This is a genomic window from Staphylococcus sp. MB377, assembly GCF_001922505.1.
GTDB classification, from domain to species: domain Bacteria; phylum Bacillota; class Bacilli; order Staphylococcales; family Staphylococcaceae; genus Staphylococcus; species Staphylococcus haemolyticus.
This window is the reverse complement of record NZ_MAON01000033.1, coordinates 1-57,671: the sequence shown is the minus strand read 5'-3', so window position 1 is coordinate 57,671 and position 57,671 is coordinate 1. Positions and strand designations below refer to the sequence as shown.

At 31.7% G+C, this 57,671-nt stretch carries 52 protein-coding genes, 1 other RNA gene and 1 riboswitch (1 of these 54 running past the window's edge); of the genes, 47 read left to right on the top strand and 6 right to left on the bottom strand.

All coding sequences use genetic code 11. The features are described 5' to 3' along the window. A protein-coding gene (locus BB045_RS07385) for an aldo/keto reductase (protein WP_033079847.1) crosses the window boundary here: on the bottom strand, positions 1-633 show its 5' portion. It extends 276 nt beyond the left edge of the window; the window shows 633 of its 909 coding nt (coding positions 1-633); the start codon lies at positions 631-633; its stop codon lies beyond the left edge, outside the window. Between the two features lie 81 nt (positions 634-714). Here BB045_RS07385 and BB045_RS07380 point away from each other — a divergent pair, with 81 nt between their 5' ends. The 3 genes from BB045_RS07380 (at position 715) to xerD (ending at position 2,796) form a co-directional block, all read left to right on the top strand. Further along, positions 715-1,257, top strand: coding sequence for an NUDIX hydrolase (locus BB045_RS07380; RefSeq protein ID WP_037537035.1), 543 nt, complete (start codon positions 715-717; stop codon positions 1,255-1,257). Positions 1,258-1,361: 104 nt separating this feature from the next. Further along, positions 1,362-1,808, top strand: coding sequence for a ferric iron uptake transcriptional regulator (fur, locus tag BB045_RS07375; protein WP_011275714.1), 447 nt, complete (start codon positions 1,362-1,364; stop codon positions 1,806-1,808). Positions 1,809-1,908: 100 nt separating this feature from the next. Further along, the gene (xerD, locus tag BB045_RS07370) at positions 1,909-2,796 is read left to right on the top strand and encodes a site-specific tyrosine recombinase XerD (protein ID WP_070442911.1); all 888 of its coding nucleotides are present in this window, start codon (positions 1,909-1,911) and stop codon (positions 2,794-2,796) included. A gap of 103 nt (positions 2,797-2,899) precedes the next feature. Here xerD and BB045_RS07365 read toward each other — a convergent pair whose 3' ends face one another. Then, the gene (locus tag BB045_RS07365) at positions 2,900-3,421 is read right to left on the bottom strand and encodes a DUF309 domain-containing protein (protein WP_070581641.1); all 522 of its coding nucleotides are present in this window, start codon (positions 3,419-3,421) and stop codon (positions 2,900-2,902) included. Between the two features lie 93 nt (positions 3,422-3,514). Between BB045_RS07365 and BB045_RS07360 the strand changes: the two genes are divergently transcribed. From BB045_RS07360 to BB045_RS07335, 6 genes are all read left to right on the top strand, one after another. Then, positions 3,515-4,246, top strand: a complete 732-nt coding sequence (locus tag BB045_RS07360; protein WP_070442916.1) for a segregation and condensation protein A — start codon at positions 3,515-3,517, stop codon at positions 4,244-4,246. Continuing rightward, positions 4,239-4,778 carry an SMC-Scp complex subunit ScpB gene (gene scpB / locus BB045_RS07355; protein ID WP_070442919.1) on the top strand — a complete coding sequence of 180 codons (540 nt, stop codon included), beginning with the start codon at positions 4,239-4,241 and terminating at the stop codon, positions 4,776-4,778. Before BB045_RS07360 ends, scpB begins: the two co-directional genes overlap by 8 nt. Then, complete coding sequence (locus BB045_RS07350) at positions 4,775-5,512, top strand: pseudouridine synthase (RefSeq protein ID WP_011275719.1); 738 nt, start codon at positions 4,775-4,777, stop codon at positions 5,510-5,512. The genes scpB and BB045_RS07350 overlap by 4 nt, the downstream gene beginning before the upstream one ends. Positions 5,513-5,663: 151 nt before the next feature. Continuing rightward, positions 5,664-6,389 carry a response regulator gene (locus BB045_RS07345; protein WP_037550503.1) on the top strand — a complete coding sequence of 242 codons (726 nt, stop codon included), beginning with the start codon at positions 5,664-5,666 and terminating at the stop codon, positions 6,387-6,389. Continuing rightward, positions 6,370-8,139 carry an ATP-binding protein gene (locus BB045_RS07340; RefSeq protein ID WP_070581645.1) on the top strand — a complete coding sequence of 590 codons (1,770 nt, stop codon included), beginning with the start codon at positions 6,370-6,372 and terminating at the stop codon, positions 8,137-8,139. The genes BB045_RS07345 and BB045_RS07340 overlap by 20 nt, the downstream gene beginning before the upstream one ends. 136 nt (positions 8,140-8,275) lie before the next feature. Next, positions 8,276-8,402, top strand: a riboswitch (FMN riboswitch). 64 nt (positions 8,403-8,466) lie between these two features. Further along, the gene (locus BB045_RS07335; protein WP_075140631.1) at positions 8,467-9,018 is read left to right on the top strand and encodes an ECF transporter S component; all 552 of its coding nucleotides are present in this window, start codon (positions 8,467-8,469) and stop codon (positions 9,016-9,018) included. 71 nt (positions 9,019-9,089) lie between these two features. On the opposite strand, the gene BB045_RS07330 is transcribed toward BB045_RS07335, so the two are convergent. After that, a complete protein-coding gene (locus tag BB045_RS07330; protein ID WP_002449743.1) occupies positions 9,090-9,338 on the bottom strand; it encodes a ferredoxin in 249 nt (82 codons plus the stop codon). A gap of 109 nt (positions 9,339-9,447) precedes the next feature. On the opposite strand from BB045_RS07330, the gene BB045_RS07325 reads away from it, so the two are divergent. From BB045_RS07325 to ypdA, 4 genes are all read left to right on the top strand, one after another. After that, complete coding sequence (locus tag BB045_RS07325) at positions 9,448-10,401, top strand: YpbB family protein (RefSeq protein WP_070581648.1); 954 nt, start codon at positions 9,448-9,450, stop codon at positions 10,399-10,401. Next, positions 10,394-11,773 carry a RecQ family ATP-dependent DNA helicase gene (locus BB045_RS07320; RefSeq protein ID WP_070581650.1) on the top strand — a complete coding sequence of 460 codons (1,380 nt, stop codon included), beginning with the start codon at positions 10,394-10,396 and terminating at the stop codon, positions 11,771-11,773. Before BB045_RS07325 ends, BB045_RS07320 begins: the two co-directional genes overlap by 8 nt. A gap of 143 nt (positions 11,774-11,916) precedes the next feature. Next, positions 11,917-13,566 carry an elastin-binding protein EbpS gene (gene ebpS, locus BB045_RS07315; RefSeq protein WP_256722974.1) on the top strand — a complete coding sequence of 550 codons (1,650 nt, stop codon included), beginning with the start codon at positions 11,917-11,919 and terminating at the stop codon, positions 13,564-13,566. Positions 13,567-13,728: 162 nt separating this feature from the next. Further along, positions 13,729-14,715: a bacillithiol disulfide reductase YpdA gene (ypdA, locus tag BB045_RS07310; protein ID WP_037537045.1), complete on the top strand. Its 987-nt coding sequence runs from the start codon at positions 13,729-13,731 to the stop codon at positions 14,713-14,715. 177 nt (positions 14,716-14,892) lie between these two features. Here ypdA and BB045_RS07305 read toward each other — a convergent pair whose 3' ends face one another. Continuing rightward, positions 14,893-15,867 (bottom strand): asparaginase, encoded by a 975-nt coding sequence (locus BB045_RS07305; protein WP_070581653.1) that lies wholly within the window; start codon positions 15,865-15,867, stop codon positions 14,893-14,895. Positions 15,868-15,942: 75 nt separating this feature from the next. Between BB045_RS07305 and cmk the strand changes: the two genes are divergently transcribed. The 25 genes from cmk (at position 15,943) to BB045_RS07180 (ending at position 41,023) form a co-directional block, all read left to right on the top strand. After that, entirely contained in the window at positions 15,943-16,599 is a 657-nt protein-coding gene (cmk, locus tag BB045_RS07300; protein WP_011275729.1) for a (d)CMP kinase, read from the top strand. Between the two features lie 311 nt (positions 16,600-16,910). Continuing rightward, positions 16,911-18,089, top strand: coding sequence for a 30S ribosomal protein S1 (gene rpsA / locus BB045_RS07295; protein WP_070442944.1), 1,179 nt, complete (start codon positions 16,911-16,913; stop codon positions 18,087-18,089). Positions 18,090-18,313: 224 nt separating this feature from the next. After that, positions 18,314-19,624: a ribosome biogenesis GTPase Der gene (gene der / locus BB045_RS07290; RefSeq protein ID WP_070581655.1), complete on the top strand. Its 1,311-nt coding sequence runs from the start codon at positions 18,314-18,316 to the stop codon at positions 19,622-19,624. Between the two features lie 15 nt (positions 19,625-19,639). Then, positions 19,640-20,638 (top strand): NAD(P)H-dependent glycerol-3-phosphate dehydrogenase, encoded by a 999-nt coding sequence (locus BB045_RS07285; protein ID WP_059747522.1) that lies wholly within the window; start codon positions 19,640-19,642, stop codon positions 20,636-20,638. A gap of 168 nt (positions 20,639-20,806) precedes the next feature. Beyond that, positions 20,807-21,079 carry an HU family DNA-binding protein gene (locus BB045_RS07280; RefSeq protein WP_011275733.1) on the top strand — a complete coding sequence of 91 codons (273 nt, stop codon included), beginning with the start codon at positions 20,807-20,809 and terminating at the stop codon, positions 21,077-21,079. Positions 21,080-21,289: 210 nt separating this feature from the next. Beyond that, a complete protein-coding gene (locus tag BB045_RS07275) occupies positions 21,290-21,877 on the top strand; it encodes a heptaprenyl pyrophosphate synthase subunit A (RefSeq protein WP_070581657.1) in 588 nt (195 codons plus the stop codon). Further along, positions 21,870-22,589, top strand: a complete 720-nt coding sequence (locus BB045_RS07270) for a demethylmenaquinone methyltransferase (RefSeq protein ID WP_070442953.1) — start codon at positions 21,870-21,872, stop codon at positions 22,587-22,589. Before BB045_RS07275 ends, BB045_RS07270 begins: the two co-directional genes overlap by 8 nt. Positions 22,590-22,601: 12 nt before the next feature. Next, positions 22,602-23,558: a polyprenyl synthetase family protein gene (locus BB045_RS07265; RefSeq protein ID WP_011275739.1), complete on the top strand. Its 957-nt coding sequence runs from the start codon at positions 22,602-22,604 to the stop codon at positions 23,556-23,558. Positions 23,559-23,705: 147 nt separating this feature from the next. Further along, positions 23,706-24,155, top strand: a complete 450-nt coding sequence (ndk, locus tag BB045_RS07260; RefSeq protein ID WP_037537054.1) for a nucleoside-diphosphate kinase — start codon at positions 23,706-23,708, stop codon at positions 24,153-24,155. Positions 24,156-24,457: 302 nt separating this feature from the next. Beyond that, complete coding sequence (aroC, locus tag BB045_RS07255) at positions 24,458-25,624, top strand: chorismate synthase (protein WP_070485458.1); 1,167 nt, start codon at positions 24,458-24,460, stop codon at positions 25,622-25,624. Between the two features lie 32 nt (positions 25,625-25,656). After that, positions 25,657-26,721 carry a 3-dehydroquinate synthase gene (aroB, locus tag BB045_RS07250; protein ID WP_070581661.1) on the top strand — a complete coding sequence of 355 codons (1,065 nt, stop codon included), beginning with the start codon at positions 25,657-25,659 and terminating at the stop codon, positions 26,719-26,721. 12 nt (positions 26,722-26,733) lie between these two features. Further along, positions 26,734-28,032, top strand: a complete 1,299-nt coding sequence (gene aroA, locus BB045_RS07245; RefSeq protein WP_070581662.1) for a 3-phosphoshikimate 1-carboxyvinyltransferase — start codon at positions 26,734-26,736, stop codon at positions 28,030-28,032. A gap of 6 nt (positions 28,033-28,038) precedes the next feature. Then, entirely contained in the window at positions 28,039-29,283 is a 1,245-nt protein-coding gene (locus BB045_RS07240; protein WP_075140629.1) for a tetratricopeptide repeat protein, read from the top strand. Positions 29,284-29,297: 14 nt separating this feature from the next. Continuing rightward, positions 29,298-29,834, top strand: coding sequence for a YpiB family protein (locus BB045_RS07235; RefSeq protein ID WP_075140628.1), 537 nt, complete (start codon positions 29,298-29,300; stop codon positions 29,832-29,834). 22 nt (positions 29,835-29,856) lie between these two features. Then, positions 29,857-30,456 (top strand): DUF1405 domain-containing protein, encoded by a 600-nt coding sequence (locus tag BB045_RS07230; RefSeq protein WP_070581667.1) that lies wholly within the window; start codon positions 29,857-29,859, stop codon positions 30,454-30,456. Positions 30,457-30,500: 44 nt separating this feature from the next. Beyond that, positions 30,501-31,199: a zinc metallopeptidase gene (locus BB045_RS07225; protein ID WP_037550453.1), complete on the top strand. Its 699-nt coding sequence runs from the start codon at positions 30,501-30,503 to the stop codon at positions 31,197-31,199. Between the two features lie 290 nt (positions 31,200-31,489). Then, positions 31,490-31,807: a nucleotide pyrophosphohydrolase gene (locus BB045_RS07220; protein WP_011275748.1), complete on the top strand. Its 318-nt coding sequence runs from the start codon at positions 31,490-31,492 to the stop codon at positions 31,805-31,807. A gap of 27 nt (positions 31,808-31,834) precedes the next feature. Then, positions 31,835-32,965: an N-acetyl-alpha-D-glucosaminyl L-malate synthase BshA gene (gene bshA, locus BB045_RS07215; RefSeq protein ID WP_070861152.1), complete on the top strand. Its 1,131-nt coding sequence runs from the start codon at positions 31,835-31,837 to the stop codon at positions 32,963-32,965. Position 32,966: 1 nt separating this feature from the next. Next, on the top strand, positions 32,967-34,169 hold the full coding sequence (locus tag BB045_RS07210) for a CCA tRNA nucleotidyltransferase (RefSeq protein ID WP_075140627.1): 1,203 nt from the start codon (positions 32,967-32,969) through the stop codon (positions 34,167-34,169). Further along, positions 34,156-35,127, top strand: a complete 972-nt coding sequence (locus BB045_RS07205; protein ID WP_075140626.1) for a biotin--[acetyl-CoA-carboxylase] ligase — start codon at positions 34,156-34,158, stop codon at positions 35,125-35,127. Before BB045_RS07210 ends, BB045_RS07205 begins: the two co-directional genes overlap by 14 nt. 31 nt (positions 35,128-35,158) lie before the next feature. After that, a complete protein-coding gene (locus BB045_RS07200) occupies positions 35,159-37,861 on the top strand; it encodes a helicase C-terminal domain-containing protein (RefSeq protein WP_070861154.1) in 2,703 nt (900 codons plus the stop codon). 110 nt (positions 37,862-37,971) lie between these two features. Next, positions 37,972-39,264 (top strand): asparagine--tRNA ligase, encoded by a 1,293-nt coding sequence (gene asnS / locus BB045_RS07195; RefSeq protein WP_070442981.1) that lies wholly within the window; start codon positions 37,972-37,974, stop codon positions 39,262-39,264. 89 nt (positions 39,265-39,353) lie between these two features. Continuing rightward, entirely contained in the window at positions 39,354-40,040 is a 687-nt protein-coding gene (locus BB045_RS07190) for a DnaD domain-containing protein (protein WP_070442984.1), read from the top strand. Next, positions 40,030-40,689, top strand: a complete 660-nt coding sequence (gene nth, locus BB045_RS07185) for an endonuclease III (RefSeq protein WP_037550432.1) — start codon at positions 40,030-40,032, stop codon at positions 40,687-40,689. Before BB045_RS07190 ends, nth begins: the two co-directional genes overlap by 11 nt. 4 nt (positions 40,690-40,693) lie before the next feature. Beyond that, positions 40,694-41,023 (top strand): YpoC family protein, encoded by a 330-nt coding sequence (locus BB045_RS07180; RefSeq protein WP_075140625.1) that lies wholly within the window; start codon positions 40,694-40,696, stop codon positions 41,021-41,023. 162 nt (positions 41,024-41,185) lie between these two features. Here the strand turns inward: BB045_RS07180 and BB045_RS07175 are convergent, their stop codons facing one another. Beyond that, on the bottom strand, positions 41,186-43,465 hold the full coding sequence (locus BB045_RS07175) for a transglycosylase domain-containing protein (RefSeq protein WP_070581678.1): 2,280 nt from the start codon (positions 43,463-43,465) through the stop codon (positions 41,186-41,188). After that, positions 43,462-44,088, bottom strand: coding sequence for a Holliday junction resolvase RecU (recU, locus tag BB045_RS07170; RefSeq protein ID WP_070581680.1), 627 nt, complete (start codon positions 44,086-44,088; stop codon positions 43,462-43,464). The genes BB045_RS07175 and recU overlap by 4 nt, the downstream gene beginning before the upstream one ends. A 304-nt stretch (positions 44,089-44,392) precedes the next feature. Here recU and BB045_RS07165 point away from each other — a divergent pair, with 304 nt between their 5' ends. The 9 genes from BB045_RS07165 to BB045_RS07125 all read left to right on the top strand — a co-directional run. Beyond that, entirely contained in the window at positions 44,393-44,731 is a 339-nt protein-coding gene (locus BB045_RS07165) for a DUF1798 family protein (RefSeq protein ID WP_070581681.1), read from the top strand. Positions 44,732-44,741: 10 nt separating this feature from the next. Further along, positions 44,742-45,305, top strand: coding sequence for an SLOG family protein (locus BB045_RS07160; RefSeq protein ID WP_070581683.1), 564 nt, complete (start codon positions 44,742-44,744; stop codon positions 45,303-45,305). 10 nt (positions 45,306-45,315) lie between these two features. Beyond that, on the top strand, positions 45,316-45,654 hold the full coding sequence (gpsB, locus tag BB045_RS07155; RefSeq protein ID WP_037550412.1) for a cell division regulator GpsB: 339 nt from the start codon (positions 45,316-45,318) through the stop codon (positions 45,652-45,654). Positions 45,655-45,787: 133 nt separating this feature from the next. Continuing rightward, positions 45,788-46,171, top strand: an RNA gene (gene rnpB / locus BB045_RS07150) — RNase P RNA component class B. Between the two features lie 113 nt (positions 46,172-46,284). Beyond that, positions 46,285-47,418 (top strand): THUMP domain-containing class I SAM-dependent RNA methyltransferase, encoded by a 1,134-nt coding sequence (locus BB045_RS07145; RefSeq protein WP_070839651.1) that lies wholly within the window; start codon positions 46,285-46,287, stop codon positions 47,416-47,418. A 165-nt stretch (positions 47,419-47,583) separates the two neighbouring features. Further along, positions 47,584-48,222, top strand: a complete 639-nt coding sequence (locus BB045_RS07140) for an SDR family oxidoreductase (protein ID WP_037537074.1) — start codon at positions 47,584-47,586, stop codon at positions 48,220-48,222. A 232-nt stretch (positions 48,223-48,454) separates the two neighbouring features. Then, positions 48,455-51,898 (top strand): dynamin family protein, encoded by a 3,444-nt coding sequence (locus BB045_RS07135; RefSeq protein WP_070581691.1) that lies wholly within the window; start codon positions 48,455-48,457, stop codon positions 51,896-51,898. Positions 51,899-51,914: 16 nt separating this feature from the next. Then, positions 51,915-52,793 (top strand): 5'-3' exonuclease, encoded by an 879-nt coding sequence (locus BB045_RS07130; protein ID WP_070581693.1) that lies wholly within the window; start codon positions 51,915-51,917, stop codon positions 52,791-52,793. 386 nt (positions 52,794-53,179) lie between these two features. Continuing rightward, positions 53,180-57,671: YSIRK-type signal peptide-containing protein (locus BB045_RS07125; protein WP_075140624.1), on the top strand; the 4,492-nt coding region annotated here is incomplete at its 3' end.

Sequence of the window (57,671 nt, the reverse complement as noted above, 5' to 3'; positions counted from 1 at the left end):
AGCATCAATACTATTGGAAGTTAACAACCCTTTAAATACAGGTCCGCGTGCTAACACTTTAACGCCTTTCGCATGGATGTCACTCAATAATTGTTCTGGACGATTATCAATTAAATTAAATTGCGACATAATTGTCTCGATTTCACTATGTTTTAAATAATAATCAATAACATTTGGGCGTATTGAAGAAATACCATATGCCTTAATGATACCTTCTTGCTTTAATTCATTAAATGCACTAATTGTTTCATCCAATGGATCATCTATTGTACCACCATGCAATTGATATAAATCTATATGATCTAGTCCTAATCGTTTTAATGATCCCTTTACACTTTCTTTAATATATTTCTTAGAAGGGTCCCATGTTGTACCTCCATCTTCAGTAGGGCGATTTCCAACTTTTGTTCCAATTACAATATCATCACGATTTTGATATTTTTTTAAAGCTTTGCCCACAATTTTTTCATTAGTCCCTCTATCATAAATATCAGCAGTATCAAAATAAGTGATACCACTTTCGATCGCTTTTTCAATGATAGGTTCAGCATTAGCATACTCTGTACCTAAACTCATACAACCTAACCCTAATTCTGAAATTTCGATGCCACTTTTTAAAATATTCTTTTGCATGTCCAATCTCCTTCCGATAAACTTTAGGTAACGCATTCATCTTACCAATTTATATAATGAATTGAAAGGGACGTGAATTTAATGGAATTTAATGAAAAGACGTTTGATAGAACAGTAATTTATAATGGCAAAATTATAGATTTAGAAATTCATGATGTGGAGTTGCCTGATGGCAATACATCTAGAAGGGAATTAGTCTACCATAACGGTGCAGTGGCAGTCTGTGCAATAACGCCTAATGACGAAGTATTACTTGTTAAGCAATTTCGTAAACCAGTTGAAAAAGCTTTGTTAGAAATACCGGCTGGAAAATTAGAACAAGATGAAGTTCGTGAAGAGGCTGCCAAACGAGAATTAGAAGAAGAAACAGGTTATGTGGCAAATAATTTAGAATTTATAACAGACATGTATGGTTGTCCTGGATTCACAAATGAAAAACTCACTATATACTTCAGCAATAATCTAAGCGAAGGGCAACTTAACCTAGATGAAGATGAGTTTGTTGAATTGCATAAAGTACCGATTTCAGATATAAAAGCATTGCTTGATAATCATGAAATAGAAGATGCTAAAACCATAATTGGTTTACAATATATATTATTAAATTATAATCATTCTAATTAAGTGCTGTAAAGCTCTTGCATTTAATTGAAAATATTGGTAATTTAGTAATTGAAATATTTTCAATTTAAAATGATTATAATTATTGATAGAGGAGTGTCGCTCCCATGGAAGAACGATTAAATCGAGTTAAACAACAATTACAACAATCTTCATATAAATTAACACCACAAAGAGAAGCCACAGTACGAGTTCTAATTGAAAATGAAAAGGATCACCTAAGCGCGGAAGATGTTTATTTAAAAGTGAAAGACAAAGCACCTGAAATTGGACTAGCAACTGTTTATAGAACATTAGAACTTTTAGCTGAAATAAAAGTAGTTGACAAAATTAATTTTGGTGATGGTGTTGCACGCTTTGATTTAAGAAAAGAGGGCGCTAAACACTTCCATCACCATTTAGTGTGTATGGAATGTGGTAAAGTTGATGAAATTCATGAAGACTTATTACCTCAAGTTGAAGAAAGAGTAGAAACAGAATATAACTTTAAAATTCTTGATCACAGATTAACTTTTCACGGCGTTTGCGCTGAATGCCAAGCTAAAGGAAAATAGATTAACTTATAGACTAGGACAATTTTAAATCATTGTCTTAGTCTTTCTTAATACTATTACATAAAAATGATTTTGAGTTTATTCAAATAGAGGTGTTGTCATGGAAACAATTATCGAGGAATATTTAAAATTTATACAAATTGAAAAAGGTTTAAGTGAAAATACGATTGGCGCTTATCGCAGAGATTTGAAAAAATATCAATTATATATGCAAGAACAAAAAATTGCTCATATTGATTTTATAGATAGACAAACAATACAAGAATGCCTTGGTTCTCTAATAGATCAAGGCGCGTCCGCAAAATCTATTGCAAGATTTATTTCAACAATACGTAGTTTTCATCAATTTGCTTTACGCGAAAAATATGCTGCTAAAGATCCCACCGTTTTAATTGAAACGCCTAAGTACGAAAAAAAACTTCCAGATGTTTTAGATGTTGAAGAAGTAATTCAGTTACTAGAAACACCGGATTTAACTAAAAATAATGGGTATCGCGATCGTACAATTTTAGAATTATTATACGCAACAGGCATGCGTGTTACTGAATTAATACAAATTGAGATAGACGATGTCAACTTAATTATGGGATTTGTTAAAGTTTTCGGTAAAGGGAACAAAGAGAGAATCATTCCTTTAGGTGACACTGTCATTGAATATTTAGATACTTATATCAATACTGTTAGACCTCAATTACTTAAAAAAACGGTAACGAATGTACTGTTTTTGAACTTGCATGGTCGACCTTTGACACGTCAAGGTATATGGAAGCTAATTAAACAATATGGTTTAAGAGCGAATATTACTAAAACTTTGACCCCACACACATTAAGACACTCGTTTGCTACTCATTTATTAGAAAATGGCGCAGATTTACGAGCAGTTCAAGAGATGTTAGGTCATTCTGATATTTCTACTACTCAGTTATATACACATGTTTCTAAAACTCAAATCAGACAGATGTATAACCAATTTCATCCGAGAGCCTAGACCACAAATAAATACTCTTAAATTGGGAGTGGATTAAGAGTACTTTCATAAAAGTTTCCAAAAAGATATTTTATAATTAATGTAAGTCGAGCTACACTAAATTTTATTTTAAATCTTTTCCACTCCTAATATTTTGTTTTTCAATCATCGCTTGATGTCTTGCACTGATTACATCACTTCTATCTCGTTTTTTATGATGATTAACTATATATTCATCTTGAGTTAAAAGTGTTGTAAATTTGTAATCTGGATAAGTATTAATAATCTGTTTTTCAAAAATATTATTTATCGGTATGTATACAGGTTTAAAAGATTTTGAATCTTCAATGGATTTAATTTGACTTAAAATTAATGTTTTATAATCTTGCTCATTAAGTTGCAACAACGTTTTATCATTTGCTTTTTCAAAAGTGCTCAATGACTTTTTCAAAGTTACAAGTGCACCTTTTGTATTACCTCTTCTATAATGGTACATAGCAGTTGAAAATAAAATTAAACTCACTATGCCATCCTTTTTAGAAAAATTTATATTTGATTTCCATGCTTCTTCCAAAATATCATGACATAAGAAATAATGTTGGTGTTTGTGAAAATAATAATAAAAATCGATTAAGGCTTTGTCCAATCCATCTCATCCTTAATTTAATGTTTGTATTATTCATGCTATAATATTTTAGGAAATTATGCACGATAGAGATTCAATATGAGGACGATTAATATGTATGAAGTAAAATTAGATGCCTTTAATGGCCCATTAGATTTGCTACTCCACTTAATTCAAAAATATGAAATTGATATTTATGATATACCAATGAAATCATTAACAGAGCAATATATGCAATACGTCCACGCTATGAAGCAACTAGAAATTAATGTAGCTAGTGAATATTTAGTTATGGCTTCAGAGCTATTAATGATAAAAAGTAAATTATTACTCCCTCAACATGATGTAGACGATAACCTTGAAGAAGATCCTCGTGAAGATTTGGTAGGGCGATTAATTGAATATCAAAATTATAAAGAATACACACAATTGTTAACTGAGAAAAAAGAAGAGCGAGAGCACTATTTTACTAAACACCCAACTGACCTATCCCATCTTGAGAAAAACGTAACATGGGATGAAAGCCAAACCTTAGATTTAACAGATTTAATTGTTGCTTATCAACGCGTTAAAAGCAGATTAGCTCTTAATAAACCTAAGACAGTTGAAATAATTAAAGAAAGTTTCACTATTCAACAAGCTACTGAAAAGGTAACTACACAATTAAAGCATCATACATCTTTTAATTTCTTCAGTTTATTTACTTTTAGCGAGCCAATAGAACAGGTGGTTACTCACTTTTTAGCTATATTGGAGATGTCTAAATCAGGAGTAATTAACATAGAACAAGTTAGAAATTTTGATGATATACGTATCATTAGAGGAGTGAATTTTAATATTGGATAAACACGGAATCATAGAAGCATTACTATACACAGCTGGGGATGAAGGGCTTGACGAAAAGCAATTATTAGAAATTCTCGATATTAATCAAGCTAAATTATCTGAATTAATTTCATCATACACCTCTAGTGGTTTAATAATTCAAAAATTTGGTTCAACATATATTTTAACTTCAAAAAAAGAAGCTTCACCTTATATCGAACAATTAATTGAACAAAAATCTAATATGAAATTATCTCAAGCTGCAATGGAAACATTATCAATTATTGCGTATAATCAGCCATTGAGTCGTAGTGACATAGAATTAATTAGAGGAATTAATTCTGATGGTGCAGTTAGAACATTAATTGCACGTGGATTAATTGAAGCTAAAGATGTAGAAAATTCTCGTAGTCATGCTTTACAAACAACGGATTTGTTTTTAAATGTATTTGGAATAGAAAAAATGGAAGATTTACCAACAACTGAAGAAGATGAAGAAGAAATGGAAGATTTCTTTAGTAATTTAGTAAATCAAAAAGGAGATACAAAATGAGTAAAGAATTAGAAAGGCTTCAAAAACGAATTGCTAATAGTGGATACACTTCACGAAGAAAAGCTGAAACTTTAATTACCGAAGGCAAAGTTAAAGTTAACGGGCAAACCGTAACTGAATTAGGTACTAAAGTAAAAAGTTCTGATACAGTTGAGGTTGAAGGAATTAAAATTGAACAAGAAGACAAAATGTATATTTTGTTCTATAAACCAACTCAAGTTATAACAAGTGTGTCTGACGATAGAGGACGAACTGTGGTTACTGACTACTTTAAAGATTTAGAGACAAGAATTTATCCTGTTGGTAGATTAGATTATGATACATCAGGATTATTGTTACTTACTAATGATGGCGAATTTACAAACTTAATGACTCATCCAAGATATCATATTCAAAAAAAATATGTGGCTAAATTAAAAGGTTACCTCATGAGAGAAGAAGTTAAAGCTTTAGAAAATGGAATTGAACTTGAAGATGGTTTTACCCAACCAGCTCAAGTCAAAGTAAAAAAGCAAGATAAAGATAAAAATATTACACTTGTAGAAATCACTATTAGTGAAGGACGAAATCGACAAGTTCGTCGTATGTTCGAGCATTTTGGACATCAAGTTGATAAATTAACAAGAATTGAGTTCGGCAATTTGAACCTTAAAGGATTAAATGCAGGTGAGGGCAGAGTACTGACACCTCATGAAGTTAAAGTATTAAGACATATGGCAGAAAACGGAAAATAAATGAAGTATATTTTACAATAGCAAGAGAAATTAAATGATATTAATTTCTCTTGCTATTTTTTTCACAAAGTTAACTTTAAAGTAAAGCTTTCAATCATGCTGTATGCTATAATAATGAGTGAATTGAGCATGTGTAGGAGGTATAAACAAAATGACAAATGAAATATTAATTGTAGACGATGAGGATAGAATCAGAAGATTATTGAAACTATACCTAGAGAGAGAATCGTTTACGATTCATGAAGCAAGTAATGGCAAAGAAGCTTATAATCTTGCTATAGAAAATGACTATGCGTGCATACTTTTAGACTTGATGTTACCAGAAATGGAAGGTATTGAAGTAGCATCTAAGTTACGTGAACATAAAGACACACCTATTATTATGCTTACAGCTAAAGGCGAAGAAACAAATAGGGTAGAAGGATTTGAGTCTGGCGCAGATGATTATATCGTCAAACCATTCTCACCAAGAGAGGTTGTTTTAAGAGTAAAAGCATTATTACGTAGAACGCAATCTTCTAAACCTGAACAAAGTGAACCTCATGCAAGAGATGTTATTGAATTTAATCATTTAATTATTGATAATGATGCACATCGTGTATTAGCAGATAACCAACAAGTTAATTTAACTCCAAAAGAGTACGAATTACTTATTTATTTAGCTAAGACACCTAATAAAGTGTTTGATCGTGAACAACTTTTAAAAGAAGTATGGCATTATGAATTTTATGGTGATTTAAGAACAGTAGACACTCATGTTAAACGCCTGCGTGAGAAACTTAATCGTGTATCAGAAGATGCTGCACATATGATTCAAACTGTTTGGGGTGTTGGTTACAAATTCGAGGTAAAGTCTAATGACGAATCGACTAAATAGTGTGGTAATAAAACTGTGGTTAACTATACTTTTCATAGTAACGACAGTTTTAATTTTATTAAGTGCGGCATTAATTACTTTTATACAATACTACTACACACAACAAACTGAAAATGCTATAAGAGAAGATGCGTCTAGAATCAGCCACTTAGTTGAACAAGCTGATAATAAAACTTTAGCCATAGAACACAGCCAACAATTAATAGATGGATCAGGTGGCGTTATTATAATGGCTAATAAGTCTTCAAGTTTTAAAAGTTCAAATAGCAATACTAAAGACAAAATGCTTGAAGAGATACACAAGAATTCGCAATTCCAACGCGTCTTCTCTCAAGGAAAGTCTACCACTCAAAATATAACAATAAGTAATAACGGTAATTCCCATTCCTATATTTTGTTAGGCTATCCTATGAAAGCACAAGAAAATGCAAATTCAAAATATAGTGCAGTATTCATTTATCAAGATTTAAAGTCTATTGAAGATACTAATAATGCAATTACCATTATCATTTTAATCACCGCCATTATATTTATCGCTATTTCAACAATATTTGCATTCTTTTTGTCAAATAGAATTACTAAACCTTTACGACATCTTAGAACTCAAGCTATTAATATTTCTAAAGGTGATTATTCAAAACAGACAAGTGTTTCAACTAAAGATGAGATAGGCGAATTATCACATACGTTTAATAATATGAGTTCTGAAATACAAGAGAATATAGAGGCACTTTCAACTCAAAAAAATATAAGAGATAGTTTGATTAATTCTATGATTGAAGGTGTATTGGGTTTAAATGATAAGAGGGAAGTTATTCTTTCAAATAAAATGGCTGACTATATTATTAAATCAATAGACAAAACTGTATATAAAGAAATTGAAAAGCAAATTGAAACTACATTTGTTTCAAAAGACACCGAATTCCAAGAATATGAGATTAACAATAAATATTACGTCATAATCATGAGTTATGTAGAGAGAATTCAACAAGATGGCCGTAGTGGAATTGTAGTCATTATAAGAGATATGACTAATGAACATAATTTAGATCAGATGAAGAAAGATTTCATTGCCAATGTTTCACATGAATTACGTACACCTATTTCGTTATTACAAGGTTACACTGAATCAATTGTAGATGGTATTGTAACCGAACCAGAAGAAATTCGAGATTCTTTATCAATTGTATTAGATGAAACGAAACGTTTAAATCGATTAGTAAATGAATTATTAAATGTGGCTCGCATGGATGCAGAGGGTTTAACTGTTAATAAAGAAAAACAACCCATTAAACCTATACTATCTAAAATGCAAATGAAATATAAACAACAGGCTGATGATTTAGAATTAAATATGTCATTAGAACCAAACATCGGTGATGAATTATGGGAATACGATGCCGATCGCATAGACCAAGTTCTAACAAATTTAATTGACAATGCCACACGTTATACTCAACCAGGTGATTCAATATCAATTACAACAACTACGGATGATTCCTATCAAACGTTGTACATTAAAGATACTGGTAGCGGCATATCTCCAGAGCATATTGAACTCGTATTCGACAGATTTTATAAAGTAGAGGCTTCAAGAACTAGAGGTAAACAGGGAACTGGTTTAGGACTATTTATCTGTAAAATGATAATCGAAGAACATGGTGGTACTATTAAAGTTGAAAGTGAAGTAAACAAAGGTACAACATTCATAATTAAGTTACCAAAGCCTAAAAATAAATATACCTATTAATATATTTATTTTATCTAAGAGCAAACACCTTGTACTTAAGAATGGTGTATTGCTCTTTTTTAAATAAGTCTAAGCACCATTATTGCGCAATGCTTTCACATAAGGTAATATAAAAATTAAATTAATCAATTATATAATTCATCTTCGGGGTAGGGTGCAATTCCCAACCGGCAGTAAATTAAGCCTGCGACCCGCTTCTTTGAAGTGGCTGATTCAGTGGAAATCTGAAGCCGACAGTATAGTCTGGATGGGAGAAGATGGAGGTTTTTTTGTTGTGCAAAATTATCTCCTATTCTATGTAAGATGAATGGAAGGAGAAAATTAAATATGCAACAAAACAAACGTCTTATCACTATTAGCATGTTAAGTGCCATAGCGTTTATTTTAACATTCATTAAATTTCCGCTACCTTTTTTACCACCATACTTAACATTAGACTTTAGTGATGTTCCAACTTTATTAGCAACATTTCTTTTAGGTCCCATTGCTGGTATTTTAGTAGCACTTATCAAAAATATACTTAATTTTTTATTCAATATGGGAGATCCTGTTGGTCCAGTTGCCAATTTTTTAGCAGGTGTTAGTTTCCTGTTATCCGCTTATTATGTAACTAAGCGTCAAGGCCTTCATAGTGATACACCACGTTCATTGGTTGTGGGGCTAGCAATAGGTACTATAGTAATGACTATCGTACTTAGTATACTGAATTACTTTGTTTTACTTCCATTATATGGAATGATTTTTAATTTAGGTGATGTCTTTAACAATCTAAAAATTATCATTTTATCAGGAGTTATACCTTTCAATATTATAAAAGGTATCGTGATTTCAATTATATTTACGCTTTTATACAGAAGATTAAAACGCGTATTATCATAGAAAACCTCCTAATGTTGAACTAATTATTCAACATTAGGAGGTTTCATTATTAATTCACTCACAATATGTGACTATTCAAATTTAAGAGCATCACCATCAAATGGTTCTTCTTCAATCTTAATTGAATCAGTCGGACAACCTTCAAGCGCATCTTCCATATCTTCATATAATTCTTCTGGTACTTCTGCAGTACCTTGATTATCATCAAGGATTACGAAAGCAATACCTTCGTCGTCATAATCGTAAATGTCAGGTGCAGCAGCACCACATGCTCCACAAGCAATACATGTATCCATATCAACGATTGTATACTTTGCCAAATTCTTCGCCTCCTTTGATAAAAATGCTACACTAGTATAACAAATGTTAAATAACACTTCGATTAATTTATTTACTATTCTATTAGTTATATAAAGTGAGGATTCATTAATGCACTCAATTATTACTTATGCATCAAATCATTCATTCGATTATAAAACCAATAAAAGTATTTATAATATTTTGAATGGAAAAAAATCACATCAAACATTTTTTGATGCATGTTCCCAACAACTTTTATCATTATATCATAGTTTACCTAAATTAAAATATCCGTCTTTTGAGCGATTTTTAGACACCTATAATAATCAAAATACTGACATTACAATACATCCAAGATATACATACGATAGTATGATTCAAACTTTTAGTTGCATTCAATTACTAATACAAACTATAACTCATTTTAAAAACAACCACTTAAACTTTATACCAATTACACAACAAATAACTGTTCAAAGTAGAGTGAAACAAATCTATTCAAAAATACTGGAACAAAATTTAGTTGATGATTTTGAAAAAGAAATCGAACAGCTCTTTCATTTAATTGATGAAAAATGTAGTAACAACTGTTTAATCCATTATTATCTACAAGGTTATGAAGAACCTATGTATACGCGACAGCAGGTTTCTTTAATAGAAGATATACCTGTAACTAAGTTATTTGAACTTGAACTCAATAATTTAGTGCAAATGATGTTTGCATTAGAAAACGATAAACAATTTCCTATATTAACTCAAACAATCATATTACCGACTTTGTTGAATAAAACGACAATTACGTATCATCAATTACTCAAAGGTCTTTCTATGGATGAGGCTGCAGTGACCCAAAATGTTAAAATTAACACAATCGAAGATCACGTTCTTGAATTATTTATAAAAGGATATTTTTCAGAATACCAAACCTTTGTTAATGGCCCACAAACAAGTGAATTTATAGCATTTTATTATCAAAACAGAGGACATAGATTAAAATTATATAAAGAAGAATTTGATCAATTATCTTATTTTCAAATTAAATTGTTAATAGTCGGTATTGAGAGAGGTGAATTGAGTGCTTGAAGAAAAATTGAGAGAATGGTTCGGATTCTCATCATTTAATCCTGGTCAAAAAGAAATAATCGAAAGTGTAGTTAGTAAGAAAGATACCCTAGGTATTCTTCCTACGGGGAGTGGTAAAAGCTTATGTTACCAAATGCCAACCTATATGAAAGGAAAGCCAACATTAATAATATCTCCGTTAATCTCTCTTATGGATGACCAAGTGATGCAATTGAAAGCTCAAGGTGAGAAATTTGTTACTTCTATTCATTCAGGCATGGATGAAAATGAAAAACAACAAAATATAAATTCATTACACAAAAGTCGCTTTGTTTTTTTAAGTCCAGAATTTATTTTACAAACACAAAACTTTAAATTAATTAGGAAAATTGACTTCGGATTAATTGTACTTGATGAGGCACATTGTTTATCTGAATGGGGTTATGATTTCCGACCTCATTATGCATTAATAGGTAAGATAACATCTCATTATAAAAATGCATCAATACTGGCTTTAACAGCTACAGCACCACCTCATTTAGAAAACGACTTAAATCTTATCTTATCTAGGAAATTAAACGTAATTAAGACTTCTATGAATCGGGAGAATATATCTTTTTCTCATCTTAACTTTGAAAATGATGGTGCTAAAATTAAGTGGCTATTAAACTTTTTAGAACAATCCGGTCCAACTATTATTTATGTTTCATCTAAAAAGGTCTGTTTAGAATTAGCCAATATGATATACGACTATGGTTATTTAACCGGTATTTATCATGGTGATTTATCTTATCAAGAACGACATACTGTACAAAATCAATTTATGGAGAACTTTATACCCGTTATCGTGGCTACTAGTGCTTTTGGCATGGGCGTTAATAAAAAAGACATTAGAACAGTCATCCATTTTCATTTATCAACAAGTCCTTCAAATTACTTACAAGAAATTGGTAGAGCCGGGAGAGATAATTTACAAAGCCAAGCGATTAGTCTATATCAGCCAGACGATAGCTATATATTAGAGACATTATTGTTTAGTGATGCGATAACTACTGAAGACATCGATGCTTTTGATATAGGTGCTTTTTTACCTCCTCAAAAGCAAGAAATACTAACCATATTGAGTCAAAGATATTCATCCAACGTACTCAAAACAATTTTTGACAATTCATTAATTCGAAAAAAATTAGGTTATCAAAGAATGATCGGTTATACATCCCTAGATCAATGTAGACGTCGTTATTTATTAGAATTTTTTGGTGATAATCCAACTCAACCTCAGCAATGTTGTGATATAGATTCTAATTTGATGCCTATAAAAGTTACCAATAGAAAAAAAGTTAAAAGAAAATTAAGTTATACTGAAAAGTTAAAATATTTATTTAAAGTATAGTTGCTTTTCTTTACTAAATTTATTTTAAGAGGATATAATTATAATACTTAAAGTTTTTCAAGAAATATTTAAATACTATACATATTTCACGCTTTGTGGGGTATATGGTATGTGATATTTAAATAATTATTTAAGAGAGGATGATGACCGTGTCTAAAAATAATTTTAGAGATGATTTCGAAAAAAATCGTCAGTCTATTAATTCTGATGATCAATTCGAAGATAATACAAACGAGTTTGATGAAAATTCAAATGAGTCCAATGATTTTGATAATCAATCAGACCAACAATTCCCACCTAGAAACGCACAAAGACGTCAAAGAAGACGTAACCAAGCTACTAATAAAAACAGAAAATTTGATAATCAAAGTTCTGATTCAAATGCTAATGGTTCACTTGATGATCGACACGATGAAGACTCTTTCAATGAGTTACAACACAATCAGCAAGAAGAGCATCTAGATAACGAGCCAATACATAAGGATGACAAACGTTCTTTTGATAGAGACTTTAATGATGATGCTTCACGTAGAAATAATCGTCATGAAGCATCAAATAGAAAATATGATAAAGACTATGATAATGATAGTTTGAATGATGAGGATCGTCATCGTCGTAATCATGAAGAAAGTATCGATGAGCGTCAAGATAATCGAAATCACAAAGATCAACAAAACAAAAAGTCTCGACATGGCAAAGACGCTGAAATAGCTGGAGGTTCCGCAGTCGCTGGAGCTGCTGGTGCTAAAGCTGCAAAAGACAAACGTAAAAAAGATGCACATCATGACTCAAAATATAACGAACATAAAGATGATCGTGGTTTAAATAACGATAATCAATATGATCAAAACAGAAAACATGATAAAGACCTTCATGACGAGCATCTTGACGCCAAAGATAACCATTCTAAAGAAGAACCCAAAAAAGGTAATAAAGGTAAAAAAGCAGCAGTTGGTGCCGGTGCAGCTGGTGCGGCTGGCGCAGCTGGAGTAGCAGCTGCAAAACATAAAAAAGACCATAAAAATAATAATCATAACCATAAAGATAATCATAACCATAAAGATAATCATAGCCATAACAGTGATCATCAAGACGATCATAGAAATCATAAACATGACGATGGTAATGATGGATTCCAAGCTCACAATGGTAAAAAGAAACGTGGTCTAGCAGGTATTTTACTTCCACTTATCGCTTTATTACTTATTCTAGCTGCACTTGCTATCTTTATTGGAATGTATTTAAACAACGATAAAAAAGATAGCAACCAAGCAGATAACAAAACAGAACAAACTGCTAACAAAGATAACAACAAAGATAGTAAAGACAAAGCTAGTAATGATAGCGACAAAGACAAAGCAAGCAGTGACAAAGATAAAGACAAAGCAACTAATGATGACGACTCAAATGACAAAGCTACAACAGACAATGAATCATCTAGTAATTCAAGTGATGATAATAGTAGCACTTCAGATAATAGTACTTCACCAAATTCATCTGATAACGTTTCATCATCAGATAATAATGGTAGTAACTCAAATAGTGACAATAACAATGGTAACTCTCAAGCTACTTCAAACAGTAGCAGTCAAAGTAACAGCAATAATAATCAATCAAATAGTTCTAATTCAGGACAACAAACTCACGTAGTATCAGGTAATGAAAACTTATACCGTATCGCTATTCAATACTACGGAGAAGGTACTGTTGAAAATGTAAATAAACTTAAACAAGCTAATGGCTTATCAAGTAATAATATTTCTAACGGTCAAAAATTAATAATCCCACAATAACTTAATCATCATTCTAAAGAGACTGAAACAAAATTGTTTCAGTCTTTTTTTGTTTCAATGCACATATAATTTTAATTTTATATAAATATTGTGAGTGCTATTCTATTTAGAAATAGCGAAACAACTGCTATAATATATGGGTGATTAAAGGAGGCCAATGACATGCAAAGCATAGAAAGTATTATTATCGGCGGAGGCCCATGCGGTTTAAGTGCTGCTATTGAACAAAAAAGAAAGGGTATTGATACATTAGTCATCGAAAAAGGGAATGTTGTAGATGCTATATATAAATATCCAACACACCAAACATTTTTCTCATCTAGTGATAAATTAAGTATCGGTGATATTCCTTTTATAGTCGAAGAAAGTAAACCTCGACGCAATCAAGCACTAGTATATTATAGAGAAGTTGTTAAACATCATCAGTTAAATGTTCATGCATTTGAAGAAGTACTCACTGTTAAAAAAATTGACAATAAGTTCACTATAACAACTACTAAAGATGTTTATGAGTGTAAATTTTTAACTGTTGCAACCGGTTATTATGGTCAACATAATAAGTTAGAGGTTAAAGGGGCAGAACTTCCTAAAGTACAACATTATTTTAAAGAAGCACACCCGTTTTTTAATTTAGATGTTACTGTCATAGGTGGTAAAAATTCTGCTGTTGACGCTGCATTAGAATTAGAAAAAGCAGGTGCAAATGTAACTGTACTATACAGAGGTGATCGATATTCAGCTGCCATTAAACCATGGATATTGCCAAATTTTGAATCATTAGTTAATCATGAAAAAATCACTATGGAGTTCAATGCGAACGTTACTGAAATAACAGAGAATAGCGTGATTTATGAAAAGAACGGTAAAGTTACAGAGATACCTAATGATCATGTATTTGCAATGATAGGGTATCACCCTGATTACGATTTCTTAGAATCTATTGGAATTGAAATTAATACAAATGAATATGGAACTGCTCCAGTTCATAATAAAGAAACTTTTGAGACAAATGTTGAGAATTGCTATATTGCTGGCGTAATTGCTGCAGGTAATGATAATAATGCAATCTTTATTGAAAATGGTAAATATCATGGCGGGATTATTACTCAGAGTATTTTAAGTAAAAAGCAAACACCACTTGAAAGTTAAGGACAGAAGTATAAAACAGCAGTATAGTTAATAAGAGCTGAGAACGACGCAACATTAGTGTCTTCTCAGCTCTTATCATCCTTATGAAGATAAATTAATATGATACCAAAAGATTATTAAGTAGTAACTTCTCAAGCAAATCAAATTAAATCACATTATTTTTCTAAAATCTTGTAATTAATTTTGCTTTTCAAAATAATTTTTTAATTCTACAATATTGAGTTGATTACTTAGGCCAATTAGTAACTTAAGTCTTGCTTTAGGACCATTTAATCCATTTGAAAATATTAAACCATTATTCGCTAATTGAAAGCCACCACCTTCATAGGCATAAACTGGACTTACAATCCCATTAAAAGATCTAGAAACTAACACAATAGGTATATTATTATTTAAACAAGATTGGACACCTTTCAAGCAACTTGGAGGTAAATTTCCTTGCCCTAAAGCTTCAATGACGATACCATCTACGTTTTGTTGCGCATAAAAATTAAATATGTCACTTTCCATACCCATATAAGCTTTTATCAATGGTACTTTCAACTGATAATTTATTATTTCAAATGACTGTTGTTTATAAGGTTGATTATAGAATTGAACATTATCTTTAGTTAATATTCCTAATGGTCCTTGATTTGGACTTTGGAAGGTATTGATGTTAGAAGTATGCGTCTTCGTTACATTTCTAGCAGTATGTATTTCATCATTGAATACGACCATAACGCCTTTGTCATTTGCATCACTAGAAGAGGCTACACGAATTGATGAAATGAAATTATATAATCCATCGGAACCAATCTCATTAGAAGATCTCATTGCACCAGTTATAACAACAGGACATCTAATGTCTAATAATAAATCTAAAAGGTATGCAGTCTCTTCAAGAGTATCAGTACCATGTGTAACTACAAAACCATCATATTTATCTGTCTCATTAGCTTCAATAATTATATTTCTCAACTTCTCGACATTTTGAATTGTTATATGAGGAGACGGAATGTTAAATGGATGAATTTCATCAACATCAGCGTATTGGCCAATAATGTCTCTATGAAGAGATATTGGATTCACATCATTTGTTACTACCTGACTAAATTGGTTTTGGGACATGCTAATTGTGCCACCAGTATGTATAACTAATAATCTTTTCATTTCGTTCCTCCTATTTTTAATTTACATATTTATGATAAAATAATACAAATAAAACAACAAGGAAGGATAAATAATATGGACTTAATAAATATTGCCTTGGATGGTCCTGCAGCTGCAGGTAAAAGTACCATTGCACGACAAGTAGCTAGTAAATTGTCTATGATTTACGTTGATACAGGTGCAATGTACCGTGCGATTACTTATAAATATCTTCAAAATGATAAACCAGAGGATTTTAAAACACTCGTTAATCAAACGACGTTGGAATTAACCTATGACAAAAGTAAAGGACAACGAATTTTATTAGATAATCAAGACGTCACTGATTTTTTAAGAGAAAATGATGTAACTCAAAATGTATCTTATGTTGCTTCTAAAGAACCTGTTAGAACATTTGCAGTTGAAAAGCAGAAAGATCTAGCAGCTAAAAAAGGAATTGTTATGGATGGCCGAGATATTGGCACAGTAGTATTACCAGATGCAGAATTAAAAGTGTTCATGATCGCTTCAGTTGAAGAAAGAGCTGAAAGACGTCAAAAAGAAAACGAACAAAGAGGTATCCCATCAACACTATCGCAATTAAAAAAAGAAATAGAAGAAAGAGATCATTACGATATGAATCGGGACATTTCACCTTTAAAAAAAGCTGATGACGCCGTCACAGTGGATACAACTGGTAAAACGATTGAAGAAGTAACTGAAGAAATAATGACTTTGGTTAACAATATTTAAATAAATAATGACAGCTATTTAGAGTGATTCGTACTTAACTAAGTTTAAAGTGCGAATTATTTTAAATAGCTATTTTTATTCTATATAATTAAAAGTGGTAACTATTAAGCACTTTTTTAATCGTATAACATACATTTAGTTCGTATAAAAATTTTAAATTTTCAAAAGTTATAAATCAGTTAAATTTTCATTTTATAATTTTAATAATTGATAATTTTTTTAAGAACTTATGAAACTAAAGGGGAATTTCTTGACAATTCTACTGGTTTATAAGATGTTATATGTATGTAGTGTATAAGGAGGCAAACAAGATGACTGAAGAATTCAATGAATCAATGATTAATGATATTAAAGAAGGTGACAAAGTCACTGGTGAGGTTCAACAAGTTGAAGACAAACAAGTCGTAGTTCATATTAATGGTGGCAAATTCAATGGAATCATTCCAATTAGCCAGCTTTCAACTCATCATATTGAGAACCCAAGTGAGGTAGTTAAACAAGGTGATGAAATTGAAGCATATGTTACTAAAATCGAAGTTGATGAAGAAAATGACTCAGGTGCGTATATTCTTTCAAAACGTCAACTTGAAACTGAAAAATCATATGAGTATTTACAAGAAAAACTTGATAATGACGAAATAATTGAGGCTAAAGTTACAGAAGTAGTTAAAGGTGGCCTGGTTGTAGATGTAGGTCAACGCGGTTTTGTACCAGCTTCACTAATTTCAACTGATTTCATTGAAGATTTCTCTGTATTCGATGGACAAACTATTCGCATTAAAGTAGAAGAATTAGATCCTGAAAATAATAGAGTCATTTTAAGCCGTAAAGCAGTAGAGCAAGCTGAAAATGATGTAAAAAAAGCTTCTTTATTAGAATCACTTAATGCTGGTGATGTTATTAAAGGTAAAGTCGCTCGTCTAACTAACTTTGGTGCTTTTGTTGATATCGGTGGCGTAGATGGTTTAGTCCACGTTTCTGAATTATCTCATGAACATGTTGATTCTCCAGAAGATGTAGTTTCTGTAGGTCAAGAGGTAGATGTAAAAGTTAAGTCTGTAGAAAAAGATGCTGAACGTATTTCACTTTCTATCAAAGATACTTTACCTACACCATTTGAAAGCATTAAAGGACAATTTCATGAAGATGATGTTATTGAAGGTAAAGTTGCGCGTTTAGCTAACTTCGGTGCTTTCGTTGAAATTGCTCCAGGTGTTCAAGGTTTAGTGCATATTTCAGAAATTGCTCATGAACATATTGGCACACCAGGTGAAAAACTTGAGCCAGGACAACAAGTTAATGCTAAAATTTTAGGTATAGATGAAGAAAATGAACGTATCTCACTTTCAATTAAAGCTACATTACCTAAAGAGGACGTTGTTGAGAGCGATGATGCTACAACTCAATCTTATTTAAGTAATGATTCAAATGAAGACAATCCAACATTAGGTGATGTCTTTGGCGATAAATTTAAAGACTTAAAATTTTAATCTCAAGTTATTATACAAACTCATTCCCAATTAAAGTTTAAGACTTTAATTGGGAATTTTCATTTTCTCACAATTTAATGGATCATAATGGTAATTAAATTATGAAATGTAGCGAGATTTATTGTTTTAAAAACCATATTTTTGCTTAACTTACATACTTAGTTTGAAATAAGTAGGTCATATGATAAAATTATAGAGATGTTAGAAAGAGAGGAAGTTAGCTTATGACGAAACCTATTGTAGCTATTGTAGGTAGGCCTAACGTGGGGAAATCTACAATATTTAATAGAGTAGTAGGTGAACGTGTTTCAATTGTCGAAGACACACCTGGTGTTACACGTGATAGAATATATTCATCAGGAGAATGGTTAACACATGAATTTAATATTATTGATACTGGTGGAATAGAAATAGGAGATGCTCCTTTTCAAACCCAAATAAGAGCACAAGCTGAAATCGCAATTGATGAAGCAGATGTCATTATCTTTATGGTGAATGTACGAGAAGGTTTAACCCAAAGTGATGAAATGGTTGCACAGATGCTATATAAATCTAAAAAGCCTGTTGTATTGGCCGTTAATAAAGTAGATAACCCTGAAATGAGAAATGACATTTTTGACTTTTACTCATTAGGTTTTGGAGATCCATATCCAATATCAGGATCACACGGCTTAGGTTTAGGAGATTTATTAGATGAGGTAGTTAAGCACTTTAATGAAGAAACTGAAGATCCATATGATGAAGATACTATAAAACTCTCAATAATTGGTCGTCCTAATGTAGGAAAATCTAGTTTAGTAAATGCAATTCTTGGTGAAGAACGCGTTATTGTATCAAATGTTGCAGGAACTACTAGAGACGCTGTTGATACTGAATACAGTTTTGATGGACAAGATTATGTTTTAATAGATACAGCAGGTATGCGTAAAAAAGGGAAAGTGTATGAATCAACTGAAAAATATTCAGTACTACGTGCACTTAAAGCAATTGAACGATCTAATGTAGTCTTGATTGTAATCGATGCTGAGGAAGGTATAATCGAGCAAGATAAACGTGTTGCAGGATATGCTCACGAAGAAGGTAAAGCAGTTGTCATTGTAGTGAATAAATGGGACACAGTTGACAAAGATAGTAACACAATGAAGAAATTTGCTGATGATGTCAGAAATCAGTTCCAATTTTTAGATTATGCTCAAATTGCTTTTGTTTCTGCTAAGGAAGGCACTCGTTTACGCACGTTATTCCCATATATTAATGAAGCAAGCGAAAACCATAAAAAACGTGTTCAAAGTTCTACTTTAAATGAAGTTGTCACTGACGCTATATCTATGAATCCTACGCCAACAGATAAAGGCCGTCGTTTAAATGTATTCTATACTACACAAGTAGCTATCGAGCCTCCAACATTTGTTGTATTCGTTAATGATGTCGAACTAATGCATTTTTCTTACAAACGTTACCTTGAAAATCAAATCCGTCATGCATTTGGTTTTGAAGGAACACCTATTCACATCATTCCAAGAAGAAGAAACTAAGAAGGAGATAAAACTATGACTAAAATTACTGTTTTTGGTATGGGAAGTTTTGGTACTGCATTAGCTAATGTATTAGCTGAAAATGGACATACTGTTTTAATGTGGGGAAAAAATGAAGATAGTGTGAAAGAATTAAATGATCACCATCAAAATAAACGCTATCTAAAAGATGTTGTTTTAAATAGTAGTATTAAAGCAACTAGTGATATTAAAGAAGCCGTGAATTTTACTGATATATATTTAATGGCTCTACCAACTAAAGCAATGCGCGAAGTTACTAGTGAAATTGATAATTTAATTGATACTAAGAAAACTTTTATACATGTTGCAAAAGGGATAGAAAATGATACATTCAAACGTGTTTCAGAAATGATTGAAGATTCAATTTCAGAAGAACACAATGGTGGAATCGGTGTTTTATCAGGTCCTAGTCACGCAGAAGAAGTAGTGATTAAACAACCAACTACAGTCGCCGCATCATCAAAAGATGAAAAAGTTAGCAAATTGATTCAAGATTTATTTATGAATGATTATCTACGTGTATACACTAATAATGATTTAGTCGGTGTTGAACTAGGAGGAGCATTAAAAAATATCATTGCAGTTGCAAGTGGTATTGTAGCCGGCATGGGCTATGGTGATAATGCTAAAGCTGCTTTAATGACACGAGGTTTAGCCGAAATAAGCAGATTAGGTGAAAAATTAGGTGCTGATCCAATGACATTTTTAGGTCTTGGTGGTATTGGAGATTTAATTGTTACTTGTACATCAACGCATTCACGTAATTACACTTTAGGATTTAAATTAGGGCAAGGCCAAACGATGGATGAAGCTTTAAATGAAATGAATATGGTAGTAGAAGGGATTTATACTACTAATTCTGTATACCATTTAGCTAAACAACAAAATGTTGATATGCCTATAACTAATGCACTTTACAAGGTTTTATTCGAAGATAATCCGGTTAAAGACAGTGTTAAAGATTTAATGGGAAGAGATAAAAAATCTGAATAAAGTGTAATATTACTCATTATCAAAAATTTTTCGCAGACTTGTACATAAAATACTGATATTTCAGTGTTTTAAGTGCATAAATTATTGCGGTAACATTAATTGTTGTGTTAAAGTCATAGCATAATGATATAAAGATATCATTATCATTCATCTGGAGGTGAACTCGTAATGAATAAAACTGATTTAATTAATGCAGTTGCAGAACAAGCTGATTTAACTAAAAAAGAAGCTGGTTCAGCTGTAGATGCTGTTTTCGAATCAATCCAACAATCACTTTCTAAAGGTGAAAAAGTTCAATTAATTGGTTTCGGAAACTTTGAGGTTCGTGAACGTGCTGCACGTAAAGGACGTAACCCTCAAACAGGTAAAGAAATTGAAATTCCTGCAAGTAAAGTTCCAGCATTTAAAGCTGGTAAAGCATTAAAAGATGCTGTTAAATAATTTACTTAAAAGCCCTATAAAGGGCTTTTTTTTATACATAAATCATTTTAGAGAATTAATGCATATAATTTATTACTATATTATGTATGTTGTTATTCCGTAATAGCTTTTCAATTCAATAAATAAAGTAATTGTAACGTTAAGTCGCTATATTTTATTTTTATTCATATAATGTTAAGATGTATAGTGATAATAACGTGAGGTGTGAACATGGAAAGAACTATAAGCAAATTAAATAGACAAATTAATCAAAAGCTTAAGGGAATTCATGACTATGAAGCTATTAACATAAACTCTAGATTGGGTGAATTATTAGATTGTTATGATATTCCTAAGAATGCTAAACTTGCTTGCCTCACTATCGATACTTCAATGAAACACCTTGATGAAATTACTCAAAATCAAAAGTCAAAGAAATCTATTTTGATTGGTGATTTGCTAAGTGCTCATTTTTATACGTTGTTAGCTGAAATAAATGATCCAACTTTTCAATTAGCAATGAGTAAAGCAATTGTTAAATCTAATGAATTAAAATCATCTTTACATCATCAAGTAATAGAAACTGAAGATATCTATGATGCAATTATTGAAATAGAAACAATCTTCCCATATATAACTTTGTCTCATTTCAGTAAAGAACAAGTAGCCCCTTTAAATTTGTATCAAAAATTAATTCCTGAGGTTGATGATTACTATCCATCTTACCTTAAAATGTATCAAGCCGCTGATGTACATCAGTTTTTAAAAGATATCAATCAAAGTTATATAGAGAAAAGTAGAGGTAATATTAATGACTGAAAATAATGCAAAAAAAGAACAAGTTCATACAGTCTTTCAAAATATTTCAAGTAAATATGATCGTTTAAATAACATAATTAGTTTCGAACAACACAAAGTATGGCGTAAACATGTAATGAAAGATATGCAAGTTAAAGTTGGTAGTAAAGCACTTGATGTTTGTTGTGGTACTGCTGATTGGACAATAGCCTTAAGTAAAGCAGTTGGTGCTCATGGTGAGGTGACGGGTTTAGACTTTAGTGAAAACATGTTAGAAGTTGGTAAAGAAAAAACCAAACATATGAACAATATTCATTTAGTACATGGCGATGCAATGAATTTACCGTTTGAAGATAATTCATTTGATTATGTAACTATTGGTTTCGGTCTACGTAACGTACCTGATTATTTAGTTGCATTAAAAGAAATGAACAGAGTCTTAAAGCCAGGCGGAATGATTGTTTGTCTTGAAACAAGTCAACCAACAATGCCTGTGTTTAAACAAGTTTATAAATTGTACTTTAAATTTGTAATGCCAGTATTTGGTAAATTATTTGCCAAATCAAAAGAAGAATATGAATGGTTACAACAATCTACGTTCGATTTTCCAGATAAGGATAAGTTAAAACAATTGTTTGAACATGCTGGCTTTAATAAAATTAAAATTCGTAGCTTTACAGGTGGCGTTGCTGCAATGCATCTAGGCTATAAACAAAAAAGTTCGACTAAATAAAAGGTGATTAACGTGGCAAAGTTAAACATGAATAGCGAGATAAAAAATGTAGAAAAACGCCTTCAAAAAGCTATTGAAAGCAATGATCCGATATTACGTGAAGCCTCATCACATTTGCTTTCTTCAGGAGGTAAAAGAGTTAGACCGGCATTTGTTATATTAAGTAGTCAATTCGGTCCACAAAAGAAAACAGAAGACACGTATCGCGTCGCAGTTGCATTAGAGTTAATTCATATGGCAACGCTCGTTCATGATGATGTTATAGATAAGAGTGACAAACGACGTGGACGATTAACCATAGTAAAAAAATGGGATGTTACTACTGCAATACTAACTGGAAACTTTCTACTAGCATTAGGACTCGAACATTTATCTGAAATTCGTGACAATCGAATTCATCACATAATTTCAAATTCAATTGTAAATGTAGGACTTGGTGAGTTATTCCAATTTCAAGATCAATTTAATAGCGAACAAAGTATTACTAACTATCTGAGACGTATCAATAGAAAAACAGCTTTATTAATTCAGCTAGCAACTGAAGTAGGAGCAATTACTTCAGAAGCTAATGATGAAACCATTCGAAAACTTAAAATGATAGGTCATTATATTGGTATGAGTTTCCAAATAGTAGATGATATTTTGGATTTCACTAGCACTGAAAAGAAACTTGGCAAACCAGTTGGTAGCGATTTAATGAATGGACATATAACGTTACCAGTTTTACTTGAAATGAAAAAAGATACGTCATTTAAGAAAAAAATTGCTGCTCTAAATCATCAATCTGAATCTCAAGAGTTTAAACCTCTAATTGAACAGATTAGAAATTCTTATAGTATTAAAGAATCAAAAGCAATTAGTGACAAATATTTAGCTAAGGCGCTTAAGTTAATTGATGAACTTGATGAACCCAATGCTCAAAGTCTTTTTATTAAATTAATAAAGAAAATGGGATCACGTAGTGTTTAGAACGAAAAAATATTGAAAGCGCTTTAACAACCTGTTACTATTGAATAGTAGCAGGTTGTTTGTTACACAATATTACTATACATAAATAAACATTTATATTTTAAGTCTTAAATTAATCAGACTTAATTCACAGGGGGATCAATTACGATGGAAAGAACTTTCTTAATGATTAAACCAGATGCAGTACAACGTAATTTAGTGGGAGAAATTATTTCACGTATTGAAAGAAAAGGGTTAAAACTTGTCGGTGCTAAATTAATGACAGTTCCTCAATCTCTAGCTGAAGAACACTATTCCGAACATACTGACAAGCCATTCTATGGTAAATTAATTTCATTTATTACTTCAGCACCTGTTTTTGCAATGGTTGTCGAAGGTGAAGACGCTGTAGATGTATCAAGACATATTATAGGTAAAACAAATCCTTCTGAAGCTACGCCAGGTTCTATAAGAGGAGATTTAGGTTTAACAGTAGGAAGAAACGTAATTCATGGTTCTGATTCAGTTGAATCAGCACAAAGAGAGATTAATTTATGGTTCAAAGAAGAGGAATTAAGTAGCTACGAAGCACCTAGAGATACTTGGTTATATGAATAGTAAATTGAAATATTTTATTAAGCGTTTACAATTCAAATTGACTTTAGTTGATTGAAATAGGTAATTTCTTAAATTAAGCATATATTCAACATTTTAAAGGTAGGACAATGAATTCAAAATGAATTCTGTCCTACCTTCTTTGTTAATTTGAATATTAAATCACTAATCTATCATTTGATAATTATTAAAATATTCTAATAAATTAAAAAATACTGTAGCACACTAGTTATGTTATAAGGTTGAATGTGATATGATAACACATATCACAATTTAACGTAGTAAAGGGAAAGGAGCGTATTCTCATGAGATATTTAACATCTGGAGAATCACATGGTCCTCAATTAACAGTAATTATTGAAGGTGTGCCTGCTAATTTAGAAATTAAAGCGGAAGATATAAATAAAGAAATGTTTAAACGTCAAGGTGGCTACGGTAGAGGACGTCGTATGCAAATTGAAAAAGATGCAGTAGAGATTGTATCAGGAGTCAGAAATGGATATACACTTGGTAGTCCAATTACGATTGTTGTCACAAATGATGATTTCACACATTGGAGAAATATTATGGGTATTGAGCCTATTTCTGATGAAGAAAGAGATAATATGAAACGTACGATTACAAAACCCCGTCCTGGACACGCAGATTTAATCGGTGGTATGAAATATAATCATAGAGATTTAAGAAATGTTTTAGAACGTTCATCGGCTCGAGAGACAGCAGCACGTGTTGCAGTAGGTGCAGTTTCTAAAATTCTTCTAGAACAATTAGACATTCACATGTATAGTCGTGTTGTTGAAATTGGTGGTATTAAAGATGAAGGTTTATATGATACTGAAACATTCAAACAAAATATTGATAAGAATGACGTACGTGTAATTGATGAAACTATCGCTCAAAAAATGAGAGATAAAATTGATGCTGCTAAAAAAGATGGCGATTCAATTGGTGGTGTTGTTCAAGTTATGGTTGAAAATATGCCTGTTGCAGTCGGTAGTTATGTGCAATATGATCGTAAATTAGATGGTCGTATAGCACAAGGTGTTGTAAGTATTAACGCATTTAAAGGAGTAAGCTTCGGTGAAGGATTCAAAGCTGCTGAAAAACCAGGTAGCGAAATTCAAGACGAAATTTTATATGATAATGAAATTGGATTCTATAGAGGCTCCAATCATTTAGGTGGCTTTGAAGGTGGAATGACAAATGGTATGCCAATTATTGTTAATGGTGTTATGAAGCCAATTCCTACTTTATATAAACCACTTAATTCCGTTGATATTAATACTAAAGAAGACTTCAAAGCCACGATTGAACGTTCTGACAGTTGTGCAGTACCTGCAGCAAGTGTTGTTTGTGAACATGTTGTTGCTTTTGAGGTTGCTAAAGCCATTACAGAAGAGTTTCAATCCAATCATATCGATCAGCTAAAAACCCAAATTGATGAACGAAGACGCCTTAATATTGAATTCTAATAAATTATTAGGTAAGGAACGAGGTATTTCATATGCAATTACAAACAACTTATCCAAATAATAATTATCCAATTATAGTTGAACATAATGCTTTCGAGGAGTTATCTGAATATATACAAGACTATGATAAAGTGTTTCTTATCATTGATGAGTACGTCGATTTTAACTTTAAAACTAAGTTTACACCGTTACTTGAATCAACACATATATATAAGATAATAGTTCCAGCTGGTGAGAAGATGAAGACGTTTGAACATTATCAACAAACGCTAGAACACCTTCTTGAATACAATTTAACACGTAATACTTGTTTAGTTGCGATAGGAGGCGGTGCTACTGGAGATTTCACTGGATTTCTTGCTTCATCTTTATTAAGAGGTGTTGATTTCATACAAGTACCTACAACAATACTTGCCCATGACTCTAGCGTGGGAGGTAAAGTAGGGATTAATTCCATTCACGGTAAAAATTTAATTGGCGCATTTTATAGACCAAAAGCTGTGATATACGATTTAAATTTCTTAGCAACATTGCCTTATGACGAAATACTAAGTGGGTATGCTGAAGTTTATAAGCATGCACTATTAACAGGTCAAGTTGCAGTAGATGACATTGAAAAACACTTCTCCACAAAAGAAAAACTAGAATCTTTGAATGATATAGATCAGTTTATTTTCAAAGGAATTAAAGCTAAACTAAACGTCATCATTAAAGATGAAAAAGAGCACAATATGCGAAAGTATTTAAATTTAGGACATACATTCGGTCATGCCGTTGAGTACAAGACTAAAATACCACATGGTCATGCTGTTATGATTGGAATCATTTACCAATTTATAGTTGCTAATACTTTACTTGATACACAATTCGACATCTCATATTATGCTAAGTATTTAAAGAAACTTCATTATCCAGTTCAAATTGTTCAGCAATTAAACTTTGACGATATGTATCACTATATGCTAACTGATAAGAAAAATAATGGTGAAGGTATTCAAATGGTATTACTTGAAGAACTTGGAAAACCACGAGTATGTCACGTTGAAAAAACTATATTAATAAAAGCATTTAACGATTTACAACTAGTATTAAAGTAGGTGGATTACAGTATGTCAAATGAGCAAATAATAGATATAAAAGGGCCATTAATTGGAGAAATTGAAGTGCCCGGAGACAAGTCAATGACCCATCGAGCGATTATGTTGGCGTCTTTAGCAACTGGTCAATCGACTATATATAAGCCTCTTTTGGGTGAAGATTGTTTACGCACAATAGAAATATTTAAATTATTAGGTGTTAACTTACAGCTTGCTGATGAAAAGATTATAGTTGATTCACCTGGTTATAATAAATTTAAAACACCACATCAAACACTATATACTGGAAATTCTGGTACTACAACCCGATTATTAGCTGGTTTACTAAGTGGGCTCAATCTAAATTGCGTTTTGTCCGGTGATGCTTCAATAGGTAAACGACCTATGGATAGAATAATGAAGCCACTCAGATTAATGGGGGCAAATATTACTGGCATTGACGATAATTTTACACCATTAATTATTAAACCCGCTTCAATTAATGGTATTACCTATAAAATGGAAGTAGCCAGTGCACAAGTCAAAAGTGCATTATTATTTGCAAGTCTATTTTCTAATGACATTTCTAAAATTACTGAGTTAGATGTAAGTCGAAATCATACTGAAACAATGTTTGAACATTTTAATATTCCGATTAGCATTTCTGGTAAAGAAATTACTACTCAACCAAATGCTATCGAACATATAAAAGCTAAAGATTTTTATGTGCCTGGTGATATCTCTTCAGCAGCATTCTTTATAGTGGCAGCACTTATTACTCCTGGTAGTGATATTACAATTCATAATGTTGGCATCAATCCAACTCGTTCAGGTATTATAGATATCGTTAAACAAATGGAAGGAAATATTGAATGTTTAAATATCACAGATACATCAGAACCTACTGCATCAATCCGTGTTAAATACACACCAAACTTAAAACCTGTTCTTATTGAAGGTGATATAGTTCCAAAAGCTATTGACGAGTTACCAATTATTGCACTATTGTGTACACAAGCAAGTGGTACTAGTATTATTAAAGATGCAGAAGAATTAAAAGTGAAAGAAACTAATCGAATTGATACGACTGCAGACATGCTCGGTTTATTAGGGTTTGAATTGCAACCCACTGATGACGGACTTATTATTCATCCTTCAGAATTTAAAAAGTCAGCAACCGTAGATAGTTTAACAGATCACCGAATAGGGATGATGTTAGCTATTGCATCATTATTAAGTGATGAACCACTGAATATCCGTCAGTTTGATGCAGTAAATGTATCGTTCCCAGGTTTCCTTCCTAAATTAATGCTTTTAGAAAATGAGGGATAAAACAGTATGGAAGATATCTATAAATTAATAGACGATATCAATCTTCAAAAATTAGATAATTTAGATTCTCGTGTAAATGATGCTTTAACTTCTAATAATGACGATGCATTATTTATTCTTGGTGAAACCTTATATAATTTTGGTTTAACACCTCAAGGTCTAGAGGTATTTAGAACTTTATATCATAAATATCCAGATGAAAGTGAATTACTTATATATTTTATTGAAGGTCTAATGTCAGAGAATCAAACTGATGAAGCATTAGAATATTTAAGTCAAGTTGCAATATCAACAGAAAAATTAATGTTAGAGGCTGATTTATATCAGCAAATTAATATGACAGAAGTTGCCATTGATAAATTAATTGAAGCTAGGGAATTAGAGCCAAATGATCCAATCATCCATTTCGCATTAGCTGAGATGCTATATTTTGATGGTCAATATTTGCGCGCTACACGTGAATATGAAGTCGTATTAGATACGGGTGAATACGAAGTAAATGGTATTAATTTATTTGCTCGTATGGCAGATTGTGCATTACAAAGTGGAAACTATAGTGATGCGATTAATCTATATGATGAAATTAATGAAGATGAAATGACTTCTGAAGATTTCTTCAAAAAAGCAATCGCGTATGAAAAAAATGATATCACTCATGAAGCCATTAAAATTACTAAGAACCTTCTATCGAAAGATCCCGATTTTATTCAAGGATATTTCTATTTACAATCACTTTATGAAAATGAAAAAAATTATCCTGATGCCATTGAGACCGGCAAAGAGGGGTTACGTTTAAATCAATTTTATAAAGAATTGATGGTTTCAACAGGAAGTTTAGAAATTGAACATGGTGATGCAAATGAAGGTGTTGAATTACTAAAACAAGCACTTGAAGTGGACAATGCTTATCATGAACCTTTATTAATTTTGAGTGATTTGTTCCGAAATGAAGAAGATTATGAAGCAATCATCGCATTGCTATCATATGTGGATGAAGATGATTTGGACCCTGTATTCATGTGGCATTTAGCTCATGCATTTGGCCAAGAAGAACGTGATAAAGAAGCACAACATTTCTTTGAACTAGCTTATCCTACAATGAAAACTCAAAGCGCTTTCTTAAATGACTATTACTATTATTTAATCGAAATCGGGTATAACGAAAAAGCGAAAACAATATTACAACAATTAATAGAAATAGACCCTAGTAATGAGACATGGCAAGAAGAAGCCAATCGTCTTGATTATTAATGTAGGTGATTCTTTTGACTCAAACACTTACACAAATGAAACAAAGTTATATTGAATATGCTTTGTTTCATTATCATTTTAAATCACGAATTAGCGTGTGGATTTTAAATTATATTAAATCTCATACCGAGTTACTAGAACATGTACATTTTGTAAATCAAAGAATATTTGACCATAAAACGTTAGAACTTGCTTTAACAAATACAGATGCACCAGCAATTAGATTAGTTAAAAATAATCACTTACTCATTAATACAAATGAGATATTCGAATACGTAACAACTCATCATAACGACTTCGATATTCTTATTCATTTTTCAGACCAACACTCGATAGATTTTAGATTCAATGATTTAATTATTCATCAATTAATGTACTCTCCTCAGTACATGGCTTATCTAAACACAATTTATAGTTTACCTCTAGATTCTACAAAAGTGCATTCGCTAGTAGAACACTTACGACATAATATAGATTTAAGCTTACAACTTAATGATCGAGAACAATTTTACCAATTAACACAGATTTTAGAAATCCTTGAAAACCGATAAAGTCACAAAGGAATTTAATCACATGCTTACATTAAAACAGATGTGGGAGTTAACCTTATATCGCCACTCTTGCTTAATCTTTTTACTTATTTTCAACATACTCGGTACCTTATATGGATTTATTTGGTATGGTAATCAATTAGTTAAAACACCTTGGTATTTCTTGCCATTTATACCAGATAGCCCAATCGCTTCACTTTTTTTGTGTATTGTTATTATTTGTCTCATTTTTAATAAGCATATCCCATTTGTAGAGGCGCTTGCATTCGTAACTTTAGTTAAATATGGACTTTGGGCAATAATAATGAATATTCTCATGATTAATCTAGATCATAACTTAACCATAATGAATGTTTTTTTGATTATGAGTCATGGTATTATGGCGATTCAAGCTATTTATTTCTATCCTCGTTTAAAAATTAGGATTAGTGGGCTATTAGTGGCAATGATCTGGGTACTTAACAATGACTATATGGATTATGTTTTAAATAAGTACCCGTACTATGATTTTATTGAACAGCACAAAGAGATGGTAGGCTATATTGCTTTCTGGCTAAGTGTTTTTGCACTAAGTTTATATTATAATTTAAAAAAAATCTTATCGGTTAAATTATTTGATTAAATACTAGATAGTCAGTAGAATATGATTAAAGGAGAGTGGAATTATTGTCTATAATGTCTTATATAATATATATTGTCATTATTATGCTCATTCCTATGTGGGCACAACACAAAGTAAAATCTAACTATGAAAAATATGCACAAGTAAGATCAACAAGTGGTAAAACTGGTCGCGAGGTAGCAGAAGAAATACTTCATGCAAATGGTATTTATGATGTTGACGTAGTAAAGGGTGAAGGTTTCTTAACAGACCACTATGATCCTAAAAAGAAAGTTGTTTGTTTATCTCCTGCAAACTTCGATAGACCTTCAGTAGCTGGTACAGCTATTGCTGCACACGAAGTTGGACATGCGATTCAACATCAACAAGGGTATGCATTTTTAAGATTTAGAAGTGCATTAGTACCACTAGCTAATTTAGGTAGTTCATTAAGTTACATGATTATCATGTTAGGTATCATCTTAACAGCTATGGGTAGTGCATTTGGCTCAACAGCTTTATGGATTGGTGCTGGGTTAATGTCACTTGCAGTCTTATTCTCAATCGTAACTTTACCTGTTGAATTTGACGCAAGTTCAAGAGCAATGAAACAAATAACTGCATTAAACATTGTAAATGAAAAAGAATATAAACATGCTAAAAAGGTTCTTTCAGCCGCTGCAATGACTTATGTTGCTGCTACTGCGACAGCTGTTGCAGAACTAGTTAGAATTATTCTAATCGCTAAAGCAAGTGATAATTAATGAAATTAGGGTTATAGGTATAAAAAACAATGATGTAAAAACTACTATAAATTTTTAGTAGTTATTTAAAACTTTGAATGTTCAAATACCAAAATTTTTAACTTTAGATATCCTTATAAGAGAGTAGAACAATGAATTCAAGATGAATTCTGTTCTGCTCCTTTTTTATTTTTTAAATATAGCAGTATGATTTAAAATATAGTCTGTTCTTTTCATATTCATAAAATGCATGATTTTTTAATATGATATATACTTAATAAGAGTCAATAATAAAGGAGAAAGTGATCGTAATGAAATCTATGAAAGAAATGCAAAATGAAGTGGATGCGTACATTGGACAATTCAAAGCTGGTTATTTTTCTCCACTGGCAAATTTAGCACGTTTAACAGAAGAAGTTGGAGAACTTGCTAGAGAGATAAACCACTATCATGGTGAAAAGAAAAAGAAAGAAACTGAAGAAGATAATACAATTAAAGCTGAATTAGGAGACAATTTATTTGTTTTACTTTGTATAGCTAATTCATTAGATATTGATATGACTGAAAGTTTTAATGAAACAATGGAAAAGTTCAACACTAGAGATAAAAATCGTTTTGAACGCAAATAAATATAAACAAGAGGAGGATAGATTTTCATGAAAATAGGTATCACATGTTATCCATCTATGGGCGGTTCTGGTATTATTGCTACTGAGCTAGGAATAAAAATGGCAGAAAGAGGCCATGAAGTACATTTTATAACTTCCAATATTCCTTTTAGAATACGTAAGCCTTTACCTAATATTACTTTTCATCAAGTTGAAGTAAATCAATATGCAGTCTTTCAATATCCTCCATATGATATTACTTTGAGTACTAAAATTTCAGAAGTTATAAAGGAATACGATTTAGATGTATTACACATGCACTATGCAGTACCTCATGCAGTTTGTGGAATTTTAGCACGTCAAATGTCTGGAAAAGATATTAAAATAATGACCACGTTACACGGTACTGATATCACAGTGCTAGGTTACGACCATTCACTCAAAGGCGCCATTAAATTTGGGATTGAGCAAAGTGATATTGTTACAAGTGTGAGTCACTCTTTAGCACATCAAACTAAATCAATCATTGAAACCGAGAAAGAAATTGTTCCTATTTATAATTTTGTGCGTGAAAATGAATTTCCAACGCGTCATGATGAAACGCTTAAAGAAGTATATGGTATTAAACCTGATGAAAAGGTACTTATACATGTATCTAATTTTAGAAAAGTGAAACGCATAGATACTATATTAGAGACATTTGCTAAAGTTCATAAAAACATACCAAGTAAATTAATCTTGTTAGGAGACGGTCCTGAATTATTAGACATGAGAAAGTTAGCACGTCACTTAGGCATCGATAGTGATGTACTATTCTTAGGCAAGCAAGACCAAGTAAGTGAATTTTACCAAATGTCTGATTTAGTACTTCTATTAAGTGAAAAAGAAAGCTTTGGATTAACTTTGCTTGAGGCAATGAAAACAGGAGTAGTGCCGATAGGTTCTAATGCTGGTGGGATTAAAGAGGTTATTAAACATGATAAGACTGGTTTCATTGTGGATATAGGAGATAGCACTAGTGCAAGTGAATATGCGTTACAACTGCTTTCAAATAAAGAATTATATAATAAAATGCAAACTGCTATGTTAAAGGATATTGATGTACGATTTGGTTCAGAATTAATAACTGATCAATATGAACACTACTATAGAAAAATGTTAAATCAAAAAGAGGATTAGTATGGGAACAGAACTATTTAATCAAGCAAAACCCATTTTAGAAAAAATAGAACAACATGGATTTGAAGCATATTTCGTTGGTGGATCGGTGAGAGATTACTTAATGAACAGACCCATTCACGACATCGATATTACTACTAGTGCTACACCAGATGAAATAGAAACAATATTTGACAAGACTATCCCAATCGGGAGAGAGCATGGCACTATAAATGTCGTGTATCAAGGAACAAATTATGAAGTAACAACCTTCAGAGCTGAAGCAGAGTATGTTGATCATCGTAGGCCTAGTGAAGTCTATTTCGTGCGTGATTTAAAAGAAGATTTACAACGTCGTGACTTTACAATTAATGCAATTGTCATGGATAAAGATTTTAATATTTATGACTATTTTGACGGTAATGCAGCATTAAATCAACATATTATTAAAACTGTTGGTGATGCTAAAGAACGGTTTAAAGAGGATGCATTACGCATTTTAAGAGGCTTACGCTTTCAATCCCAATTGAATTTTACTATAGAAGGTGATACTTTTGATGCGATGAAACATCAAATCGCAGATGTAGAACATTTATCTATAGAACGCATTGTCGTGGAATTAAAAAAATTAATTAAAGGTCAAAATGTAAGCCAAAGCTACCTAAACCTAATAGGTTTGAATTTCTTTAATTATGTACCTTTCTTTAGAAGTCTTGATATGAAGCAAACTAAAGTTAATTCACCAATAAGCTTTGAATTATGGTTAGCAATATTAATGACTGTTGAACAAACAAATACTTCACTTTCTGACTTAAATATAAGCAACAATGAGAAAACTAAAATCAATCAATATCATAAAATAATGCTAGAGATGCCTCATGTTTCATCTAAAGATCAATTAAAATTATTCGTTTATAACTATGGTATGAATAATATTTTAGATATCATTGCTATTAATTCAATACTTGAAGACAATAACATTAAAGTAGCCTCTCCGTTAATATTTAATCTTCAATCAATAAAAGAAATTGATCAACATTTACCTATTAGAAGTCGTAGAGATCTAAACATTAATGGTGGAGATATACTTAGAATTACGTCTAAAAAAAGTGGCCCTTGGCTGAAAGAAGTTCTTAGACAAATAGAAAATGATGTGTTAACAAATAAAGTTCCAAATTTAAAAGATGAATTATTGAAGTGGGTGAAAGAGAATGTCAAAATATAGTCAAGATGTTATACGTATGTTATATATACATCAATCTGAATATATTTCGGGACAATATATTGCTGATCAGCTAAATATTTCTAGAGCAGCTGTTAAAAAAGTCATTGATCAATTAAAAAAAGATGGTTGCAAAATCGAATCTATCAATCATAAAGGCCACCAATTAAATAAACTCCCAGATAGTTGGTATAATGGTATCGTATCTTATATTTTAAAAAATTCACAACTAGCTTCGGAGATAAAAGTATTTGAAAGTGTTGAATCAACTCAGATTATTGCTAAGCAAGAATTGGTAGATAATAATAAGTCTATGATTATATTAAGTGACGAACAAACAAAAGGAAGAGGTCGATTTAATCGTAATTGGGCTTCTTCAAAAGGAAAAGGCTTATGGATGTCTCTAGTATTGCGTCCAAATGTACCTTTTTCAATGATCCCAAAATTTAACTTGTTTATTGCTTTAGGAATTAGGGATGCAATACAATCTTTCACGAATGATAAAGTAGAAATTAAATGGCCGAACGATATCTATATTGCTGATAAAAAAGTATGTGGTTTTTTAACTGAAATGATAGCAAATTACGATTCAATTGACGCTATTATTTGTGGTATAGGTATTAATTTAAACCACAGTGACAGTGATTTCTCTGATGATATTAAACAGAGAGCAACAAGCATTCGTTTACATAGTAATAATAAAATTAATCGATACTCATTTTTAGAAAAGCTCATTTCATCAATCGAAAAACGATATTCACAATTTTTAACAAAGCCTTTTACAGAAATTCGAAATGAGTATATTGAAGCCTCAAATATATGGCAACGCCAATTGCGTTTCACTGAAAACGACAAACAATTTATAGGTGAAGCAATCGATATTGATGACGATGGTTTCTTAATAGTTAGAGACGAAAATAATGAAGTTAGACGCCTTATTAGTGCGGATATAGATATATAATGCGAATGACATGAGATAAGGAGAGTTAGTTATGGGACACACAAGTTATGCAGTTGTGGATTTAGAGACAACTGGCAATCAACTTGATTATGATAAAATTATACAAATTGGTATTACTTTTGTAAGTAACAATAAAATATCTGGGACTTATCATTCTATGATTCGTACTGATTTGGAAATTCCTCCATTCATCCAAGCGTTGACTTCTATTGAAGATACCATGTTAGAGCAAGCCCCTTATTTTCATGAAATTGCACAAGAAATTTACAAACAATTGAAAGATTGTGTGTTCGTTGCTCATAATGTTGATTTTGACTTAAATTTTATAAAAAAAGCCTTTCAAAACTGTAATATAGATTTTGAACCTAAAAAGGTTCTGGATACGTTAGAAGTATTTAAAATTGCTTATCCTACTGATAAGAGTTATCAACTTAGTGAATTAGCAGAGGCACACGACATACCCTTAGACAACGCACATAGGGCTGATGAAGACGCTACTACTACTGCATTACTAATGATTAAAGCCTTTCAAAAGTTCGAACAACTACCAATAGATACATTAAAACAACTCTATTATTTAAGTAAAAATTTAAAATATGACTTATTTAATGTCTTGTTTGAAATGGTACGTCAACATGAAAATTCACCTTTAGATAATCAATACGGTCAATTCGAACAAATAATTTATAAAAAGCAAATTGATTTAAAAGCACCTAAAACAACATTTAATGGATCACTTAAAGAATTGTATAGTGAAGTAGTTAAATCACTTAATCTAACATATCGTCCACAACAACTATATTTATCTGAAATCATCTTAGAGCAACTCATGCACAATGATAAAGCGATGATTGAAGCACCTTTAGGTAGTGGAAAGTCATTGGCATATCTTTTGGCGGCTTTGATGTATAACATTGAAACTGGACGTCATGTCATGATTTCGACTAATACTAAACTGTTGCAAAATCAACTTTTGCTAAAAGATATTCCGAGTATCAATCAAGCACTAAACTTTAAAATTAATGCCACACTCATAAAAAGTAAATCTGAATACATTTCACTTGGCTTAATTAGTCAGATTTTGAAAGATGAAACTACCAACTATGAAGTTAATATTTTAAAAATGCAATTATTGACCTGGATTATCGAAACGAAAACTGGAGATATTCAAGATTTAAATCTTAAAGGTGGCCAGAAAATGTATTTTGACCAAAAGATTGAAACTTATGTACCAGTTAGACATGATATACATTATTACAATTACATCAAACGAAATGCACATCATATTCAAATCGGAATCACTAATCATGCACATCTCATACACTCAGACCAAGAGAATTCAATTTATCAACTTTTCGATGATTGTATAATTGATGAGGCACATCGTTTACCTGACTATGCATTAAACCAAGTCACTAATGAACTCGATTATTCAGATTTAAAATATCAACTTGGTTTAATAGGAAAAAATGAAAATGAAAAATTATTAAAAGCGATTGATAAACTAGAACAACAACGAATTTTAGAACGTTTAGATATCGCACCGATAGATGTATTCGGTTTGAAAATGAATATATCAGAAATACATGATTTAAATGAACGTCTATTTAATCATATATTCGAAATCATTCAAAACTCTGACGTTTATGATGACGATATACATCGACACCATTATGTATTTGAATTTGATTCAACTCAGATACTTAAAGATTTGCATTTGATTGTTGATAAGATAAATAAGACATTAGAAATTTTTAATGGTATGACGCACAAAACAATTAAGACTTTACGCAAACAACTTTTATATATTAATGATACTTATCGAAATATAGAGCAGAGTTTAAAAGATAAACATACTGCGTACTTATCCATTAGGAATCTAACTCAAAAGTCAACTATTAAATTGATTGTTAAAGATTATGCAGTTCGTGATATTTTAACGACTCGCGTTTTAGATAAATTTAATTCATTAACATTTATTTCTGGAACATTGACGTTTAATCATAAGTTTGATGCCTTTAAAAATTGGTTTAAAGAAGATGTGCATTTTAACACGTATCAAGTTCCATCGACATTATCTAATCGCACGAATACGAACGTGTTTATTCCTAGTGATGTTAGTTCTTATAACTTCAAAAATATCGATGATTACATAGCATCTATAGTGGATTATATTCAAGAGTATGTAACAATCACTGATTCGAAATGTTTAGTGTTATTTACAAGCTACCGTATGATGCACATGGTACAAGAGTTATTAAATGAATTACCCACTTTTGAAGACTATGTAGTACTTACACAACAACAAAATCAAAACTATAAAATTGTTCAACAATTTAATAATTTTGATAAGACAATTTTACTTGGCACATCAACGTTTTTCGAAGGTTTTGATTATCAAGCTAAAGGTATTAAATGTGTTATGATAGCTAAACTTCCATTTATGAATAAATACAATACGAAACATTGGCTTATGGATTCTGAATTTGATTCTACCTTTAAGGACTATGTTTTACCCGACGCAGTTACTCGTTTTAGACAAGGTTTAGGTCGTTTAATTCGCAATGAAGATGATCAAGGGTTGATTGTCTCTTTTGATGATCGTCTTGTAAGCAGTAACTATAAAAACTTTTTTGCTCAAACTTTAGAAAATTATAAGCAAAAAAAGGGCGATATTAAACAATTTAGCAAACTTGTTAACAAAATCCAACATAATATTGATGCTAATAAATGATTCAAACTGTTATACATTGAGATAGTGTGTTCACATGCTAGAACTTCACAATTTATTTTGTTAAAATAAATAAGTATTGATTACAAAGAATGACAATTAGGAGATTGGTTATGAAAACAACGATTAAACAAGCTAAACAACATCTTAACCAAGAAGTGACTATTGGTGCTTGGTTAACAAATAAACGTTCAAGTGGCAAGATTGCCTTTTTACAATTACGTGATGGTAGTGGCTTTATGCAAGGTGTAGTGGTTAAATCAGAGGTTTCTGAAGAAACATTCCAACTAGCTAAAGAAATTACACAAGAATCATCACTTTATGTGACTGGTGTTATCACAGAAGATAACCGTTCAGATTTAGGCTACGAAATGCAAGTGAAATCAATTGAAGTTATTCACGAAGCACATGATTATCCAATTACACCTAAAAATCACGGTACTGAATTTTTAATGGATCATAGACATTTATGGTTGCGTTCAAAAAAACAACATGCTGTTATGAAAATCAGAAATGAAATTATTAGAGCGACATACGAATTCTTTAATGAAAATGGATTCACTAAAATTGATCCTCCAATCTTAACAGCAAGTGCTCCAGAAGGAACAAGTGAATTGTTCCATACTAAGTACTTTGATGAAGATGCTTTCCTTTCTCAAAGTGGTCAATTATATATGGAAGCAGCTGCAATGGCTCATGGTCGTGTATTCTCATTTGGACCAACTTTCAGAGCTGAAAAATCTAAAACTCGACGCCATTTGATTGAATTCTGGATGATTGAACCAGAAATGGCATTTACAAATCATGTGGAAAGTTTAGAAGTCCAAGAACAGTATGTATCACATGTCGTTAAATCTGTACTTAAAAATTGTCAATTAGAACTTAAAGCACTAGATAGAGATACGAGTAAACTTGAAAAGGTTTCAGCACCTTTCCCAAGAATTTCTTATGATGATGCAATTAAGTTCTTAAAAGAAGAAGGTTTCGATGATATTGAGTGGGGCGAGGACTTCGGTGCACCACATGAAACTGCTATTGCAAATCATTATGATTTACCGGTATTTATTACAAATTATCCAACTAAAATTAAACCATTCTATATGCAACCAAATCCAGAGAATGAAGAAACAGTTTTATGTGCAGATTTAATTGCACCAGAAGGTTATGGTGAAATCATTGGTGGTTCTGAACGTATTAATGATTTAGAATTATTAGAACAACGTATAGATGAACATCAATTAGACGCTGAAAGTTATAACTATTATTTAGACTTACGTCGTTATGGTAGTGTGCCACATAGCGGATTTGGATTAGGGTTAGAGAGAACTGTTGCTTGGATTTCTGGTGTGGAACACGTAAGAGAAACTGCTCCATTCCCACGATTATTAAATCGTTTATATCCATAAGTTCTAATCCCACATACCATATTAATTTACTCGTCCAGTCAGCATGTTGACTGGACGCTTTTTCAACTTTAAAGAGGGGGAATATCAATTTGAATAAAATTCAACTCAAAACACGTCCTGTCGTCGTTAGAAGAGAATTATTTGACCATTATAGTGAATTAGGACTGACAGAAAAAGATTTAATTATTTTAATTAAATTGATTTATGCCTCTGAAACAACAAATAAACAACCATCCATCGATGAGTTGAAATTAGGCTCAGATATGGAACCACGTGAAATAACTAGCATCATTCAGCATTTAATTCAAAGGGATTTATTACAACTTCATGTAAAAAAGGACGAAGAAGGTAAATTTACGGAATATATGAATTTAGATGGTTTCTATGAAAAATTAAGCAATATTTTATCTCAAGATCATTCAAAACAACTAACAAATCAAGCTCAACAAAATTTTAAAGACCTTTTCCAATATATAGAATCCTTGTTTGCTAGACCTATTTCACCATATGAAATTGAAACACTTAATCAATGGATTGACACAGACAAGCATGACTTTACTTTAATTAGAGCAGCGTTAGATGAAGCATATAGTCATGACAAACTTAGTTTCAAGTACGTAGATCGTATATTGTTAAATTGGAAAAAGAATAATGTCACAACTACTGAAGAATCTAAGAAAATAAGAGAACAATTTAACAAGCCATCTATGACACATACGGTTAATCATATACCAAAATTTGATTGGTTAAATGGGGAGAAGTTAGATGATAAGTAAAAAGAAAGCACTAGAAATGATAGATGTCATAGCTGATATGTTTCCAAATGCTGAATGCGAGCTCAAACATGATAATGCTTTCGAATTAACAATTGCAGTCCTTTTATCAGCTCAATGTACCGATAATTTAGTAAATAAAGTTACACGTACGCTTTTTCAAAAATATAAAACGCCTCAAGACTACTTGAATGTGGATATCGAAGAACTGCAAAATGATATACGTTCGATTGGCTTATATCGTAACAAAGCGAAAAATATACAAAAGCTTTGTCAGTCACTACTCGAACAATTCAATGGTCAAATTCCTAGTACTCATAAAGAATTAGAAAGTTTAGCTGGAGTCGGTCGTAAAACAGCAAATGTTGTTATGAGTGTAGCTTTCGATGAGCCATCATTAGCAGTTGATACGCATGTTGAACGTGTTTCTAAGCGACTAGGAATTAATAGATGGAAAGATAATGTGACACAAGTAGAAGATAGATTATGTAGTATTATTCCAAAGGAAAGATGGAGTAGAAGTCATCATCAACTTATCTTCTTTGGTCGCTACCATTGTTTAGCTAGAAAGCCTAAGTGTGACATATGTCCCTTACTAAATGATTGTAGAGAAGGGCAAAAACGTATGAAAGGGCAATTAAAGGAAGCTTGATTAAATGATTAATAAACAAGAATTTGATGAAATTGAAGAGTTACTTGATGAATACACTAAACAAAGAGCATTAAATTCATCAAACGCTAAGCCAGTAATCGATAAGTACTTTAATTTAATAATTCAATTTTTTAAAGAAATTAATGAAATTAAAACTATTGATTTCAAATTATTAGATCAATACCCAGTAGTTCCAATGAACTTTGAAGAACGCTATCGATATATGTTAGCTAGAAAATATCACTTTATGGGTTATAGTCAAATGAAGACTTTAAAAAATGAGTTAATTAAAATGAATGCGTCATACCAAATTAGAAGAAAGCGACAAAGTTAATACTATAACAGTAATTAGCCAGTAAAATGAGTTATTTAATTCATCTACTGGCTTATATTTATACTCAAATATTTAATTTTTATCAATGATTATAAAGAAAGGCAATTTCTATTTGATGTAATAGAAATTGCCTTCTTTTAATTATTTAACATTTCAAAAACACTATGAGGACTTTTTAAAATCGAAAATATTATTTAAATTAAAGATGTTTGAAAGTGTACTTCCGACAGTATTAGTACCTTGTGTTGTTGAATTATTGTTTGTAGTTCCTGAATTAATATTGCCACTATTATTAGTGTTACTACTATTAGAATTACTTGAGTTATTTGAACTATTTGAGCTATTTGATGAACTTGAGCCACTGCTACCATTTACTTCACGATTAGTCGTGTTGTTATCTGGGTGACCACTTACTGATAAATTATCAGCACTTGAGCCATTAACTGAATCTGGTTTCTTGAAGTCACCATCATCACTTGAAGTAATATCAGACATAACATCCTCATATAAATATTGTGGATATTCTTGTTCTGAGTGACCTAAGAATGAGTTAACGCCACCTTCTTTAATTTCACTGAAGCCCATCCAGATAGATATTGTGTATTTAGGTGTGAAACCATTTATCCAAACGTCTTTTGCAGCGTTATCAGGTAGGTTATATTGTTGGTTAATTTCAGTACCGTAAGTACTTGTACCAGTTTTAGCACCCATAGTAACGCCTGATACGCCATGTCCATAGGCTGAACCATAGGCTTTGAATGTACCTGTAAGCATTTCAGCTAACATATAAGAAGTGTAGTCTTTCATAGCTTTATGACTTGTATGGTCAAACTCAATTGTGTCATCATCAGCTGTTACAACTTTTTGGATAGAATGTGCATTATTGTAAGTACCGCCGTTAGCAATTGCTGCGAAAGCAGATGCTAATTGAGTAGGTGAGAACTCAGAAGCGCCACCACCAAGTACATCAGAAGGGCCAATGTCACTTTGATAATCTAATCCAACTTTTGATGCGAATTTCTTAGCTGCATTATCCCCAGCTTGTGAATTAACTTGTTGCCAAGTTTTAAGCGCTGGAATGTTGAAACTTTGTCTTAACGCATCATACGCAGTTACAGTACCATGTCCATTTCCATCATAGTTACGGAATGTACCACCATCTATTGAATAGCTTGATTCGTCTTGAATTGCATGATTCGTAGCCCATTGCATGTTTTCAATAGCTGGACCATAAGCTAAGAACGGTTTCAATGATGAACCAGTTAAATGCGCATCAGTTGCAGCGTTATTGTCAACAACGTCCTTGAAGTTACGACCTCCAGAAATTGCAACTAAGCCACCAGTCTTACTATCAAGAATTGTAGAACCAACACGTTGGTCTTCATTTTTATAGTAATTACCGTTGTCTATACGATCTTGTAATGTTTTTTGAACATCTTTGTCCATATTTGTATAAATCTTAATTCCACTTTGAAGAACATCACTCAAGTTTTTATTCTTGAATTCTTTATTGTTCATCAATTCAGATTTAACAAAGTTCACATATGAATCGTATTCTGAATCAGAGTTATCAGTGCCAATTTGACGTTCCTTAGCTGTACGATCTACTAAATTAGCTTTTAAATTAATTTTCTTAGCGGCATTATACTCTTTATCAGAAATTCTGTTGTGATAATGCATTAAGTAGAGTACAGTGTTTTTACGATTTTCCGCTTGTTTAGGGTTGTCGTAAATATTATAAAGGTTAGGCACCTGTGGTAAACCTGCTAAATATGCTTCTTCCGCAAGATTTAAATCTTTCAAATCTTTATTGAAGTAATATTTAGCTGCAGCTTTAACGCCATAAACACCATCTGAATAATAAATTTTATTTAAGTACATTTGGAAGATTTCATCTTTACTGTACTCTTGTTCTAGACGGTAGGATAGGTAAGCTTCTTGTGCTTTACGTCCGATAGATTTCTCTTCACTTAAGAATGCTCGTTTAACTACTTGTTGTGTTAAAGTAGATGCACCTTGTGAACCAAATCCACCAGTCAAGTTTTTACCAATGGCACCAAATAAACGTTTATAGTCAATTGCACCGTGGTCATAGAATCGGTTATCTTCAGTTGCTAACACAGCATTTCTCATATTTTTAGGAACATCTTTTAACTCAACATGTTCTCTTCTTGCGCCGTTATCTAATTTTTTTACTAAATCACCATTTTTGTCGTAAATTTCTGCCGGTTTAGGATCTTGTAATTTAGATTCGGTAAATGCAGGAGCTTTCCATGCATAATACGCAAATAATAAAATGCCTAATAGAACTAAAACGATAAAGGCAATTAATAAAAAGCCAATAATCTTGATAATCGTTCTTTTCACATTCTTATTCTTTTTTGCTTTGGACTTCCCATTTTTACCATTTTTAGGTTGAGAAGATCCTTTATTTTCCGTCATACGCGGTCCTCACTTTCATCTAATATCAACTTATCAACTGCATTGAGGTAATTTAATCTTGGTTGATACTGATAAGGAATATAGTAACTATTTTTTCTTATTTCTTCAACTGTTATTGATTTTTTTATTTCATTTTTATATCTATCCCAATATTTTTGGAATTTGGAAAATGGCAATAAATATGCTTCATCAAGTAATTTGAATCTTATAATTAAAAATACAATTCCTTTTTGAAGAAATGCATTTTTCATATGTTCTACTTGATGATCATGAATATTATTCAAAGGAAAAGATGTTTTATTTTTAGTTTCCTTTGCTTCAAAATCAATATAATGACCATTATAAACGCCATTATAATCTGTAGTTGAAGGTGTACGAAAGTAAGCCTCATTTATAACTGCTTTACTTCGCTTGGGATAATGAACATTAACGATTTGAACAGGTGTTGGTTTTTTATGGATAACCGCTTTACCATGTTTTAAATAATAATCATTTGAAAGTTCAATATCCTTTTCAAGAGTCATACCACGGCCACCATATTCTATATTACTAAAATTCGATTTACCGTTTCTTCCGACCATAGTCGTATTTCCCTTAAAAGGTTTTCCATTAGGGTAATTCATTTAATTCACCACACAAGTTTGAATTCATATAATAGTGGTTATGTAATACTTACACTAACTAATACTATTAATAATCATTTATGTAAAATGATTATATGTTCAAACTATGATAGATAATAATAAAAATAGACAAATAAGTATTTAATCTTATCTATGAATTTCATTATTAATCTACTTTATTTTAACGTTAATTAACTAGTAAAACAATATTTCAATGTATTTATCCTGTTTATATAGCTAGCAATTTAAATGACGGTTAGTTTAAATTATGATAAATTAAATTGAATATAAGGGGGGCGTCTTCATGGATACTATGTTGATAAATGATTTAATCAATGAATTACATACAATAGAAGATCGCTATAATATTGTTAAAAATTCCGAGACGAACTTTGATTTTTATGAAGTAGTTTACCCTTATTCGCAAGCGATAGACACTAAGTTAGAAAATCTCATTAAATTAAAACCCCAGATTATTCAATTGAGTTATATGAATGCTAATAAGTTTGATTTACTAATTAAGTCATATAAAGAATTATCAGTAGATTGTCACTTTTATAGAACAAGCAAAAAGCTTTTTAATGAGAAGTTAAAAGCTGTTAACTACGATTTAAATTATATTTATCAAACTATTGAAGGGTGATGTTGAGCATTTGAAAACTGTGTATGTAACAGGGTATAAATCTTTTGAACTAAATATTTTCAAAGATGACGCACCTGAAGTATATTATTTAAAAGCTTTTATCAGACATAAATTATTACAATATATTGATGAGGGGCTTGAGTGGGTACTTATTCAAGGACAACTTGGTATTGAATTATGGACGGCTGAAGTAGTTATTGATTTGCGAGTTGAGTATCCCGATTTAAAATTAGGAATTATAACGCCTTTTTATGGGCATACTTCTAAGTGGAATGAACAGAATCAAATGAAGTATAATAAAATTGCTCAAGAAGCTGATTTTATGGAAAGTGTACATCATACCGAATATGAAGGACCATATCAATTTAAACAAACAGATCAGTTTATGTTAGATCATACAAATATGACTATACTTATATATGATGAAGAGCAAGAAGGAAGCCCAAAATTCTTTAAAAGGATGTTAGTTGATTTTATAAATAAAACAAACTATACTTGTGATATTGTGGCATTTGATGAACTCACTGATTTTATAAATGATATGCAGTGGGAGCAAGTTCAAAGTTTCGAATGAGGTGGAAAAAATGGCAGATGTTTCTTTAAAGCTTTCAGCAAAAGATATCTATGAAAAAGATTTCGAAAAAACTATGGCCCGTGGTTATCGTCGTGAGGAAGTAGATGCTTTTTTAGATGATATCATTACAGATTATCAAAAAATGGCTGATATGAATAATGAAGTTGTAAAATTGTCTGAAGAAAATAACAAATTAAAAAAAGAAGTTGAAGAATTAAGACTAAGAGTGGCAACAACAAGACCTTCTGACAATAAATCGTTTTCTTCAAACAACTCAAGTTCATCAAACAATAATGTTGATATTTTAAAAAGAATTTCAAATTTAGAAAAAGCTGTTTTTGGAAAGTAATCTAACTTAGCTTAATTAATGAATGTTATCAATTGGATATTTTTTGTGTAATAATAAGTATTCAATTAACAACAGATATTCTTTAAAAATATCTGTTATAGTATAAAAAATTATGATATAATCGCAAAAGTGATATTTTGGGTAATCGCTATAGAAATATAGAGGAAAGTCCATGCTCACACAGTCTGAGATGATTGTAGTGTTCGTGCTTGATGAAACAATAAATCAAGGCATTAATTTGACGGCAACGAAATAACCTAAGTCTTATGATATGGTTAAATTAGTTTGAAAGTGCCACAGTGACGTAGCTTTCATAGAAATATGAAGGGTGGAACGCGGTAAACCCCTCGAGTGAGCAATCCAAATTTGGTAGGAGCACTTGTTTAGCGGAATTCAACGTATAAACGAGACATCTTTATTCGGAATATAAAGATTTGTAGACAGATGGTTACCACCGACGTACCAGTACAACTAGTGTACGTTATGAGTACAACGGTACAGAACATGGCTTACAGAAATATCATGAACTAGTTTAGCTCTCCCATTGATTGGAGAGCTTTTTATTTTTTTACTCATACATAATAAATTTTGTTAACATATAAATATATCTATAAAAAAGGAGAAAACGTAATGTTCCAATTATTAGCAGTTTGTCCAATGGGATTAGAAGCTGTTGTAGCCAAAGAAATCCAAGAACTCGGTTATGAAACACAGGTTGAAAATGGACGTATCTTTTTTGAAGGTGATGCTAAAGCTATTGTGCAATGCAATTTATGGTTACGCACAGCTGATCGTATTAAAATTGTTGTAGGCCGTTTCAACGCTACAACATTTGATGAACTTTTTGAAAAAACAAAATCGCTACCTTGGGAAAACATTATTGATAAAGAAGGGCAATTCCCAGTTCAAGGTAGAAGTGTTAAATCAACATTATATAGTGTACCTGACTGTCAAGCTATTACTAAAAAAGCGATTGTTGAACGTTTAAAAAAAGCTTATGATGAAAAAGGCTGGTTAAATGAATGTGGTGCTAAATACCCTGTTGAGGTAGCTATTTTAAAAGATAATGTATTATTGACTATCGATACCTCAGGTTCAGGTTTGAACCGTCGTGGATATCGTATTGCTCAGGGGGAAGCTCCTATTAAAGAAACGTTGGCAGCGAGTCTGGTACGACTTGCCAATTGGAAGGGAGATACGCCTTTTATAGATCCTTTCTGTGGTTCAGGTACTATTGCCATAGAAGCATGTTTAATCGCTCAAAATATTGCACCAGGCTTCAATCGAGATTTTGTTTCTGAAGAATGGAATATTATGCCTCCCAATATTTATGATGATATGCGAGATGATGCTGATCAACAAGCTAATTACGATAAAGACATTCAAGTATTTGCATCAGATATAGATCCTGAAATGGTTGAAATTGCTAAACGTAATGCTAAAGAAGTCGGCTTGGCAGATATAATCCAATTTAGTGTTAAAGATGTGAATACATTAACAATTGATACCGATGAATCAGTAGCTTTAGTTGGAAACCCTCCATATGGTGAACGAATTGGAGATAAGGAAGAAGTCGAAGAAATGTATCGTTATATTGGTAAATTAATGAATCAACATTCACATTTATCAACTTACATCTTGACTAGTAACAAGGAATTTGAATTTTTAGTTAATCGAAAAGCTACTAAAAGAAGAAAATTATTTAACGGCTATATTGAATGTACTTATTATCAATATTGGGGTAAAAAGCCAACTACTATATAATTTTTATTAAATTTGTAAATTTTTCTTAATGTAGCTAATAATATTTAATTAATTTAATCAATTCATTAGCACTCTTATTATTACTGATGTAAAGTGATAGTAAGAGTGTTAAATATAGATACAAATACATAAATTTATATACATCTTAGTTAGGAGAGAAATAATATGCAAACAGTATTAATAATAGGCGCAAATGGTAAGGTCTCTATCGAGGCTACTAAAATATTTTTAGAGGATTCTAATTTTAATGTAGATTTATTTTTAAGAAATGCGCATCGAATTCCTGATTACGCATCAAATCGAGTAACAGTTTATGAAGGCGATGCAAAAAACTCAAAAGATTTAGAGCAAGCACTTGATAAAGTTGATGTTGTATTTGCTAGTCTATCTGGTTCATTAGATATCGAAGCACAAGCTATTGTAGATGCTATGTCTAAAAAAGATGTTAAACGATTAATCTTTGTAGCTGCCCCTGGTATTTACGATGAATTACCAGCTAAATTTAATGAATTTAATAAATCTCAATTTGGAGAGAAATTGACAAAATATCGTAAAGCTGCAGATATTATTGAAGCATCAACATTAGATTATACAATTATTCGTCCAGCATGGCTTACATTTAAAAATGAGACAGATTACGAAGTTACATCGAAGGATACTCAATTTAGAGGAACAGAAGTTTCAAGACGCAGTATTGCAAGTTTAGCTGTACGTATAGCGAAAAACCCAGAATTATATTCTAAAGAAAACATAGGTGTTAATAAACCAAACACTGATGGAGATAAACCAGCTTGGTTCAATTAACTATTCTTTATATTTGTTTCAAACTATTGTTGTGATAAAATTTAATAAATAGGTAGCGAGTCAGAAATAAAAATTAAAGTTTTTACTTTAGTAAGTATAATTTTTGTTGAATAAACTTAAACAGTATATTTAATTTTAAATCTGCCTACCCGATTAAGAATAGCCTGTTACATTAAGTATGTCTCAGGCTGTTACTTTTTTATTTGAATGTTTGAAACAAAGGGGACTTAGCATGGCTAATAATGAACAATTAGATATTTTATATAAATTAAAAAAAGAAGTTGAAAAATCAAAAAATTCAACTTTAATACATACTATTAATCAAGTAATAAAAAAGGTATATTTAAATCAATATACCGCTTCTTTTGTTGGTCACTTTTCAGCGGGGAAATCTACATTAATTAACTTATTATTAGAACAAGATATTCTTCCAAGTTCACCAGTACCTACCACAAGTAATACTGCAATCGTATCAGTTGCAGACAAACAAGAAATTATAGCTAATTTAGAAAATCAACAATATACAAAATTAAAAACATATGATGAAGTCAAAAAAATGAATCGTTTAAATGTAGATGTAGAGTCTGTTGAAATTAATTTTCCTTCTTCAAAATTCAAAAATGGTTTTACGCTTCAAGATACACCTGGGGTAGATTCAAACGTAACTACACATCAGTCTACAACTGAACAATTCATGTATACAAGCAACATTTTGTTCTATACAGTAGATTACAATCATGTACAATCTGCATTAAATTTTCAATTTATTAAAAGAATGAATGATGTAGGTATACCAGTCATTTTTATCATTAATCAAATCGATAAACATAATGAAGATGAAATTACTTTTGAAACTTTCAAACAAAGAGTCAATAAATCAATAGAAGATTGGGATATTAAACTTACAGATATTTTCTATGTAACAAAATTCGATCATCCCGAAAATGAACTTTCACGTCTTTCTCAATATTTAATACAGAATGATAATTATAGAGAACCTATTGAGGATTATGTAAATCGTACAGTTAAGTTTATTACAGAGGCTCAATTAGGATATATTCAAAATGAACTACAAGATATTCTAGAACAGCTTAATATAAATGAAGATGAATTTGAACAAGCCTATGCTAAATTTCAACAAAATCAAGCCGTTAGTGAAGAAGCTCGACTCTTAAATAATCCTGATCAATTATTAAGTTTTTTAAAACAAAAGCGAAAAGATATATTAGATAATGCATACATTATGACACATGACATGCGTGAAGATATTAGACATTATCTTGAAAGTATGAGTGATGATTTTAAAGTTGGCGGCTTTTTAAACAAAAAGAAGAAAAAAAAAGAGGAACAAGAAGCACGCTTACAGAATGTTGTTTCTAAACTTCAAGACAAAGTTAATCAACAAATTCGACAACCCTTACGAGAGGACATGTCATTTTTAACACGTTTTATTAATAACTCTGAAGTTAATCATGATGTATTAAATCAACATTACGAAATAGATTCAAGTTTAATTTCCAATTTATATCAACCTCAAACGAGTATAAGTAATACTTATGTACTTACTTTTAGTGATGAAGTGCTTAAAGCTATTACTAATTTTGTAGAAAAACAATCCAATCCGTTATTTAATCAAGCGATTGATCATACACAAGCGCAAGGTTTAACTGAAGAAACTAATGATGATCTACAGATATATGAGCATTATATTGAATTACAAAATTTAAAAGAATCTCTAACAACTAAAAATTATCAACATTATTATATCCATATGGATGACTCTTTAGATAAATTAATAGGAAGAACTGAAGCAAACTATATTTTAGAAAACAATGATCAAGTTTTAGAAAAAGATGAGAGCGCGTCTGATGAAAATTTAAATGAGCGTAATACTAAAAAGGTTAACATTCAAGAAGCATTAAACATTATTGAACCTGTACCATTATTTGATAGAACAAAAAATGATATTAAAGATACATTAGAACGATTAGAAAATAAACTTGTCAAAATTGGTGTATTTGGTACATTCAGTGCAGGAAAAAGTAGTTTAATTAATGCCTTATTAGGTGGGCAATACTTAGTAAGTTCACCAAATCCTACAACTGCAGCTACGACTGAATTATCTTACGGTGAGGATAGTCAAATCACACTTAAAACTGAAGAACAACTATTAAATGAACTTAATCAACTCATTGAATACCATAATGTTTCTTTCGAATCACTCGAAGCATTTGTCCAATCTGATGTACCACAATTAAAAAACAAATTAGAAAAGAAGCAACTTGCTTTTGTAAGTGCAGTTCACAAACATTTTTCTATATATAAAGATATGTTGGATGAAGGTATGAAACATACGATTTCTCAAGAGGAAATAAAAAAATGGAGTGCTGAAGATGAGTTTGCTACTTTTGTTAAAACCGTGCACATCAATTTACCATTAGAATGGTTGAAAGGAAAAATAATCGTTGATTCACTAGGCTTACATTCAAACAATCAACGTCATACAAACGAAACTGAACAAATTTTAACTTCATCCGATTTAATTTTATATGTGAGTTATTTTAATCATTCATTTACAGATAATGATAAAAACTTCATCGAACATATGAAAGAGATGAATCAACTTAATGAAAATCAAGCATTCAAAATGGTTATCAACGCTGTAGACCTTGCTGAAAACAGTGATGATTTAGCTGCGGTAAAACATTACGTTAAAGATGCTTTAACTCAAGTAAACTTGAAGTCAGATATCTTTGGTGTTTCAAGTAGAAAAGCATTGAGAGGGAACGATGAAGGTATTAATCAGCTGCGTCATAGCATTGACCAATTTGTAGAAGTTGATTCAAATATAATTTTAGAGCAACAAATGGTTAAACAACTTGAGCAAATCAATATTTCTTTCGAAGAGATGATTCATGATTATAAAACTAACCAATCTCATATTGAACAACGTCAGCATCAATTGAAGAAATATCAAAATGAACAAAGGTTACCAAATCAATTGCTATTTACTACAGAACAACATACTAATAATGAAGTTGAAGATCAGATTTATCATTTAAATGGCAGATTAAAATTACAATTATTGGATGATGTTAAAAGTATATTTAATAGTCAGATGACTCAAAATAGTGATTTTAATGATGAAAAGAAAATTTCTTCTAAAGCATTTTTAGATCAAATACATCAACGACTATATTTAGAACAAAGTTTATTAGTTGAACGAATCAAGAAATATTATAACCGTCAACTTAGCGAACAAGTCGCACCGACAATCCAAAAATTAAATCAATTGCATGTATTTATTAATTCAGATTTTTCAATTATGCCTAATTTTACTGAAAAGGCATTCTTGCGTGTTGATTTAAATGACATGATTAATGCTTTACCTAAACAATTAACGAAACGTCGAATTTTGAACCCAAATACTCAACGAGAGTTACAAGAACAAATCAGTTCAAATACGTTGGAGTTATTACAAAATCAAATTAGTGAATTTAGACAGGCATTGATTCAGTATGTTGCTTCGATGAATAAAGAAACTGAAGAGAAATTTGCGCAAATTGAGGATGCAATTCAAGATCAAATCGATGAATTATTATCATTTAATTTAGACAATACATTAATCGAGCAATTACGTATTGCGAATCAAAAATTAAACGCACTATTAAAATAGAAGGAAGGCACAAAATATGAAAAATCGTGTCCTATTAGTAGATGGAATGGCTTTATTATTTAGACATTTCTATGCTACAAGTTTACACAATCAATTTATGTATAATTCAAAAGGTATACCAACTAACGGAATTCAAGGTTTCGTTAGACATATCTTCACAGCAATAAATGAAATCAATCCTAGTCATGTAGCTGTATGTTGGGATATGGGACAATCCACTTTTAGAAATGATATGTATACCAACTATAAGCAAAATCGTCCAGCACCACCAGAAGAGCTTATTCCACAGTTTGACTACGTCAAAGAAATTTCAGACCAATTTGGATTTATAAATGTTGGAATGACTAATTATGAAGCTGATGATGTGATAGGAACTTTGGCAAAAACATTTTCTGATAATAACGAGGTCCACATCATCACTGGAGATAAAGACTTATTACAATGCATTAATAATAATGTAGAAGTTTGGTTAATAAAGAAAGGATTTAATATTTATAATCGTTATACTTTAACTCGTTTTAATGAAGAATATCAGTTAAATCCACAACAATTAATTGATATTAAAGCATTTATGGGTGATTCTGCAGACGGATATCCTGGTGTTAAAGGTATAGGTGAAAAAACAGCTCTTAAATTAATTCAAACCTATGGAAGTGTTGAGAATGTATTATCCAATATTGAACAATTGACTCCTGGACAACGTAAGAAAATTGAAGCAGATAAGTATAATTTAACTTTGTCAAAAAAGTTAGCCGAAATATTTACTGATGTGCCACTAAATAGCATGGAAATTTATAGAGATATGGCTTATGCACATTCACTTAACCACATACTTTCAATTTGCAACGAACATGAACTTTATGTTTCTGGAAAATATATATCAACAAAATTATAATTTAGTACAAAGACTCAAGACCTATAATGTGTTTTGAGTCTCTTTTTTAACTAATTTATAACGATTCTCAATATTTATATTTTTTTATTTTATTAAATTAAAATCTATTTCACACTCAATTAAATTAATGATATTATTAAATAGAACAACTACTGAATTGTTCATTTCATAATGATAATTGAAATTAACACCCGAGAGGAGTTGTGAAACTTTTGTCGAGCAATTTTTTATGTTCTAATGACTGAAAAAATTAAGACAATAAATATGGTAACTTAATTATCAATCCATTTGATATTGAGCTATGTGTTATCGGAATTACTTTTTCAAAACTACTCATAACATCAACATCAAGAATATACAACATAGAATAGGAGAGAAGCACATCAATGAATCATCGAGATAAACTGCAAAAGTTCAGTATTCGAAAGTATGCAGTGGGAACTTTCTCAACATTAATCGCCACGTTAGTATTTTTAGGAACGCATACTGATCAAGCCCATGCGAGTGAATATACCAATACGACAGTTGAAAAAGCACAGCAAAGTACTGAACCACAAGCATCCCGAGACAATAATAGTAATCCAAATGATGCAATAACAATTCAAAATGATCAAACTCCTGATCAAGCTGCAGAAATCAATAAGCAATCAAAAGAAAATGACAAGATAACTACAGAAAAAAATGCAATAGAAACTCAAACAAGCGAAAAAGAAATTACTAATTCGACATCAACATCTATTAAAGAAAAGATGGAAGAAAGATCGCCAGTCACTAAAGATGAAAAAACAAATGAACTGAAAGAAAAATCTTCATCGATCGTAGGGACGCAATCTTCGAATCAAAGTAACCATGATGATAAGCTAGACACATCTAAAGAATCTAAGTCGGATAACAAACAGAAAATTGATGACAAAAACATTTCTAAACTGACTAATCTTACTCAAGAAATTCAAAGTAAATTATTAGAAGTTGAAACTATAGAACCTTCAAATCCTCATATTGAAGAAGCGAAAAAATTAATTGTAGAAAGTAGTCGTTTCACTCAATCTAGTAATGTCTCGCAACAATCACTTCTAGAATTAGTTACAAGATTAGAGCGAACGCGTAATTCATTAGCAAATGTGATTACTCGTTCTCATTCAGGTAAACGCGATCCAAGAAACGGTCAACAAATTGAAAAGGGTACTAATTTTAGATTTACAACTTTAAATGGTCGTTGGAATGCCGGTAGAAACGTCATTGTGTACCAACGTAACTATGCCTCATTACCTGATGGTAGGGCGTTAGGTACTGGTCAACAAGTTAATGGTGTGGAAAATATTACATCTAGAAAGACCGTAATGCGTGCTTATTATAAACGTGATGGAAATTCAAAATACTTAGTTTATGATGTTTTCTTCAACAATGATGGATTTAATTTCATTCCACGTGGTTCTCAACATCGTCTAGGTATGACATTGCTATTACCATATAAAGTAATGAAATTAAATTCAGATGGCTCATTTTCGAGTGATTCAGTTAGAAATCTATCTTATACCGCTTATGAAAGAAGAAGTGGTAGTAACAGTCTATTGAGTGAGTCACCGAGCGATTTTATCATCGATCCAGATAACAGTACTCAAATGTTTGATATGCTAAATAGCAATCAACATGACTTTGGTCACACAACATTTTATCTCAGTTATGGTGTTCGTCCTGGCAGAAGTTATAATTCTGATGCGAACGAATATTTCCACTCAAATAGAAATAATCCTGATTTGAGAAGAGCAGTCGAAGACCAAAGAGGCATTTTCAGTGGTTGGAACTATGGAATTGGTATTCAAGTGGATCCCAACCATCCAGAAGGTGCAAATCGCGCTTATCACATGCATCTTGAAGTTAAATTAAGAGATAATGTGACGAATGCAGAATTGGAAAACGCTTGGTCATATGCCAACACAGCAGCAATGGGTGGTACAAGTAAAACTGCCTATACTGTTTTATCAGGTCGTTTATTACCTGAAGATAGTGCATTAACTTCTATCGAAAATCAGCCGCCATTAAAACCAACTATTAACTCTAATTTAGTAGGTAAAGCAACAACAACTTCTGTCATCGACGTTTCTACTGATCCGAGTACTAAAGTAGAAATTTTCGATAAAAATGGCAATAAAATTGGTACAGGTACTACAGGTTCTAATGGACATGCTTTCATTACACCAACTCGTCCTATACCTGAAGGTAATGTCACTGCAAAAGCTTATAATCACAGTGATGAATCAAAAGTTTCAACATCCGATCCTAAATTAGCAACTGACACGATTCCACCTACAACACCAGTCATTAACACTCGATTAGTATATAAAGCTGGTACATTAACACCTATTGATGTTTCTACTGATCCAAACACACATGTTGCATTAATTGATAAAAATGGACGTATTTTTGGAGCAGGTACAACGGATGCTAGTGGTCATGTGATTATTACGCCAGATCGAGTTATTCCTGAGGGAAATGTGACTGCGAAAGCTACAGATAATGCTTTACATCCGAATAGTTCTGTTTCGATTCCTGTTCAAGCGACAACACTTATACCTGTAATGAAACCAGTCATTAACACAGATGTTGCAGGTAAAGCTTTCTCTACACCAGTTATCGACATTACATCTACACCAAATACGCGAGTAGAACTATTAGATAAAAATAATAATGTCATCGGTCGTGGAATTACTGGTTCTAATGGACATGTGAATATCACTCCAGATCATTATCTTTTCGAAGGTAATATCACTGCAAAAGCATATGATCAAACTGATGCAACTAATAATGCAACATCTGATCCAAGACACGTTACTGATACAACACCACCTAGAAAACCAGTAATTAATACTAATTTAGTAAATAAAGTGGGTACGAGAACACCTATTGATGTTTCTACAGATGTTATGACTAGAGTGGAAATTTTTGATGAAAATGGAAAAAGTTATGGTTTAATTCTTACTGGAATAGACGGCCACGGTATTGTTACGCCAACAGCACCACTACCTTTAGGTAAAATCTACGCACGCGCTACAGATGGTGCAGAGACACCTAACTCAATAGACTCTGATCACGTATCAGTAACAGATACTATTCCACCAACAGTTCCAACTGTCGATACAGATTTAACTGGTAAAGCAACAACTTTAACACCGATTACTGTTACTACAGATCCAAATACACGAGTGGATTTAATTGATAAAAATGGGCACATTATAGGTACAGGTACGACTGACGGAAATGGTCATATAATAATCACTCCTACAACACCTATTGTAGAAGGTAATGTGATTGCCAAAGCGTATGACCCTGCTAACAACGTTTCAACGTCTGCACCTAGAAAAGCGACGGATACTACACCACCAACTAAACCTAGAGTCACTTCACCATTAGTTGGAAAAGCAGGTACGACTGATCCGATTACAGTTACAACTGATCCGAATACGAATGTTCAATTATTAGATAAAAATGGGCAAATCATAGGTACCGGAACAACAGATAGTTCAGGTCGAGTGTCAATTACACCTACAAGACCTATTCCGGAAGGTAATGTCACTGCCAAGGCTATAGATAATGCAGAACATCCGAATAGTTCTACATCTGATCCGGTTAAAGCAACTGATACAACGCCTCCAACTAAACCTAGAGTTTCAACACCACTAGGTGGAAAGGCGACAACTTTAACACCAATTGAAGTTATTACGGACCCTAATACGAATGTTCAATTATTAGACAAGGATAACAATGTTATTGGTTCTGGGACTACAGGTGCTAATGGACATGTCACTATAACGCCAACTCGTCCTATTCCAGAAGGTAATGTTACCGCCAAGGCTATAGATAATGCAGAACATCCGAATAGTTCTACATCTGATCCAGTCAAAGCAACGGATTCGACGCCACCGACTAAACCTAGAGTGACAACACCTTTAGCTGGAAAGGCAACTACTAAAACACCGATTGAAGTTATTACGGATTCGAATACAAGCGTACAACTTTTAGACAAAGATGGTCGTGTGATTGGTTCGGGTACGACTGGTGCTAATGGACGTGTTACAATCACGCCAACTCGTCCTATTCCGGAAGGTAATGTAACTGCCAAGGCTATAGATAATGCAGAACATCCGAATAGTTCTACATCTGATCCTGTCAAAGCGACGGATACGACACCTCCAACGGAACCTGTTGTGACGAATGATTTAACTGGTAAGGCAACGACTAAAACACCAATTACGGTGACAACGGATCCAAATACTCATGTTGATTTACTTGATAAGGATAACAACGTGATTGGTTCGGGTACGACAGATAGTACTAGTCGAGTTACGATTACACCAACGGTGCCTATTCCTGAAGGTAATGTACGTGCTAAAGTAACGGATAACGCAGAACATCCGAACAGTTCACTTTCTCAACCGAAGAAAGCGACGGATACAACTCCTCCAGGTAGCCCAATTGTTAATACTGATTTAACTGGTAAGGCAACAACCAAAACTCCAATTGATGTGTCTTCTGATCCGAATACTCGTATTGAGTTACTAGATAAAGATAATCATGTCATTGGAACGGGGACTACAGGTGCTAATGGTCATGTCATTATTACGCCAACTCAACCTATACCGGAAGGTAATGTAACTGCGAAAGCTTACGATAATGCGGAACACCCAAATGTCTCAACTTCTGCACCTAAAAAAGCGACAGATACGACTCCTCCGACGGAACCTGTTGTGACAAATGATTTAACTGGTAAGGCAACGACTAAAACACCAATTACGGTGACAACGGATCCAAATACTCATGTTGATTTACTTGATAAGGATAACAACGTGATTGGTTCGGGTACGACAGATAGTACTGGTC

Bases quoted from the DNA above. Each gene is read 5' to 3' on its own strand.
- bshA (WP_070861152.1), top strand. From the start codon at position 31,835: ATGAAAATAGGTATCACATGTTATCCATCTATGGGCGGTTCTGGTATT.
- BB045_RS07275 (WP_070581657.1), top strand. From the start codon at position 21,290: ATGGAAAGAACTATAAGCAAATTAAATAGACAAATTAATCAAAAGCTT.
- ypdA (WP_037537045.1), top strand. From the start codon at position 13,729: ATGCAAAGCATAGAAAGTATTATTATCGGCGGAGGCCCATGCGGTTTA.
- ebpS (WP_256722974.1), top strand. From the start codon at position 11,917: ATGACCGTGTCTAAAAATAATTTTAGAGATGATTTCGAAAAAAATCGT.
- BB045_RS07240 (WP_075140629.1), top strand. From the start codon at position 28,039: ATGGAAGATATCTATAAATTAATAGACGATATCAATCTTCAAAAATTA.
- aroC (WP_070485458.1), top strand. From the start codon at position 24,458: ATGAGATATTTAACATCTGGAGAATCACATGGTCCTCAATTAACAGTA.
- ndk (WP_037537054.1), top strand. From the start codon at position 23,706: ATGGAAAGAACTTTCTTAATGATTAAACCAGATGCAGTACAACGTAAT.
- aroA (WP_070581662.1), top strand. From the start codon at position 26,734: ATGTCAAATGAGCAAATAATAGATATAAAAGGGCCATTAATTGGAGAA.
- asnS (WP_070442981.1), top strand. From the start codon at position 37,972: ATGAAAACAACGATTAAACAAGCTAAACAACATCTTAACCAAGAAGTG.
- BB045_RS07340 (WP_070581645.1), top strand. From the start codon at position 6,370: ATGACGAATCGACTAAATAGTGTGGTAATAAAACTGTGGTTAACTATA.
- BB045_RS07220 (WP_011275748.1), top strand. From the start codon at position 31,490: ATGAAATCTATGAAAGAAATGCAAAATGAAGTGGATGCGTACATTGGA.
- nth (WP_037550432.1), top strand. From the start codon at position 40,030: ATGATAAGTAAAAAGAAAGCACTAGAAATGATAGATGTCATAGCTGAT.
- recU (WP_070581680.1), bottom strand. From the start codon at position 44,088: ATGAATTACCCTAATGGAAAACCTTTTAAGGGAAATACGACTATGGTC.
- BB045_RS07135 (WP_070581691.1), top strand. From the start codon at position 48,455: ATGGCTAATAATGAACAATTAGATATTTTATATAAATTAAAAAAAGAA.
- BB045_RS07230 (WP_070581667.1), top strand. From the start codon at position 29,857: ATGCTTACATTAAAACAGATGTGGGAGTTAACCTTATATCGCCACTCT.
- BB045_RS07165 (WP_070581681.1), top strand. From the start codon at position 44,393: ATGGATACTATGTTGATAAATGATTTAATCAATGAATTACATACAATA.
- fur (WP_011275714.1), top strand. From the start codon at position 1,362: ATGGAAGAACGATTAAATCGAGTTAAACAACAATTACAACAATCTTCA.
- aroB (WP_070581661.1), top strand. From the start codon at position 25,657: ATGCAATTACAAACAACTTATCCAAATAATAATTATCCAATTATAGTT.
- BB045_RS07140 (WP_037537074.1), top strand. From the start codon at position 47,584: ATGCAAACAGTATTAATAATAGGCGCAAATGGTAAGGTCTCTATCGAG.
- BB045_RS07350 (WP_011275719.1), top strand. From the start codon at position 4,775: ATGAGTAAAGAATTAGAAAGGCTTCAAAAACGAATTGCTAATAGTGGA.
- BB045_RS07130 (WP_070581693.1), top strand. From the start codon at position 51,915: ATGAAAAATCGTGTCCTATTAGTAGATGGAATGGCTTTATTATTTAGA.
- BB045_RS07345 (WP_037550503.1), top strand. From the start codon at position 5,664: ATGACAAATGAAATATTAATTGTAGACGATGAGGATAGAATCAGAAGA.
- BB045_RS07280 (WP_011275733.1), top strand. From the start codon at position 20,807: ATGAATAAAACTGATTTAATTAATGCAGTTGCAGAACAAGCTGATTTA.
- BB045_RS07380 (WP_037537035.1), top strand. From the start codon at position 715: ATGGAATTTAATGAAAAGACGTTTGATAGAACAGTAATTTATAATGGC.
- BB045_RS07210 (WP_075140627.1), top strand. From the start codon at position 32,967: ATGGGAACAGAACTATTTAATCAAGCAAAACCCATTTTAGAAAAAATA.
- xerD (WP_070442911.1), top strand. From the start codon at position 1,909: ATGGAAACAATTATCGAGGAATATTTAAAATTTATACAAATTGAAAAA.
- BB045_RS07205 (WP_075140626.1), top strand. From the start codon at position 34,156: ATGTCAAAATATAGTCAAGATGTTATACGTATGTTATATATACATCAA.
- cmk (WP_011275729.1), top strand. From the start codon at position 15,943: ATGGACTTAATAAATATTGCCTTGGATGGTCCTGCAGCTGCAGGTAAA.
- BB045_RS07175 (WP_070581678.1), bottom strand. From the start codon at position 43,465: ATGACGGAAAATAAAGGATCTTCTCAACCTAAAAATGGTAAAAATGGG.
- BB045_RS07200 (WP_070861154.1), top strand. From the start codon at position 35,159: ATGGGACACACAAGTTATGCAGTTGTGGATTTAGAGACAACTGGCAAT.
- BB045_RS07360 (WP_070442916.1), top strand. From the start codon at position 3,515: ATGTATGAAGTAAAATTAGATGCCTTTAATGGCCCATTAGATTTGCTA.
- gpsB (WP_037550412.1), top strand. From the start codon at position 45,316: ATGGCAGATGTTTCTTTAAAGCTTTCAGCAAAAGATATCTATGAAAAA.
- BB045_RS07180 (WP_075140625.1), top strand. From the start codon at position 40,694: ATGATTAATAAACAAGAATTTGATGAAATTGAAGAGTTACTTGATGAA.
- BB045_RS07285 (WP_059747522.1), top strand. From the start codon at position 19,640: ATGACTAAAATTACTGTTTTTGGTATGGGAAGTTTTGGTACTGCATTA.
- BB045_RS07325 (WP_070581648.1), top strand. From the start codon at position 9,448: ATGCACTCAATTATTACTTATGCATCAAATCATTCATTCGATTATAAA.
- rpsA (WP_070442944.1), top strand. From the start codon at position 16,911: ATGACTGAAGAATTCAATGAATCAATGATTAATGATATTAAAGAAGGT.
- BB045_RS07270 (WP_070442953.1), top strand. From the start codon at position 21,870: ATGACTGAAAATAATGCAAAAAAAGAACAAGTTCATACAGTCTTTCAA.
- der (WP_070581655.1), top strand. From the start codon at position 18,314: ATGACGAAACCTATTGTAGCTATTGTAGGTAGGCCTAACGTGGGGAAA.
- BB045_RS07145 (WP_070839651.1), top strand. From the start codon at position 46,285: ATGTTCCAATTATTAGCAGTTTGTCCAATGGGATTAGAAGCTGTTGTA.
- BB045_RS07305 (WP_070581653.1), bottom strand. From the start codon at position 15,867: ATGAAAAGATTATTAGTTATACATACTGGTGGCACAATTAGCATGTCC.
- BB045_RS07335 (WP_075140631.1), top strand. From the start codon at position 8,467: ATGCAACAAAACAAACGTCTTATCACTATTAGCATGTTAAGTGCCATA.